At 49.5% G+C, this 57,671-nt stretch carries 54 protein-coding genes and 1 pseudogene (2 of these 55 cut by a window edge); 20 read left to right on the top strand and 35 right to left on the bottom strand.

The annotated features are described in order from the left end of the window. From JMI88_RS08020 to JMI88_RS07995, 6 genes are all read right to left on the bottom strand, one after another. Positions 1–34: the 5' portion of a carbohydrate ABC transporter permease gene (locus tag JMI88_RS08020; protein WP_201361289.1), read on the bottom strand. The gene continues 887 nt to the left of window position 1, outside the view; 34 of the gene's 921 nt are visible here — the first part of the coding sequence; it begins with the start codon at positions 32–34; its stop codon lies beyond the left edge, outside the window. Between the two features lie 35 nt (positions 35–69). After that, a complete protein-coding gene (locus tag JMI88_RS08015; protein ID WP_373323799.1) occupies positions 70–831 on the bottom strand; it encodes a carbohydrate ABC transporter permease in 762 nt (253 codons plus the stop codon). Between the two features lie 390 nt (positions 832–1,221). Continuing rightward, positions 1,222–2,550, bottom strand: a complete 1,329-nt coding sequence (locus JMI88_RS08010; RefSeq protein WP_201361287.1) for an ABC transporter substrate-binding protein — start codon at positions 2,548–2,550, stop codon at positions 1,222–1,224. Positions 2,551–2,685: 135 nt separating this feature from the next. Further along, a complete protein-coding gene (locus tag JMI88_RS08005; RefSeq protein WP_201361286.1) occupies positions 2,686–3,720 on the bottom strand; it encodes a LacI family DNA-binding transcriptional regulator in 1,035 nt (344 codons plus the stop codon). Between the two features lie 303 nt (positions 3,721–4,023). Next, positions 4,024–4,527: a hemerythrin domain-containing protein gene (locus JMI88_RS08000; RefSeq protein WP_201361285.1), complete on the bottom strand. Its 504-nt coding sequence runs from the start codon at positions 4,525–4,527 to the stop codon at positions 4,024–4,026. A gap of 41 nt (positions 4,528–4,568) precedes the next feature. Then, positions 4,569–4,814: a DUF2249 domain-containing protein gene (locus JMI88_RS07995; protein WP_201361284.1), complete on the bottom strand. Its 246-nt coding sequence runs from the start codon at positions 4,812–4,814 to the stop codon at positions 4,569–4,571. Between the two features lie 228 nt (positions 4,815–5,042). Here JMI88_RS07995 and JMI88_RS07990 point away from each other — a divergent pair, with 228 nt between their 5' ends. Beyond that, on the top strand, positions 5,043–5,363 hold the full coding sequence (locus tag JMI88_RS07990; protein ID WP_201361283.1) for a metal-sulfur cluster assembly factor: 321 nt from the start codon (positions 5,043–5,045) through the stop codon (positions 5,361–5,363). A gap of 11 nt (positions 5,364–5,374) precedes the next feature. On the opposite strand, the gene JMI88_RS07985 is transcribed toward JMI88_RS07990, so the two are convergent. Together JMI88_RS07985 and JMI88_RS07980 are read right to left on the bottom strand one after the other, a co-directional pair. Beyond that, the gene (locus tag JMI88_RS07985; protein ID WP_201361282.1) at positions 5,375–6,742 is read right to left on the bottom strand and encodes a hypothetical protein; all 1,368 of its coding nucleotides are present in this window, start codon (positions 6,740–6,742) and stop codon (positions 5,375–5,377) included. 16 nt (positions 6,743–6,758) lie between these two features. Next, positions 6,759–7,025: a DUF2249 domain-containing protein gene (locus tag JMI88_RS07980; RefSeq protein ID WP_201361281.1), complete on the bottom strand. Its 267-nt coding sequence runs from the start codon at positions 7,023–7,025 to the stop codon at positions 6,759–6,761. A 304-nt stretch (positions 7,026–7,329) separates the two neighbouring features. Here JMI88_RS07980 and JMI88_RS07975 point away from each other — a divergent pair, with 304 nt between their 5' ends. The 3 genes from JMI88_RS07975 to JMI88_RS07965 all read left to right on the top strand — a co-directional run bounded on the left by JMI88_RS07975 (position 7,330) and on the right by JMI88_RS07965 (position 10,156). Continuing rightward, entirely contained in the window at positions 7,330–8,001 is a 672-nt protein-coding gene (locus tag JMI88_RS07975) for a Crp/Fnr family transcriptional regulator (protein WP_201361280.1), read from the top strand. A gap of 286 nt (positions 8,002–8,287) precedes the next feature. Further along, positions 8,288–8,698 carry a cupredoxin domain-containing protein gene (locus tag JMI88_RS07970; RefSeq protein WP_201361279.1) on the top strand — a complete coding sequence of 137 codons (411 nt, stop codon included), beginning with the start codon at positions 8,288–8,290 and terminating at the stop codon, positions 8,696–8,698. Positions 8,699–8,710: 12 nt separating this feature from the next. After that, entirely contained in the window at positions 8,711–10,156 is a 1,446-nt protein-coding gene (locus JMI88_RS07965; protein WP_201361278.1) for a heme-copper oxidase family protein, read from the top strand. A 53-nt stretch (positions 10,157–10,209) separates the two neighbouring features. Here the strand turns inward: JMI88_RS07965 and JMI88_RS07960 are convergent, their stop codons facing one another. Further along, positions 10,210–11,082 carry a phytanoyl-CoA dioxygenase family protein gene (locus tag JMI88_RS07960; protein ID WP_201361277.1) on the bottom strand — a complete coding sequence of 291 codons (873 nt, stop codon included), beginning with the start codon at positions 11,080–11,082 and terminating at the stop codon, positions 10,210–10,212. A 140-nt stretch (positions 11,083–11,222) separates the two neighbouring features. On the opposite strand from JMI88_RS07960, the gene JMI88_RS07955 reads away from it, so the two are divergent. The 3 genes from JMI88_RS07955 (at position 11,223) to JMI88_RS07945 (ending at position 13,265) form a co-directional block, all read left to right on the top strand. After that, on the top strand, positions 11,223–12,077 hold the full coding sequence (locus JMI88_RS07955) for an AraC family transcriptional regulator (protein WP_201361276.1): 855 nt from the start codon (positions 11,223–11,225) through the stop codon (positions 12,075–12,077). A gap of 76 nt (positions 12,078–12,153) precedes the next feature. Further along, positions 12,154–12,369: a hypothetical protein gene (locus JMI88_RS07950; RefSeq protein WP_201361275.1), complete on the top strand. Its 216-nt coding sequence runs from the start codon at positions 12,154–12,156 to the stop codon at positions 12,367–12,369. Positions 12,370–12,431: 62 nt separating this feature from the next. Further along, positions 12,432–13,265 carry a cold shock domain-containing protein gene (locus JMI88_RS07945; protein ID WP_201361274.1) on the top strand — a complete coding sequence of 278 codons (834 nt, stop codon included), beginning with the start codon at positions 12,432–12,434 and terminating at the stop codon, positions 13,263–13,265. A gap of 57 nt (positions 13,266–13,322) precedes the next feature. On the opposite strand, the gene JMI88_RS07940 is transcribed toward JMI88_RS07945, so the two are convergent. From JMI88_RS07940 to JMI88_RS07915, 6 genes are all read right to left on the bottom strand, one after another. Continuing rightward, a complete protein-coding gene (locus JMI88_RS07940; RefSeq protein WP_201361273.1) occupies positions 13,323–13,535 on the bottom strand; it encodes a hypothetical protein in 213 nt (70 codons plus the stop codon). A gap of 277 nt (positions 13,536–13,812) precedes the next feature. Further along, positions 13,813–14,331, bottom strand: coding sequence for a GNAT family N-acetyltransferase (locus JMI88_RS07935; RefSeq protein WP_201361272.1), 519 nt, complete (start codon positions 14,329–14,331; stop codon positions 13,813–13,815). 42 nt (positions 14,332–14,373) lie between these two features. After that, complete coding sequence (locus tag JMI88_RS07930; protein WP_201361271.1) at positions 14,374–15,192, bottom strand: carbohydrate ABC transporter permease; 819 nt, start codon at positions 15,190–15,192, stop codon at positions 14,374–14,376. Positions 15,193–15,261: 69 nt separating this feature from the next. Next, the gene (locus JMI88_RS07925) at positions 15,262–16,206 is read right to left on the bottom strand and encodes a carbohydrate ABC transporter permease (protein WP_201361623.1); all 945 of its coding nucleotides are present in this window, start codon (positions 16,204–16,206) and stop codon (positions 15,262–15,264) included. Between the two features lie 36 nt (positions 16,207–16,242). Beyond that, positions 16,243–17,517, bottom strand: a complete 1,275-nt coding sequence (locus tag JMI88_RS07920; protein ID WP_201361270.1) for an ABC transporter substrate-binding protein — start codon at positions 17,515–17,517, stop codon at positions 16,243–16,245. 394 nt (positions 17,518–17,911) lie between these two features. Beyond that, positions 17,912–18,151, bottom strand: a complete 240-nt coding sequence (locus tag JMI88_RS07915) for a hypothetical protein (RefSeq protein ID WP_201361269.1) — start codon at positions 18,149–18,151, stop codon at positions 17,912–17,914. 533 nt (positions 18,152–18,684) lie between these two features. Here JMI88_RS07915 and JMI88_RS07910 point away from each other — a divergent pair. Beyond that, a complete protein-coding gene (locus tag JMI88_RS07910) occupies positions 18,685–18,879 on the top strand; it encodes an Lrp/AsnC family transcriptional regulator (RefSeq protein WP_201361268.1) in 195 nt (64 codons plus the stop codon). A 454-nt stretch (positions 18,880–19,333) separates the two neighbouring features. On the opposite strand, the gene JMI88_RS07905 is transcribed toward JMI88_RS07910, so the two are convergent. From JMI88_RS07905 to JMI88_RS07890, 4 genes and pseudogenes are all read right to left on the bottom strand, one after another. Next, positions 19,334–20,365: an NAD(P)-dependent oxidoreductase gene (locus JMI88_RS07905; protein ID WP_201361267.1), complete on the bottom strand. Its 1,032-nt coding sequence runs from the start codon at positions 20,363–20,365 to the stop codon at positions 19,334–19,336. 357 nt (positions 20,366–20,722) lie between these two features. Continuing rightward, a pseudogene (gene tnpA, locus JMI88_RS07900) lies at positions 20,723–21,118 on the bottom strand (IS200/IS605 family transposase). Further along, positions 21,067–22,332: an RNA-guided endonuclease IscB gene (gene iscB, locus JMI88_RS07895; RefSeq protein ID WP_201361265.1), complete on the bottom strand. Its 1,266-nt coding sequence runs from the start codon at positions 22,330–22,332 to the stop codon at positions 21,067–21,069. Before iscB ends, tnpA begins: the two are co-directional and overlap by 52 nt. Before the next feature lie 284 nt (positions 22,333–22,616). Further along, complete coding sequence (locus tag JMI88_RS07890; RefSeq protein WP_201361264.1) at positions 22,617–23,132, bottom strand: 2-thiouracil desulfurase family protein; 516 nt, start codon at positions 23,130–23,132, stop codon at positions 22,617–22,619. A gap of 726 nt (positions 23,133–23,858) precedes the next feature. Here JMI88_RS07890 and JMI88_RS07885 point away from each other — a divergent pair. Next, the gene (locus JMI88_RS07885; RefSeq protein WP_201361263.1) at positions 23,859–24,038 is read left to right on the top strand and encodes a hypothetical protein; all 180 of its coding nucleotides are present in this window, start codon (positions 23,859–23,861) and stop codon (positions 24,036–24,038) included. A gap of 100 nt (positions 24,039–24,138) precedes the next feature. Here JMI88_RS07885 and JMI88_RS07880 read toward each other — a convergent pair whose 3' ends face one another. Beyond that, the gene (locus JMI88_RS07880; protein ID WP_201361262.1) at positions 24,139–25,428 is read right to left on the bottom strand and encodes a glycosyltransferase; all 1,290 of its coding nucleotides are present in this window, start codon (positions 25,426–25,428) and stop codon (positions 24,139–24,141) included. Positions 25,429–25,519: 91 nt separating this feature from the next. Here JMI88_RS07880 and JMI88_RS07875 point away from each other — a divergent pair, with 91 nt between their 5' ends. Continuing rightward, on the top strand, positions 25,520–26,086 hold the full coding sequence (locus JMI88_RS07875; protein WP_201361261.1) for a GNAT family N-acetyltransferase: 567 nt from the start codon (positions 25,520–25,522) through the stop codon (positions 26,084–26,086). Positions 26,087–26,599: 513 nt separating this feature from the next. Here the strand turns inward: JMI88_RS07875 and JMI88_RS07870 are convergent. The 4 genes from JMI88_RS07870 to JMI88_RS07855 all read right to left on the bottom strand — a co-directional run bounded on the left by JMI88_RS07870 (position 26,600) and on the right by JMI88_RS07855 (position 30,915). Then, positions 26,600–27,961: a sensor histidine kinase gene (locus tag JMI88_RS07870; protein WP_236022886.1), complete on the bottom strand. Its 1,362-nt coding sequence runs from the start codon at positions 27,959–27,961 to the stop codon at positions 26,600–26,602. Between the two features lie 59 nt (positions 27,962–28,020). Beyond that, positions 28,021–28,698: a response regulator gene (locus JMI88_RS07865; RefSeq protein WP_201361259.1), complete on the bottom strand. Its 678-nt coding sequence runs from the start codon at positions 28,696–28,698 to the stop codon at positions 28,021–28,023. A gap of 114 nt (positions 28,699–28,812) precedes the next feature. After that, entirely contained in the window at positions 28,813–30,063 is a 1,251-nt protein-coding gene (locus JMI88_RS07860; protein WP_201361258.1) for an ABC transporter permease, read from the bottom strand. A 12-nt stretch (positions 30,064–30,075) separates the two neighbouring features. Next, complete coding sequence (locus JMI88_RS07855) at positions 30,076–30,915, bottom strand: ABC transporter ATP-binding protein (protein ID WP_201361257.1); 840 nt, start codon at positions 30,913–30,915, stop codon at positions 30,076–30,078. 784 nt (positions 30,916–31,699) lie between these two features. Between JMI88_RS07855 and murB the strand changes: the two genes are divergently transcribed. After that, entirely contained in the window at positions 31,700–32,785 is a 1,086-nt protein-coding gene (gene murB, locus JMI88_RS07850; RefSeq protein ID WP_201361256.1) for a UDP-N-acetylmuramate dehydrogenase, read from the top strand. Between the two features lie 361 nt (positions 32,786–33,146). Then, on the top strand, positions 33,147–35,975 hold the full coding sequence (locus tag JMI88_RS07845; protein ID WP_201361255.1) for a LuxR C-terminal-related transcriptional regulator: 2,829 nt from the start codon (positions 33,147–33,149) through the stop codon (positions 35,973–35,975). Positions 35,976–36,073: 98 nt separating this feature from the next. Here JMI88_RS07845 and JMI88_RS07840 read toward each other — a convergent pair whose 3' ends face one another. From JMI88_RS07840 to JMI88_RS07830, 3 genes are all read right to left on the bottom strand, one after another. Next, positions 36,074–36,406 carry an AzlD domain-containing protein gene (locus JMI88_RS07840; RefSeq protein ID WP_201361254.1) on the bottom strand — a complete coding sequence of 111 codons (333 nt, stop codon included), beginning with the start codon at positions 36,404–36,406 and terminating at the stop codon, positions 36,074–36,076. Positions 36,407–36,419: 13 nt separating this feature from the next. Then, positions 36,420–37,115, bottom strand: coding sequence for an AzlC family ABC transporter permease (locus JMI88_RS07835; protein WP_201361253.1), 696 nt, complete (start codon positions 37,113–37,115; stop codon positions 36,420–36,422). An 82-nt stretch (positions 37,116–37,197) separates the two neighbouring features. Further along, a complete protein-coding gene (locus tag JMI88_RS07830; protein ID WP_201361252.1) occupies positions 37,198–38,028 on the bottom strand; it encodes an AraC family transcriptional regulator in 831 nt (276 codons plus the stop codon). Positions 38,029–38,284: 256 nt separating this feature from the next. Between JMI88_RS07830 and atpD the strand changes: the two genes are divergently transcribed. Beyond that, the gene (gene atpD / locus JMI88_RS07825) at positions 38,285–39,697 is read left to right on the top strand and encodes a F0F1 ATP synthase subunit beta (RefSeq protein ID WP_201361251.1); all 1,413 of its coding nucleotides are present in this window, start codon (positions 38,285–38,287) and stop codon (positions 39,695–39,697) included. Positions 39,698–39,726: 29 nt separating this feature from the next. Here the strand turns inward: atpD and JMI88_RS07820 are convergent, their stop codons facing one another. Then, positions 39,727–40,536 (bottom strand): AAC(3) family N-acetyltransferase, encoded by an 810-nt coding sequence (locus tag JMI88_RS07820; protein ID WP_201361250.1) that lies wholly within the window; start codon positions 40,534–40,536, stop codon positions 39,727–39,729. Positions 40,537–40,801: 265 nt separating this feature from the next. Here JMI88_RS07820 and JMI88_RS07815 point away from each other — a divergent pair, with 265 nt between their 5' ends. Next, positions 40,802–41,686, top strand: coding sequence for a TrmB family transcriptional regulator (locus tag JMI88_RS07815; RefSeq protein ID WP_236022885.1), 885 nt, complete (start codon positions 40,802–40,804; stop codon positions 41,684–41,686). A 6-nt stretch (positions 41,687–41,692) separates the two neighbouring features. Beyond that, a complete protein-coding gene (locus tag JMI88_RS07810) occupies positions 41,693–42,967 on the top strand; it encodes an adenylosuccinate synthase (protein WP_201361248.1) in 1,275 nt (424 codons plus the stop codon). Between the two features lie 34 nt (positions 42,968–43,001). Here JMI88_RS07810 and JMI88_RS07805 read toward each other — a convergent pair whose 3' ends face one another. Further along, positions 43,002–43,586, bottom strand: coding sequence for an NUDIX domain-containing protein (locus tag JMI88_RS07805; protein WP_201361247.1), 585 nt, complete (start codon positions 43,584–43,586; stop codon positions 43,002–43,004). 342 nt (positions 43,587–43,928) lie between these two features. Here JMI88_RS07805 and JMI88_RS07800 point away from each other — a divergent pair, with 342 nt between their 5' ends. Beyond that, positions 43,929–45,410: a hypothetical protein gene (locus JMI88_RS07800; RefSeq protein WP_201361246.1), complete on the top strand. Its 1,482-nt coding sequence runs from the start codon at positions 43,929–43,931 to the stop codon at positions 45,408–45,410. A 226-nt stretch (positions 45,411–45,636) separates the two neighbouring features. Here JMI88_RS07800 and JMI88_RS07795 read toward each other — a convergent pair whose 3' ends face one another. Then, positions 45,637–47,088: a hypothetical protein gene (locus JMI88_RS07795; RefSeq protein ID WP_201361245.1), complete on the bottom strand. Its 1,452-nt coding sequence runs from the start codon at positions 47,086–47,088 to the stop codon at positions 45,637–45,639. 342 nt (positions 47,089–47,430) lie between these two features. On the opposite strand from JMI88_RS07795, the gene JMI88_RS07790 reads away from it, so the two are divergent. Continuing rightward, complete coding sequence (locus JMI88_RS07790) at positions 47,431–48,150, top strand: ThuA domain-containing protein (protein ID WP_201361244.1); 720 nt, start codon at positions 47,431–47,433, stop codon at positions 48,148–48,150. Positions 48,151–48,302: 152 nt separating this feature from the next. Next, positions 48,303–49,313 carry an aldo/keto reductase gene (locus tag JMI88_RS07785; protein ID WP_236022859.1) on the top strand — a complete coding sequence of 337 codons (1,011 nt, stop codon included), beginning with the start codon at positions 48,303–48,305 and terminating at the stop codon, positions 49,311–49,313. A 94-nt stretch (positions 49,314–49,407) separates the two neighbouring features. Here JMI88_RS07785 and glk read toward each other — a convergent pair whose 3' ends face one another. The 3 genes from glk to JMI88_RS07770 form a co-directional block, all read right to left on the bottom strand. Beyond that, entirely contained in the window at positions 49,408–50,430 is a 1,023-nt protein-coding gene (glk, locus tag JMI88_RS07780; RefSeq protein WP_201361243.1) for a glucokinase, read from the bottom strand. A 483-nt stretch (positions 50,431–50,913) separates the two neighbouring features. After that, entirely contained in the window at positions 50,914–52,005 is a 1,092-nt protein-coding gene (locus JMI88_RS07775) for a WD40 repeat domain-containing protein (protein ID WP_201361621.1), read from the bottom strand. A gap of 178 nt (positions 52,006–52,183) precedes the next feature. Then, positions 52,184–53,119: a DUF2705 family protein gene (locus JMI88_RS07770; RefSeq protein ID WP_201361242.1), complete on the bottom strand. Its 936-nt coding sequence runs from the start codon at positions 53,117–53,119 to the stop codon at positions 52,184–52,186. 545 nt (positions 53,120–53,664) lie between these two features. Between JMI88_RS07770 and JMI88_RS07765 the strand changes: the two genes are divergently transcribed. Together JMI88_RS07765 and JMI88_RS07760 are read left to right on the top strand one after the other, a co-directional pair. Further along, positions 53,665–55,956, top strand: a complete 2,292-nt coding sequence (locus JMI88_RS07765) for a PAS domain-containing sensor histidine kinase (protein WP_201361241.1) — start codon at positions 53,665–53,667, stop codon at positions 55,954–55,956. A 164-nt stretch (positions 55,957–56,120) separates the two neighbouring features. Beyond that, a complete protein-coding gene (locus JMI88_RS07760) occupies positions 56,121–56,906 on the top strand; it encodes an alpha/beta fold hydrolase (RefSeq protein ID WP_201361240.1) in 786 nt (261 codons plus the stop codon). 112 nt (positions 56,907–57,018) lie between these two features. On the opposite strand, the gene JMI88_RS07755 is transcribed toward JMI88_RS07760, so the two are convergent. Continuing rightward, positions 57,019–57,285, bottom strand: a complete 267-nt coding sequence (locus tag JMI88_RS07755) for a mersacidin/lichenicidin family type 2 lantibiotic (RefSeq protein ID WP_201361239.1) — start codon at positions 57,283–57,285, stop codon at positions 57,019–57,021. Positions 57,286–57,418: 133 nt separating this feature from the next. Then, positions 57,419–57,671, bottom strand: the 3' end of a protein-coding gene (locus JMI88_RS07750) for a type 2 lanthipeptide synthetase LanM family protein (protein ID WP_201361238.1). 3,041 nt of this gene lie beyond the right edge of the window; only the last 253 of its 3,294 coding nucleotides appear in the window; its start codon lies off the right edge, out of view; the stop codon is at positions 57,419–57,421.

Here is a 57,671-nt window from a genome sequence, read left to right as displayed (position 1 = left end):
GACCTCCCCGATTCACCTTATGAGCACCAATCATATCGCTTCCCCTCACAGATAATAGGTATGTCTGGCCTAGCGCAAGACAAACTGAACACCCCTGACAAAGTTGCGGCTAAAGGCCATGAACAGCACAAGAATCGGGAATGTCAATAACGCGCCCGCTGCATACAACGGACCCGGATAGGCACCGTATGGGCCAAACATGGTTGATAGCAACACATTCAATGTCTGATGCGCAGCATCCTTCACCACAATCAGATCCCACATCAACTCGGTCCAGCGATCCATAAACACAAACAAAAAGATGACCGACGTGATTGAACGCGAGATCGGCAGCATGATGCGAAAGATAATCGATAACTCACTGGCCCCATCCAGACGCGCTGCCTCTATTACTTCCATATTGATTGAGCGAAAGAAACCTGTGTACATAAAGATCGCCCACAAACCAACCATCTTCGGAATAATCATTGCCCAGACGGAGTTGTACAGCCCCAGAAAACGCACAACCAGAAAGGTTGGCACCAGCAAAATGATCCCGGGATAGAACATCTGGAAGAGGATAAAGCCGTTGATAAACTTCTTACCACGAAATTCCATAATCGCCAGGCCATAGCCCACGATGGCACCAATGGCAACCATACAGAAACTATCCGCCGCCGACACAAACAAACTATTGAAAAGCGCGCTGAGCCACGGCTGCGCCCCATAGCCACCACCTGTCCAGAGCCACTGATACGATTTCAATGTCAGGCTAGCAGGAAAAAAATTCTTGTCAACTTGATCCCAGGGCGCCAGCGATTGCAGCAGCAGATACAGATAAGGAATCATCATTATCAGCGCCACTGGTATCGCGATGAGATATAACCAGTATTTTCTCCCAGCTCGCCCGCGTCTCCTGGCTGCTGTTCGCCTGGTCCTGGGCTGGCGCTCAGCCGGGACATTGGCCATTTCTTGTCCACCTTGCGTGTGTATCATTGCAAAATCCTCGCATTGCACTGGTAAACAGAACTGTATCGATGCAGCCCCACAGCAAGGCTCATTCTGAAACGGGAAATAAGCAAGCAATGGATCATTTTATGCTTCATGGAGCGATGCATGCACTCTCACTCTAAAGGAAAGAGGATACAGTTCGTTTATCAAGAGGAGATTGGCGGGCCACTCCTTTTCATCCAGGCATACAAACAGCAGCCTGGGAAAAAGGAGGGCCATACCAATCAGGAATTACTGATTTCCGCCTAGAGATGACTGTACATCCGATTTAAAAGCATTCCAGGCATTCTGCGGACTGGCCTGACCTTTAACTACCGGGATAACTGCATCAGCACCCAACTTCTGCTGAATATCAGAATATTTGCCATTCTTAATTGGTGGCACACCGTTCACAATATTCTTAGTGAAAGCCAACAGCTCAGGATGCTGATTCAAATAGGATGCAAAGGCCGAATTCGTGTTGAGATCGTCGCGAGCAGGAGGAAGCGCGGTAGTCTTCAACCACGTCAGATCATGTTGTGGATCAGAAAGAACCCATGAGACAAACTTCCAGATGGCCTGCTGCTGTGCTTCAGAGGCCTGTTTGTAAATGACAATCCCCTTGGAGTCAGCAAACGTCTTGACATCCTGTGTACTCGCCATATTATCGGGCACCACAGGCGATGTTAAAACATAAGTCTTGTTCAGCTGCAGATTAGGATATTTCTGCTGCCAGGTCGTAAAAGTCCAGGGACCAAGAATGGTCATCACAGAGTTACCATTCTCAAACGGATCCGTAATCGTCTGCGTCAAGAGATATTTTTTCTGTGACAACTGCTGTAACCATGACAGAGTCGAGACAGCTGTCTGATCATCAGCCGTCAACTTACTGCCGCTGATGAATGAATTTCCGTTGCTAGCAGCATCATAAAGGGTGAAGAAATCAAACCAGCGCTCGTACCAGGTATCCTTTGCCAGTTCACCACGTGCCCAGACATATTTATCTGGGAATTTGGCTTTCAACTTCTGGCCCAGCTCCAGCACTTCACTATACGTATGTGGAGGCTGACTATAACCAAGCTGTTTCAGAATATCCATACGCCAGGCAACCTGTATGGCGTTCGAATATATTGGCAAAATGTATGAATGGCCGTCAGAAAACTTCCAACTCTGGGCAGTGTTCTCCATATGACGAGCTTTTAACACATTATCCCATCCAGGCATCTGGTCCAATGGTACCAAAGCCTGCGACTGCGAAAGTTGGCTACCAAAACCGGTAAAGATATTTTCTGAAGCGGTAGGAGCGGTATTCCCGGCCAGAGCAGCCTGGATACCAGCCTCAGAAGATGGGGATTCAGGAATAGATTTAACCGTAATCTTAACAGAAGGATTTTTAGCGGTATACTCTTTAGCCATCTGTGTCCAAAAAGCTAATTGAGGAGGATTGGGCGCGGCCCAAAACGTTAAATTAGTACTACCACTATCAGAGCTACTACCACTCTGACTTCCCCCACAGCCAGCCAGGGAGAGGGAAACAACGATAAATATAGCTAAACCAGAAAAAATTTTGGTCAGCTTCATTGCTAGACTCCTTCACTTGCATTGTCGCTCAACTGCTAGCTACGCTTGTCCAGTCTAAAGGATGACAGCAGGTACTAACAGCAAGCGATAATCCAATATAAACGAACAATACACAAAAAGTTTAGATAATGACCACTAATGCTCTGTCGTCGTCTGACAACCACAAGAACGACGGATCACCAGTTCAGTCGAGAGCAAGATCTGCATTGGAGCACGTTCAGCATTGCTATGCTCACTCAACATATCAAGCATCTGCCGGGCAGCCTGTCTACCTATTTCACGCTTAAATACTCTAATTGTTGTCAGGGATGGCTCATACAGCTCACTCATAGCCACATCGTCAAAACCAATTACCGCCACATCATCGGGTACACGACGTTGCTGCTGAAGCAACTCGCGGATAGCCCCTACCGCCATCGCGTCGTTAGCGGCAAACACCGCCGTCAGATTCGGAACAGCTTCCAATGCCTGACGCATCGCCAGCCCTCCGGTCTGCGCAGTCGTGGCATCTGCATGAAAAACGTGTGGTGTAAGATTGGCGGCAGACATTGCCTCCCGATATCCCTGCCCACGCATAAGTGAACTATGCCAGCTATCTGGTCCTAACAAAGATACAATCGTGCGGTGACCATGCTGAATGAGATGCTCGGTCGCCAGTCGCGCCCCTTGTTTATTGTCAATATTCACAGTATCAATCGATAGAGCTGCCAGATCATTGTCAACCAATAGCATCGGTATACCCCGCTGCTGCAAATCAACAATCAAACGTGATGGTATATCTGGTCCTGCCAGAATCACACCATCAACGCGCCGCTCCATGACGGGCCGAAACTCGCTAGCCGATTTGCTCTGTGCAACATCGATAGTCGACATGAGCAGATGGTAGCCGTGGTTAGACAATTCAGACTCCAGACCGCGCATGATAATTGGATAAAATGGATCATCGTTAAACGAATCTGACTTGCGGCTGACCACAAAACAAATCGTCTCTGTGCGCGATGTTGCCAATCCACGACCTGCCATTGACACAGAATACTGCAATTCCTGCGCCACTGCCAGCACACGCTGCCTTGTCTCTCCTTTAACGCCACCTTTGCCATTAAGAGCACGCGATGCCGTAGCAATTGATACACCTGCTCTCGCAGCAATCTCTTCCAGACCTTCTGCCATATTTTTCCTCGATGAAAACAATAAGTAAACGTTTGCAAAAATTATACATAAGTTTATTGCAATTTGTCAACACTTCCGTAGCACGTGTTTCATTACCATAGCCATCAGGATGGGATGATTCGCCATTCCGGGGGTGCTGACGCCTTTTAGGCGTAGGTTTTTTATTGTTCTGTTGGTTGATGAATGGAAACATGACATCATCGCTTGAGCATTTGCATGCGCGTTCATGAAAAAAGATGGAAGCTCTCCTTCCATCTTTTTTCATGAACGCGCCACATTATCAGCACAGTATAACTATATGTGCTATAAGGTGTTCTTTGCCTCTTGCGCCGCCATCTCCATCGTCTCAAACAGATGTTGAGTCTCTTCGGGTGTCAGTCGAGCATCCAGAATAGGAAGATAGACTGTTTCTTCTTTCGCCAGATGGACTGTAATGATAGCATGAAGGCTGTAGAGCACGCGGCGCAAGGCGTTTCTATGCGTCTCACTCATCGTGGCTTCATATAGGTGCGAGCGAAGTTGCCCCAGTTCTTCAGTAAGTTGAACGATCGCGGAGTGATCACGGCTCATTGTGGCAGTTGCCTCCGGCGCTCCCATGAGTTTACCTACCACTGGATACAAGGCTTTTTCCTCCGCCTGCGCATGAGCAATGAGGTGGTGCTTCAAAAACTGATAGGCTTCCTCTACCCCCTGTTGGATCGACTCTCCAGATGCGGTACCAATCGCATCAGCCACTGTTCGCAGGGCCTCAATGTAGGGCATGAGTTCCTTATGTTCATCGCGTAAGGGTTGGGTTGATGTTGTCATTGCTATCTCTTTCTCAAGCGGTTTGCCTCATAGGCCGCTCACTACTCCGACTCCACTTTCTGAATACGGATAATCCATTCCTCCGGGCCCTGTTTTTCTGGCTTCCAGGTAAACATATCCGGACGCTCCGCGAGCAACTGGTAGCGCAGCGGCGCGGGATCATGGTCGTTGATCAGGCGTAAGATATCACCCTGCTTGAGGGCGTCAAGACGAGCAAAAATCGCAGGATGGCGCTCACGTGGCTGCATATTCCGAACATCAAGCGTCTCAATAGTAGCATCTGTCATAATGTATTTCATCCTTCTCTCTTATAAAAGCTATATACACGAATACTAATCACATAAGTCAGCGGACGGCTTATGGGTACAGAGGCAAGTATGCACGATGCGCTGGAGGTAATGCTGTGACAAAAGTCGCTGCCCTCCACTTATCATGTGCGCTATGCTTCCTCCAGACCGCTTTCCCTGCTCAGGCAGGCGCGGAAACGATTAATCTTGTAAAAGAAGGATACAGACATGGATATACCAACGAGTGAAAATACCAGAGCGCTGATCGCTGAAGCGTTACGTCACGTCTATGACCCGGAACTCGGCGTCAATGTCATCGACCTGGGCCTGGTCTATGCTATCGATGTCAACGCAAATGGGCACGCCACGATCGATATGACGCTCACTACGCCCGGTTGCCCCATGCACGAAGCACTCAGCGATGGGGTGGAGGCAGCATTGCAGGGAATACCAGGGCTTACCAGTAGAGAGATACACTTGATATGGGAGCCACCGTGGGACCCATCGCGTATGACGGAGGAAGGTCGTCGTCTGCTTGGTTTTAACTAAAGTGGGAGCACTTAAAAGGTGCTCCCATTATATTTGCTCTTTCGTAGAGGGAGATGACGTAGCGCACTAAACACAGTGGCGGCCGCAAGAACGAGACCAGCTCCCAGCAATCCGCTAGCAAGCTGCGCAAGCAGCGTCCAGACGCATAGGACCGCAAAGAGCGTACATAGCAGACCACCATTGATCAGCCACCAGCTTATCCATGTCCAGCGTTCGGGCACCAGCTCACGCATCAGAGGAACTTTCTGACGCCCGACGAGCGGTCCGTAGCGGCTCTGCCAGATAAGAAATGGCACGATTTTATATAGATACCCTATCGTGCTCTGGCCTAACCAACCTACCAGCGCCGCCAACCCGAGTGCCACCAACATCGTTGACTGTTGCCAGCCAGCCAGAACAACCGCTATACCGGCAGGAATAACCAGGGAAAGATACACGACTGCCGCGATACTATGATACTGTGCTGCATCGAGCACCTTGCGGCGGCGCAAACGGAACATACGCTGGAAATCATAAGCAAAGAGCCAGACAGCCACTACCAGTGCTCCCCCTCCTATCGCGATCAACGGCAACCAGGCTGCCATGAAGCCAGATGCCAGGATCACGATGCCGGTATTCAAGAGAACAAAGACAAAACATCCCAGACGATCAGTATGGCCATGGGCCATCGCAAACATGCGCACAAGCGTATAAGAGACGCCCACCAGGGTATTGCTGAGCCAACCAACGACGCCCAGGAGAAGGTGTACCAGCAGCACCCACTCTAAAGTTGCTCCAAGGAAACTGAACTGCATGTTGAGCGCCATCGTCAGCCCCAGACTTACCACAATGCACAACGTCACCAATGACGCGACCAGAAAGCGCACGGTCAAGGGGCGAGTAGCCGCACGCGCAAGACTGGTGCCCAGTATCACTGTGTAGTGGATCACTGCCAACACAACCAGGCTACCGCCAACGGCCATGAGCCAGGGTCGCATCCACCAGAAGCCACTCAATAGCAAGGTCACGCCGCTCATATACACCGGATATTGCCAGCGAATGAAGCGCGTCGCACATAGCGGAGCCACAATCATAACCGGCGTAAGCTGGAGCGAAGCACCCATAACGATCATGGTCAGCCACCCCAACGTTGCCAGGTGCACCTCAGCCAACACATGCGGGAAGTTCGGGGCAAGCATGGCTTCGGGTATCATCGCTGGCAGCAGGAGACCAAAAAACGCCGCCGCGCTTACCCCTGTGAGCAGAAACGGCAACGGCACGGACAAAGGCAGACCACGGCGGCCCCCCATCATGCCTGGCATCCTGCTGGTCGAGATAGCAGGTGTACTCCTCAACGGTAAGGAGTCCCCCTGCTTTGCATCAGGTTTCAAAATACCCACAGGCACACCGCTCCTTTCATCCTGGTAACTGAGCGCGGGTAAACCGTACCACCCACTCATCGGCTGCAACCATAACCGTTTCATGTGTAAAGCCCTGTGCTCCCAGGGCATCATAGAGTGGAACCGGCTCAAACGGCGCAATGATCACCAGTGTGCCACCGGGCTGAATGGTGAAAGCCGCCTCCATAATGCGCACAAAGGGCTCGCCCCCGCTAGCCAGATCTGGTCTCACATCAAGGACTGTTTCTGCTTCTGCTTTCCAACGTAGAGCCTGCTCTATCATTGCCTTCTCTCCTTCTTCAGAGTGTATCTGAAAGCTATATGTTTCGCGCCTTCGGAATCAAAGCTGAGGCAAGCTCAGCACCTATGACGCATGCTCCATATGATAAACATCATGTGGAGATCCATACGTGTCTCAAATATAAGTCACTGGACAGAAGTATTACCGTGATAAAAGTCGCAATCTCGTGTCCGCTGGAAAACTTCGTAGTACAGCAACAACTATTGTCAGGATTGACACCCAAACCTGGGTTCTGCTATTGTTCTCTCATATCGGGATTGGATACCTGGTTGGAAGGAGAGATCTTATGCCCGTCGAACTCGAAGTGCTGCGCCGCATTCCTCTTTTTGCGCAGCTCAACCAGGAGGACCTGGCACAGGTTGCGGTAATGACACAGGAGCGTTCTTACGAACGCGGTGACCTCATTTTGCTGGAAGGCGATCTGGGTGGTGCATTGCACTATGTGCATTCGGGGCTAGTCAAAGTCTTCAAGACCTCGCCGAGCGGCAAGGAGCAGGTCCTGCGCATGATCGCGGCGGGCCACACCTTCAACGATGTGCCTGCTCTGGATGGCGGTCCCAATCCCGCCAGTGTGGCAGCTATGGAGCGAAGCAGTGTGTACGTCATCAGACGCGCGGATCTGCGCACACTGATCATGACGCGGCCCGAAGTAGCCGAAGCCGTCGTACGCTCGCTCACAGGTGCCTTGCGCCATCTTGTCTCACTTGTCGAAGATCTTTCTCTCCGTCATGTCACGGCCCGAGTCGCCAAGCTGCTCCTTGATCAGGAGGAAGCATCTCAGCAGGCTCACCACTCCCATCACCTGACCCAACAAGAGATGGCGGCGCTGGCTGGCACCGCTCGTGAAGTCGTGGGACGCTCGCTCAAAGAGCTAGAGACAGCGGGTGCCATCGAGATGCACCAGGGGCGAGCTATCGTGATGGACCGTGAACGCCTCCGTTTGCTCACCTCGGAATAACATCCTCATCTTCCCTTACAGTGCGATTAAAAGCAATCGTCAACGCTACTCACTCGCGGCTAGCTCCGCTGCCATAGCTCTGCCATTCAAAGTGATCCGTATCCAGGTATGTGGTTGGCTTTCCAGGCAGCTGCGCTCATCCGATTGAACAGCTGGCCATCACAAACACATCACAACGCCTCTATGTGACAAAAGTCGCAGGAATCTCCACCTGCTAAAGTTATCCTCTTCGTTAGAGAAGAGAATTACTTAGTATAGCTGTTCTATTAGCAGGGAAAGTACAATTATGAAAAAACTTCTAGCGGTTTTAATATTTTTCAGCTTGATGACGCTTGTAATCGCCGCATGCAGTAGTGGTTCCGGTACTGGCAGTACCAGTGGGAGTTCTAACAGCGATAGCGGTGGCTATATGGTGCACATGAGCGATCAGAACTTTGCACAGTCATCTGTTACTATCAGGAAGGGCGGCACCATTATGTTGATGGATGATGCAGCGACACCCCATATCATTGCCAGCGGCAGTTGGGTGAATGGAAGCTCTCAGCCAATACAGGAGAAGGGCATGCCAACTGTGAACAATGTACAGATCAGTGGCAGTGGCAACAGTCAGGTCATAGGGCCATTCACGACACCCGGTACGTTTCATCTGTATTGCACGGTTCATCCAGGGATGAATCTGACCGTGATTGTTCAATAAAGGGGACCTTTGATGCATACAATTGGATATGGAAAACATGGGCATACATCAAAGCTTGAAACGGAGAACAAGCAGGAACCGTTCTGGCGCGTTGCGCCAGTGGTGAAGGCGGCTCTCCTTATAGGGGCGTGCGGCGGCTTTGTACTGGCAAGCGTGCTGACACTATCGCTGGCTTTTGCAATACCGCCTGGCATGTGGTGGGAAGCCGTCGTACAGGCACATGGACATCTCCAACTGTATGGATGGGCAGGCCTTTTTGTCCTGGGTATAGCGTTACACTTTTTCCCACGGCTATGTGGCGCCCCATTGGCGGGCGCCCGCTTTCTACCCTGGTTGCTAGGCATAGCCATTGTGAGCCTGATCCTACGAGCTGTCAGTCAGCCCGGACTAATTATGGTGGATGCTCCAGCGTGGCGGTTAATGCTTGTCAACAGCGGGCTGTTCGAAGTAATCGCCATTGGCGGCATTCTGTTCTTGATAGGAGTAACCGCACGGCGTGGTCCGCCTGCGAAGACACGCCCGGCCTATTGGAGCGTCTTGCCGTTTTTTGTGGGCGCTTTCTGTTCATCAGGAATCGCCAGTATCGTGAATTTACTCAATGTCGTACAGGCAGCGCAAGGAAGCGGGTTAGCATTGTATAGGAGCGATGCGCTGAATGTGACGCTGGGTCTCTTCGGTTTCCTGGTGCCAATAGCGCTGGCAATGTCGGCCCGCTCCCTGCCTATGTATGCAGAGCTAGATGGTTTTCCACGCCGGGCGCTGTGGCCTCTGTCCGGAACATACTTTACAGGACTGGCGCTCATGAGCGTGGGCACAGCAAATAACCTGCCACAGTTCTGGGCAAACATCATCGGTGGTCTGGGCATGCTACTGACGGGAGGCGTTGTGCTGCTGTTTGTCGGCACCTTCCTGCGCCTGATGCGCAAGCGAGGCCGCCTACCACAGCGCGTGGCGCAACTCGCCCCCAAACCTGTAGCATTGGCTCAGAGCTATAAGAAACAGATAAAGAAAGAGCAAGCCAATTACGGACCATTCGTAGGCCTGGTTGCCAGCTCCTATCTGTGGGCGCTACTTGGCGCCCTGCTGCTACTTATTGATGGTCTCAGTTTGCTAGCGACTGGCAGCGCGCCAGTCGCCATTGATGCGATCCGCCATAGCTTCGCCATCGGATTTATCGCGCTTTTGATCTGCGGCATTGCGCCGCGTATGTTGCCGAGCTTCTCCGGCTGCCAGATCGTTTCGCCCCGGCTGGTGAGCGCGACACTCTGGCTCGGCAATGCCGCTGTTGTGCTACGTGTGAGCCCTCTTCTGCTTTCCCCCTTCATTCATAGCGCCCAGGGATATGCCTTGAGCACCATCCTCATGGGTCTTTCGGGACCATGTGGTTTAGCGCTGGCTATCTGCCTGACAATCAATCTCTGGCCCACATTGTATTCCTCAGCTCGACATACTGCGTGAGAAGCTAGAATACAACCATAAGCAGTACCTCAAGTGCATTCCGTACGGTGTGGTTACAGGTGATGAGTTGGCCGTTCCGCCAGCCAGTCATCTAAAGTTGTCACCTGTTCAGGGTGTTGGCGGCTACGCGCCAGAAAACCGATGCCATGTTGTGGCATAGGATCTTGATCAGTCGGCTGGTAACGCAAGTCCACGCTCCAGCGCACAACATGCGAGTTATTCATGGTGGACATGTGGATGCATCGATCATTAAAAAGGATGACGCCTCCAGCAGCTAATGGCAAACTTATAGCCTGCTTTTTCTTAGAAACATGTTCCGCGTCTAATTCGGTATAACCGGTTCCAGAATAGGTTTCAGCATGGTATGAGAGCACCTGTTTTTTATGGGTACGGGGCATAATGTGTAAGCAACCATTTTCGGCGGTGGCATCCACCAGAGCCACCCAGGCAGTAATCACAGGATTTGAATTAGCGTCCGGCCAATAAGATTTATCCTGGTGCCAGGGGACAGCTCCCGCAGCCACATGAGGTACTTTAGGGCGCACATTATAGACTGGATTAGCAAAAATTTCTGATCCGATCAGCGACTCAATGGCATCCAAAATTTTCGGCTGGCTGATCAGATGAAATAATCCAGGCTGCCGATCACGCCAACCACGACCATAGTGCAGAAATTCTTTATCAGTTAAGCCAGCAAAAAGATCTGCCAGGCGCGTCTCAAATGGACGTTGCTCAAGCTTATCCGTGATAAAGCCATCCTTATAAAGGTCATCGGCAATCCAGGAGACTTTCTCTTCTAAAGCGGCACGTACAGGTGCCATATCCTCTACAGTAAGAAAATGAGGTAAAACCAGATAACCTTCTCGCTCATAAAACGCTATCTGCTCTTCCGTTAGACTACCAGCCATACGCTGTTCATGTGTCATGATACTGGCTTCCTCCTAAAGCATTAGTGACTTGTTCCGGTGATCAACTGGCTAATTGCCATCGCTTATAACGTCAAATATACCCATGAACCAGCGAAGAAACAATTGCCCACATTTATGATTATTGGTACAATATCACCATGTTTGCATCTGAAAGGCGCTGGTCGATACCATTAGAGAACCAACCAAAAGTTCTGAATATGGGCTATGCAGTCCATGGCTTTCTTCCAGTTGAACGCTACCAACTGGAGGGATTGTGGTGCATACATCTCTATCAATACGTCGGAGAATTATGGATTGATGGACTCGCCTTACCTATTCGCCCGGGCTACATCAGTATCACACCGCCTGACGCCCAGATAGAGTACCGTTACCTGGGGCGCTCAGAACATCTTTATGCTCATTTTTCGTTTTCCGCTATGCTTCCAGAACAAGCCACGATTTCGATTTTAGCTATGCAGGACTTACAAGACGATTTTAGAACGCTACAAACTGACTTCACACATGCAATCGTTAACTGGACAACACGGCCAACCCGAGCCACCATCAAGCTCTGGGATATCCTCTGGCAAATAAGTGAGCGTTCACCCGCCCCTGCTACTACACTCAATAGTGTCCATCCTGCAGTTGAACAGGTAGTAAAAATGATTGAGTTGCGCATCGGCGAGCGCATATATATTGCGGAGCTAGCACACGAAGTGGGGCTCTCACATAACCACCTGGCACGCCTCTTCCAGAAGTCTTTAGGCTGCACAATCTCAGGGTATATTCAAAAACGACGTATGGACAGAGCACATCACCTGCTCACCACTTCCACACGCTCAATTAAATCCATTGCTATCGAAGTTGGCATCAATGATCTTCATCTCTTCAACAAGACTATTCATCGTGCTTTCGGGGTTGCACCCACACAATTGCGTCACATGCAAATCAGCCGCACGTCTATAAGCAGTCAGCATACCAGTAGCCAGCCCGAGTCAAAATCCAATAGTTAAAGTTTCCAACTTTTTGCATGAGCGCGCCGTGTTATAAACACAATCTAATAATATATTGCTGTAAGGAATTGAAAAAATGGCGATCCTTTTCCATGTGTCAACACAGGTACGTACCATACTCATTGCCATCATTACAGTAGCCACCTTACTTGGTATTATGCTTCGACCCTGGAAAACGAATGAAGCTCAGATTGCTTTCGGCAATGGTAATTTGCGCCGTAACTGGTTCACCCAGTTGCTACAGAATGCCTTCGTCTCCACTATCACTGACCATATTCTCAAGCTTACATAGTCCAATAGCGAGCGTAAAACACAACAAGCAAGCACCAGGTACGCGAAGAAAGGAGGCCACCAATGGCAACATCCCTGCGCGTAAACGACCAATTTCCTGATGTCGCCCTGCCCAACCAGCAAAACGAAATAACTCAACTTTCGAACCTGACCAGGCCAAACCTCCTGGATCAGTATCTAGGCTTTCACGATGGCAATCCTCTCATCCTCATTTTTCTGCGCGGCTTCTTTTGTCCCAGAGATCAACAACAAATGCGTCAGATGGTAGCATTCCAATCTGAGCTGGCCGTCAACTACGCCAGAGTAGTAACGATTAGTACCGATCCGCCAGCCATCAACGCAGCCTTTCGCGCTGGCCTCAATGCGCAGTGGCCTTTTTTGTCCGATGAGTCCAGGCAGGTCATCAAACAGATCAATATCCTGGATGAAACGGAGGGCGAATACGCCTATCGGGCGCAACCCTATACCTTTGTGCTGCGCCCGACACTCCAAATTCACGCTATCTATAACGGCTGGTTCTTTGTGGGTCGCCCAACGCTTGAAGAGTTGCGTCAGGATCTGCGCGCCATTATGGAGAAGCGCGTCGATTATCGCTATGAAGCTTACAATGATCCAGCCACACGTCAGATTCGTATTCCGCAACAGGAATGGGAACACGGCGCGCCCGCGCCAGGAACCAATGGGCTTCCGGTTGCCCGTGGAACCGTTCGCTGGTTTGATATAGATAGCGGTATAGGCATGATAGCCCAGGACAACGCGGGACCGGACGTATTCTTCCATTTCACCGCAATTCCAGGCCAGGGTTATCGAACGATTAAGGCAGGAGTGGCTGTGTGCTTCGAAATCGTCACCGGCCAACATGGCCTGAGCGCCCGCAACATCCAGCAAATCGAGTAAACAAGGTGAAAATGATAAGCGAAAGCGACAAGAAACGCGGCAGAAAACAGATGCCAGCTAAGCCATGCTGGTGACTTTCTGTTTTTCCTCTTCCAGGCTATTTGCCGTGGCAGGGAGTACCGCAAAAACATGGTGCCCATTTAAGCAATAATACTGCCAATGGCCATGAACATCGATAACCGGCCTGGTTTCGGTTTCGATATCTACCAACAATATGCCTTTACCATGACCGTGCTTACATTGATACTCTTTGGGGGGTTGCAAATTCATTGTTCATCCTCATTTCTGTGCCTATGTACTCAAAAGCTGCTACTTTTTCTATTACGCTATTTGTGCTATTTGTGCTATTTGTAAAATATCCCACATAATTTACAAACGCAATCAAGCTCATCACACGTGATCAGACTCTATTCATAAAGACGGATGATTCACCTGTGATATAAAATGTGGCAGCAAAAATACTACGATGCAAAATATTTCTGTGCAAATGTGAAATTGCTGTTGAGCATAATGTTAATAATCGAGGACAACAATGCTGCGGGAGCGCCTATACAACGGCAGAGGTAAAGACGGCCACACTGTAGTCATGCACAGGAAAAACTCCGTGGAGCTTGAAACCTGCTCGGGTATAGAAAGTGCGGAGATTGCTATTGCCCGCCCAACAATCCAGGATAATAGTCGCGTGGGGATCAGACCGAGCCAGCAACTTCTTCAGGGCTGCCAGAAGCTGTAAGCCCAGTCCACGGCCCTGCTGTCCCGGCTCAAGCGCCAGCGTGCGCAGAAACCAGGGCCTCGCTATCACTTCTGCCAGCTGCCAGCGCACCAGTTCCGGACAGCTCTCAGCCGTTATCGGGCTAACAAAAACGCTGCCCAACAGATGGCCTTTATCTTCCAGCACAAATGCTGTTTCGGCTGCAACATATCCAGAGACGCGCTCATGAGAAATTGGACCAATTACCTGCAGGCTGCCCGTCTTAATCAAATTTTGTTGCACACGATCGATCAAATCAACAATATATGCAACTTCATCAGGCCGAGCTAGCCTTACCTGTAGAGAAGCTTCCATGCCTGTGCGTTTCCTCCTGACAATATCAGACTGGTCTGGACTTTATTCTTTCAATGCGCCTGCCGCGATATTGGCAATAAAATGACGGCTACCAATTAAAAAGATGACAATCAGTGGTATCGTCGCCATCAGCGTCCCGGCCATGACCATACCATAATCTGAACCGTATACGTTGTCAAGCTGCGAAAGCGCGACCTGCAGAGTATATTTGGCCGGATCATTGAGAATAATCAAAGGCCACATATAATCGTTCCAGGCATGAATAAAGGTAAAGATACCAAGAAAGGCCAGGGCTGGCCGCAAAATTGGGAGCGCCACATGCCAGTAGAGGCGCAGGTGACCACAGCCATCAATACGACCAGCATCCACCAGCTCCCCTGGCACAGATGATTCCGCATACTGCCGCATCCAGAACACACCAAAGGCAGTCACCATACCGGGAATAATCAACGCCTTAAAACTACTGACCCAGCCAAGTGTGGCCATCAAGACAAAAGACGGAACGGCCGAGAGCTGTGAAGGGATCATCATGGTCCCTAGCAGCACCACAAACAACAGGTTGCGGCCTCGAAAATGAAATTTAGCGAAGGTAAAACCGGCCAGAGAACAAAAGAAGAGCACCAGCATGGTCTCCACTACAGCCACAAACATGGTATTGGCAAAAGCCCCAAAGAAATTGATGCTCTTTAACACATTGGCGATATTCTCGCCCAGATGAGTACCAAAGGACAATCTGGGCGGATAAGCAAAGATGTCGCTGGTCTCATTGGTGGCCATAGCAAGCAGCCAGTAAAAAGGAAAGAAAGAAATGGCCGTGACCAGCAACAAAACGAGGTGCAGCCACAACTGCTTCGTTCGCATTCGCAGCGGCACCCTATAGGTATATTTTTGCTTCATCCGCAGTCCGATCATAGTCTCCCACCATCCTTACTAAGCGCGCGCGCCCGGTCGCTGTATCAATAGCCAGTTGAGAAGCGAGAACAAAGCGATCAGCACAAACAGTCCCCAGCCAATGGCGGCCCCGTAGCCGAAATGGTAGCTACCGAAGGCCTGCTGATAGAGATACAGCACAATCGTCATGCCACCTCGGCCCGGGCCACCATCGTTGCCCAGCAACACCTGGGGCTCAGTAAAGACCTGCATGCCGCTAATCGTCGAAGTAATCACCGTAAACAGCATAACGGGCCGGAGCAGTGGTAGTGTAACGCGAAAGAAAATCTGCCGTGAGCTCGCGCCGTCGATCTGAGCTGCCTCATATAAGGTCGTAGGAATGCTCTGGATGCCAGCCATAAAAATCAAAGCATGATAGCCAATCGTGCGCCACAGAATCATAGCGGCGATCGCAAACTTCATTCCCCATGGCTGGCTCAACCAGGCTACGCGTCCCAGGCCCAACGCGGTCAACAAGGCATTGATCAAACCAAACTGATTACTAAACAGAGAACCAAAAACGAGCGCGATCGCGACGATCGAGGTAATATGCGGCAAGAAAAAAGCGATATGATACAGACGTTTCACTTTGACTAAAGGCGAGGCCAGCAAAAAAGCCAGCACCACAGAGATGCAGATCATCGGAACGGTAGCCAGCAGCCAGATCTCCAACGTATTCACAATCGCCTGCCAGAAGTAGCTATCCGTCACCAGGTAGGAGAACTGATTCCAGCCCACATACATCATCGGCCCGATTCCATCCCACTTCTGGAAAGAGAGGTAGAGTGAGAAGGCCAGAGGAAACAATCCAAAGATAGCAAACAGCACAAAGAAAGGAGCCACCGACAGGTACAGAGGCCAGGTGCGTTGCAGTTCATTCTTCCGGCGCGGAGCGCGCACAGGAACAGCTAATGGCGGCGGCGTAATAACTGGAGGACGACTCATCGCACTCATAGCCAGGCACTCCTTCTCCTCAGAAAACTAATGAGAGAGCTCTCTCTGTATCTGCTGCTGAGCCGTATCCCAGGCCACCTGAGGGTTCATATTCTGCATCTCTATCAAGGTCAGCTCACGCTGTAGCACATTCTGAACCACATCAGCATCGGGACTATTGGGCACGGGCTGAATGTGGGCCGCAACCTGGCTAAAGATCTTTGTCGTGACCTGCCCCCCGAAAAAAGGTTCTGGCTGCAGCAGATGAGGACTATTTAAACTGGCAATAGCGGAAGGATAAAGTCCCGTATCCAGATATGCCGTTACCTGATTCTGAGCCGACATCAACCAGCTGGCGATATCAAAGGCAACTTGCGAATGCTGTGAAGCCCTGGTAACTGCCAGAAAAGAGCCACCAGCATTACCGGGACCACCAGGAGCCGGAGCGACGCGCCACAATCCAGCCGTCTTAGGGCCAGCATCCTTCAAGCGATGCTTCATCCAGACCGCGCCCACAAAGGATGCAATAGAGTTATTGCTAATCGCGGCACTCCAATCAGTCGAATACGAAGTGGCCTTCGCACTCAGATCTAACTGGTGAACCCTGGCCGCGTAATCCCATGCCCGTCTGACCGCCAGCTGATCTCCCACATAATGATTAGCCGCATCAAAGTATTGCTGCTTACTCTGCCCCATAATTTGCGTAAAAACATTGTTGATATTATCAAACATATGAATTCTGCCACCAGTGGCCTGCGTCATCTGCTCACCAGCTCGAATATAGTCATCCCATGTCTTCAAGCGTGCAGACACCGCAGCGGGATCGGCAGGGAGGCCAGCCTGCTTAAACAGATCGGCCCGATAGAATAAAGCGGTCGGACCGCTATCCATTGGCAACGCAATAACACGTCCACCAGGCGCTATACCCTGCTGCCACTTCCAATTCAAGTAAACTTTGCTGATCCGGCTCGCACCCAACGGACGCAAATCGACAAATTGCTCGGCATCGGGAAAATAGGTGGCGATATTTGAATTAATGCCCACAATGTCTGGTATATTCGCATGGCCAGCCAGGGCCGTACGTAACTTTGCATCATATCCACCGCCAATCTTCAATGGCTTAAAGCGAACATGGGGAAACTGCCGCTCCACCTGGGCAATCAATCTGTCATCGATCGCCCGATTCCAATACCAGAGCGTAATCGTAATTTTGCCATTGCTACCACCAAACCCGTTCAAAAAAGCGGGTCCACTACACGCAACTAACACAAACATAAGAGCGCAAAGGCATAAAATAAAGCTATGCTTAGAGCTTTTCATCATACAGTTTTCACCCCTCTTTCGACAGCTGCGCTCATCCCAATGAATAGCATTTGATGCAAATGTGTATATGCTGAGGCTACTTTTACAATACACATCGTCTTAACTCAAGCGGAAAAATAGTGAAGAGGGAGATTGAAAGCCATGCTTTTCGTGCCTTCGGCCCCTGACGCTACGCGCCTTCGGCGCTCAAAAATATTTAGTATGAGTTGCCAGAAGTGCGCCGGGCGCACTTCTGGCAACTCATACTAAATAAAGATGCGGGCGCGCACACGGCCGCCCGTAAGGGGGCGCTACGCTTCAGTAAGCATAAAAATCAATAAAAAACCTGGCTCATCGGAGTGATCCGATGACCAGGTGAGAGTCGCTTTATTATTATATCAAGTACATTGATTGATTATTCACCATACCAGGGAGCAGTAATGGTGTGCTCTTTTTCCTTGGGTGTATAGGCAACCACAGCACTTGCTTTGTCATTTAATTTTACTACCCAGACGTTATCAGAAAGGGCCTTCAGCTTTTCAGCTTTTACAGCCGGGACACGTTCCGGTGAGGTGCCATAAAAATCACAAGCGGCTTGAATAACTTCTACGGGTGCTCCAAAAGATTGACGTTTCCAAAATCCGAACAGGTTCATGATGATTCCTTCTTTTTTCAAAAAGGGCACACCAAGTAACCACACTGCTTAAAGAACTACATTGATCTACTGCCTTGGCGAACCATATAAATTTTTATTAACATATATTGATGCTTCCCCACTTCCTTGCCGGTCCATTCCGGCCCAATACACATGGATATAACTAGGGCATAGCTTCAAAACAAGCAGGATAGATTTCCCATATCGTCCATCCCACATATTCTGACGAACTATGACCGGTCCGAGTCACTATGAAATAGGAATTTTTAGATACATAGGAAAATTATGCCCACAATCCAATGGGCAAAGTTCACCCATTTTTTCAAAAGCAAGAAAATAGTGGCTAGTGGCTACCAAAAGTTGTACAATAGGGGTGCCACGAAAAAATTACATGCCCTATGCAGAATGCATAGGCGCTTTTAAATATACGCACCAACTGCCACCGGACAGGAAAGCAAGCGTACGTGGTACGGTGACATCCCTGTAGAGCGTTGTTATTCTTAGGCATTCCGCATTGTAAGGGAGGTTTGGTAGTGAACAACACATCCGAGCAAAAATCAACATCAACGCACAAAATTACAGACAAAATTATTCAAATTCTGAAGAAAAATCCTAATATCAGTGATGCCGAGTTAGCCGAACAGGCTGGCCTCAAATCCGAATCGGCTGCCCGTGGTTGGAGAACAGTCGCAGAGGACACTTTGAGAGGCTGGAAATGGGGCTACTAAGCAGCTTCAGGAACTTCTCAAATACATATAATGGTGTCGAAAATAAGTAAATATCAGCCCTTATTTTAAATGGCACTATGCTATAGAAGGCAGGCTCCTCAAGTCAGAGGGCCTGCCTTCTGGTTTGTTGCTGACGGTCAGGATAATGACACTGGTAAGATGGTTATCGGGATCCCCGGCAAAGTAAAGCAAAAACAACCACCCTGGCCAGAGGTACCAGTACTTTTTACCCATATACATCCACCTATCGTTTCCATTAATAGCTTGCTGATAAACAAGCCTGAACCAGTGCCACGCGCCGAACCAATCATATCGCGCTTCAGGCGCATAACTTTCTGAAGCGGACGTTATTAAAATTTTCCCAAAAAGAAAAGAGACCAGGTAGACTTCTACCCTACCTGACCTCCCAATAATCAGCGACGCACCTCTGGAGGGAGGGAGCAACGATTTGGCATCAACGGGCTTGAACGACGTTTTGCGGATCACCGGCCAGAAAGGCCTGCACATTTTCAATCGTGGTATCCAGAATACGCAGCAAAGCCTCGTTAGAGTTAAAAGCCATATGGGGAGTTATAATGACATTTGGACGACGCTGAAGCACATTATTTTGTACCAGCATACGTAATTTCTCTTCAGCACCGGGCTGGTCCATTAATTCCTCCTCACGCTCCAAAAATTCCTCACCCTCAAAGGTATCCAGGCCAGCGCCTGCCAGAATACCTGTATCTAAGGCCCAGGCGACCGCGTGCGTATCAACCAGCGTACCACGCGCCGTATTGACCAGATAAGAGCCGCGCTTCATTTTTGCTAAAGAGTCACGATTAATCATGTGATATGTGCTGGGTAAACTGGGAGCATGCAGGGTCACCACATCAGATTGCGTCAACAATTCATCCAACGGCACAAAATTAAAGCCCAGGACTTCAGATAAAAGGCGATTGCGCTTGCGCTGGACCTCATCATAAACCAGCACACGCATGCCAAAGCCAGTCGCAATACGAATGACGCGCAATCCGATAGCGCCCGCCCCAATAACGCCGATCGTTTTCCCATACAGATCAAAGCCACGCAAGCCTTCAAGAGTATAATCTCCGCGCTTGGTACGCGAATTGGCCAGGTGGACCTTACGCGATATATTCAACAACAAAGCAAACGTATATTCGGCCACCGCCGTCTCGCCGTAACCAGGCACATTACATACAGTAATCCCACGCTCGCCAGTTGCAGCCAGATCAATATGATCAAAGCCAGTAGAACGAGTGGCAATGACTTTTAAATTGGGCATCGCATCGAGCTCGTTCCGACCAACTTTAGAGTGAATAAAAGGCAACAGGACTTCAACATCATGCAGATCAGCCGGGGGTAATTCCTCAAGCGTACCACTAATGGTGCGCAACTCCACCTGCTCACCTAGTTTTTCAGTCAGGCGCCTGACCTCATCCTCTTTTGCTTCCGTAGCTAAAGCGTGTACTTTTGTTTGAGTCATAGGTACAAATAGCCTCCGAATATATAAGCGACGATAAATCAGCAACTCTATGGCAGACCGATCGCCAGAGGATCGTCTCTAAGTCACATTTTACAGATACATTTCTTTATAACACAAATTATGCATGCGCGTATCTATGCACCACCCGCCATTACACCAGGGCAACAATAACAACACATTATAAATAGAGGTTCGGAGCTTGCCCCGATTATTGCCCGCTCGTGGTGAGGCGACAATTGGAGGCAAGCTCCGAACCTCTATTAAAAAAAGGCCGGATTTACGATTTGTATTTTTTATTCGGTGCGGCGAGAAAACCACGAGGTCCTCAGCCTCGTAGATGAACGCCGTACCTTACTCCTATCCCTGGCTTTCAATGTACTGGCGAATAGTCTCCTGGCTTGCATTCCCAATGGTGCTGCAAAAATACCCATCACTCCAAAATGTTTTCTCTTTCCAGACATGACGTTTCAATTCAGTTCCGTCGGTCTTCCAAAGCCGGAACGTCGATTCTTGTTTCAGCTTACGTACGATGGCCAGCGGTGAAATCCGAGGTTCACTTTTGACTATGCAGTGAAGATGATCCTGACCAACCTCCAAGGCTTCAAAAGAAAAATCTGAGCAAGCAGCAATTTCCTCAAACAACCGCTTCACTTCGTCTCCATAAGGAATCAGTCGTTTTTTGCGCTATGTGCAGACAAAGATCAAGTGGGAGAGGAAAAGGAACCTGGCATGATTCTTTGACAGGTAATCCATGAGGATCGCGCACTCACTCTCTTCATGTTCTCAAACTTGGGAATGGGTTTCAAATCGACCTTTTTCCCGTCTATCATCATCAAAATGGCATAGCCAGTAGACATGCGCCCTTTGATAAAGTATTCCTGACCTCGATAACGCACTTTGTCGAATTTGCGAAAGCCCTGGATTTTGCCGGTCGGAATGGGTTGCTCGCTGCGCACTCCTCTGGTCTGTTGATACTCTCCATCTGAAACACCTTTTTTCAAGAGCACCAGTTGGGTTTGGAAAACGGGGATATTCCCGCGTGTGGCAATCATCGCCGCGTCAAAGATATGTTCTTTGGGTAAACCAGCGAGCAATCGATGTTCTTTCGTCACGAAGCCCCATGTTTCTTCCGCCTCAACGCGTTTCAGCAATTGCATGCGAATGCTGTTCATCTGCGTGGCATGCAGCAGATTCCCTTTTTTCTTACCGGTGCGCTTGAGGGTCATCGTCCCTGCATGAAGGTTATCATGACAGGTCTTACACAGCGTCAACAGATTCGCCTCCTCATCACTTCCATGTTGGCTTCGGAACACAATGTGATGCACTTCGAGCCGTTGATCTTTGGATTTCCCCTGGCAGTGTTGACACGTGTAGCTATCCCGTGTCAGCACATACGCTTTGGTATTAGCAAAACTATAGTTAATCCCTTTTTGATACAACCACTTCTTTCGCAGCACCTCTGGGTTTTTGAGCGCATGTGGGTCAAAGGTTCCTGTTTCCAGCACAATGGACGTGATTGGCAATAAGGATTGCGCAAAGCGGATTTCTCGCAGATGGGCGTCGATCTTGCTTCTCATGGTTGGGGAGAAGCGCCCGGTCTTGATGGAATTCCTCCGATTCAACCAGCGTGCAGGCCGATAGCGTGTCTTTCGGTTGCGGCGATTTCGACGATGGGTGGCCCGTTCTTTCATCGTCGTGGCAATATCATTGCGCACTTCCACTTCAGAAAGATACAGGATGTTGCCCTGGTCACTTGCAACAGCCGAACCAATCACCGTACTGCCTGTATCCACTCCCAGCGTCAAGGGTTGGGTGGAGGTATGCTCCGGCAGTGCATAGAGCTTAATCGTAAAAGGTGTTCTGCGTACGACTTTGGCCTTTCCCTCTTTGAGTAACAAACGAGCAATCACAGAAGAGCAAGGCATAAGCGGCGTCCTATCTGGTGATAAGACATAGACGGTATTCATACGATTCCTTTCGGAAAAATGCTCCGGCAAGCGCCGGGTAATGCGTATCCCTCCACTGTGACCATGGAGGGAGTCCGACCTCATCTCGACACAGTTCAAAAGGCTTTTTCCATCTGGATCACCGGGCCTTTCCTCAGCCCTTCTTAAATCCAGGCGACAGAGCAGCAGTCTGATGCGTCAACCGCAGGTGTCATGACCTTTCAAACGGTCTCACCATTTCTGATGAGGAGTCTGGTGAACTCAGGCTTCTTGCGAAGCCCCTGAGTCTTTAGCTCAGGGGTAGTTCACATATTGCTCAATACCAGTTCAGGCTGGGCATCGCCAAATAGCATCTTTTCAGAATAGACGTGGATGCCAGAACGTAGCAGGAGCGCAGTGGTAACCCCAACGCCAGATTTTCGGGTGCCTGAAAAGGTACCATCATAAATTTCATTACAGCCACAGGAAGGGCTACCTTCCTTCAACACGACCTCGTTTACACCAGCTGCTTGCAATACATGTAAAGTTTTATATGCAGCAATAATGAAGGCACCGGTCAGATCCTCTCCAAGATCATCATACACACGCGCCTTGCCATCCAGCACAGCATAGCCATCGCCGCCCTTAATTTCTGCTGGTCGCCGTGGTGTAGCTAATCCGGCCAGGCGCTCAGGACACAAGGCAATCGCATCACCACGCTGCACCATATCTCTCAGCATCGGAACCGTTTTTGACTGTCCATTATAGCGGCATTGCACACCCGCCATACAGGCGCTTACCATCTTAAGCGGCACTGGCTTTTTTACATGCTTCGTCATCATTAGTTTCTTTCTTGACTAGAGGAAACAACAACCTGCCCATCATTGCTCAAAGCACTTGGATTTCTGATACAATCTTTTCGCACAGCCATAACCACAATCATAGAATTCAACTTTTACTCATGGACCCCTACATATATCCAACAGCTTAAACTGAATAAATTCATATTGCCACACACACATCAAGCACTATTACTTCTATATATTAATAACGAAACTAGTTACACGTAGGGGGATAATACAGGCCACTTATTATCATTTTCATTAATACTACTTTAACATTTTCAAAGGCTTTTTTATGCTTTATTACTCATTTATGAGTAGAATGTACTACTTGGGGGCCAATACAAGCCGAACTATTACGTTCCACTTTCTCTACAATGAAACACACTATATGATTTCAAACATAAAAGTCAGATACAATAACCTATGCTTTATGTCAAGCTTAAAAGGTACCTCACTTATTATAAATATAGAACATAAATTCCATTCACACAAGGGATACGACAGTCCAGACAATAAGAGACACAAATTTAGCATTTTTATTTTATGGGCGAAAAATAGTACTTCATGGACAAATGGGTACCAAAAATTGAGGATATGAAAAACATCATATAAAGTCACCATTGAAAGCGATGAAACAGGTTTTCTCGCTCGAGTGGTTGAACATATCACCTCGCGGAAGCTTACATTGTGGCGAGGCAAACAACATCAACAAGGGAGAACGTCATGAACCTAGAGCGCATTAAGTATCAGACATGTCCCTATGATCAAGAAGAAGGCATTTTACTCACTGACCTTGAAGAGGTGATACCTGAAACGGATGACGATGGCAACTTACAGTACTACTGCCCATCCTGCTCCAACACATTCACATACTGTGATTGTGACTACCAGGATCGCCGCTAGCCGGCGGCTAAACTCATGTATTGCCGGGAACGATCTCATAAGAGAGTTTCCGGCAAAAACATTGCCCCCGCTAGCAAACTGCTTTGACAATTTTATCAGTCTAATCAGCGGCCGTATTTCTATCAGAATTTGAAGATCGCTCACTGCTTGATTGTTGAATCGACCGCGAATAAACTTTTTCCAACGCATCCAGATAGCTAAGAACCATCATTGGCAAAAGATAGTGCTTGCCTACATACCTATGTGCATTTTGCCCCAGTTGCTGCCAGAGATCACGCCTCTGCAGAAGTTCCAGCGTACGCTCAGCGCATGCCTGCGTATCATCCACAATATAGCCATTCTCACCATCGACCAGTTGAGTCCTCAAACCAGTTGCTGATGTACCTATGACTGGCTGATTTTTCCACATAGCCTCCGTCGTTGTCAAACCAAACCCTTCACGCGTTGAACGCTGCAGAATAACACTGGAATAGCGCTGAAAAGCATTGACCTCATCATCGCGGATAACAGCTGGATCATACAAAAAATGAATATCTTTATCATCCTCGGCATAACGCTGCAGGTCATGCAACACCTCAACAGCCCCCTTATCATCGGTAGCCTCCATCGCACCCACAAAGGCAAACTGGACCGTTGGTATTTGCTGCTTCACCAGACGATAAACATCAATAGCCTGCCAGGGATTTTTCCAGCGATCGTAACGCGCCACCTGGGTTAGCAATGGACGTTGAGTATCGATTCCACACTGTTGTAAAAGTTTTAGTCCATGATCGCGGGCCATGGAAGCATTCTTGCGCCGAAAAGGATCAATCCCAAGTGTTATCACATGGGCCAGTTGTGACTGGATCTCAGGGAAAACAGAAAGCTCGCTATTAAAAATACATAACTGATATGAATCTAGAAATTCCTGCATGTAGCGTTTAGCTTGAGGGTTAGGTTGGGCTGTATCTACATGACAGAACCAGACGGCTGGCTGCAACCATGGATAGAGTTGAGCCAGTGGAACAAGCTGGTAGTCATGCACCAGATATATATCAGCCTGATCTTCATGCTCAGAAAGTCGAGCCTGGCCTAGCCAGGTCAAAAACTTTTCACGATCCGCCGCGGAAATCTCGCCCGGCTCATTTCCTTGCAATAAATTCAGCAGATGGGTAGTAAAGTGGCTGGCATCCTCATCTAATTGAATGATTTTTCTGCTATGGGTGATATCAAAATCGCGCACGATAGGGTCCAATCCTTCAAGGATTTCCGCCACACCGCCCCCTTTAACAGTTGTATTGATATGCAAGACGTGCAACCCGCGCAGATCTGATGCCTTCTTATAGATAGTATTTAGTACATCTTCGCCAACAGAAGTTGCATATTGGTCTAATTGTTTAGATCTTTTCATTTAGTAGCACTCCAATATAAAAAACACTTCTCATATTTTGTACGGAAGAGTAGAATAGTCAGATACTCAACCACAATAAGAAGGGATCTTTATGATGACAACCCCAGGTTTTTTTACCCCATTTAAGCGGATCGTATTGCATTTTCCAGAAAATGAACCATATGGCCTCCGCTCCATTGATGACAGTTTTCCTGTTACCCCAGAACTGCAGCAAGAGATCGTCGCCATCTGCAACGAGCCATTGATCTATAACAGGCTCTTCCGCGAGCGCATGCAGGGACAACCATACGGCCTGGAGAACGTCAAATACTTCCTCAGTTGGGCACAGGAAGGCTGGCGAACCAATGGCTGGTTCGTCTTCCTCGTCCTTGATCCATTGGGCCACGCTGTAGCGGCTATCGATATCAAGTCCAATAATACCGATGATGCAGAAATAGGCTACTGGGCCAGCAGCAAGAGCCGTGGAATTATGACTAACACGGTGATAGCGCTATGCGAAAGTGCCAAAACAGCCGGATTTCGACGTCTGTATGCCATGGTGGCGCCAGACAATGCTCAATCTATTGGCGTTGTCACAAGGGCGGATTTTAAGGCAGCCGGAAATGCAATAAGGGATGGGCACCCCTATCTACGTTTCAATAAAGATTTAACTAATTGATAAATACTAACGTACTACATTTTCATTTCAATTGATATTGACGAAAGTGTTAGCCCGTGCTAATATCTTAGTAGAGATGTCGGATATTAGCACGGGCTAACATATTTCGCAGTGCAGCCGATAAATAGCCATAACACAGCAAAACATATTTTTGACATAGGTAAATTTGAAGATAGCGACACGAGAGCACTCGTTCAAAGGAGATGAGGGCGATGAAACAAGTACGTAGTGGACACACATGCGCTCTTTGTAATGCCCCATTAAAATGGTGGAACACCCAGTCCTGCATGGATTGTGGCAGAACTATTTGCAGCCGTCATGCCTGCACATTAAAGCGTCACCACAGTTCAGTGCTGCATTCCTATTGTGTCCATTGCTCCAGTCGCCACGCAAAATTCTCCATCAGTCCACACAAGCCAGGAGAGCTATTGCACATCTCATAGATACGAATAGATGTATGAAGAAAATAATCGAGAACCATTCAGCCATAGCTGGATGGTTCTCGATTATTGCTCACCTTGTATGATCAGGGGTTTCAATTCTCATTTTTGCTGCCTGTGGCAGCGGGGGACGAAGAGCTTTCGTCGATTGTTCAACCTCAAGTGGCAATCTGACCTCTATCGTAGTTCCCTGACCAGAAGTGGAACGCACACAAAGCTGTCCTCCAGCATGCTCAACACGTTCAAGCATACCCCGTAAGCCATAATGCCCATGAGGACTCAGGCACACGAGGCTGCCATCTTCTCGATAGTTATAATAGGCCTCTGGCAAGCCAACCCCATCATCCTGAATTGTCAACACCAGTTGATCTTCTTGCTGGCTAATACGCAGGTTGACATGTGTGGCATGAGCGTGTTTCTCAATATTTGCTAGCGCCTCCTGGCTCACCTTCCAGAGGATCTCTTCAAGCGAAGCAGGCAAACAGGTCACATCGGTTTGCAGGGTGTATGTAACACGTAGACCAACACGCTGGGTCAATTCTCGTACTGAACGCTCAAGGGCCCGCTGAATACGCTCACGCTCCAGCACTGGTGAACGCAGATCAGCAATACTGGCACGAAGACCTGCCATACTCTCACGAGCAATCACTTTGGTAGCTTCTAGCTCTTGCTCACAACGTTCAGGATCACGTTCGCGTAGACGCTGCGCCGCCTCTAGCTTGACAGCAATCAACACAAGCGCATGACCAAGCGTATCATGCATCTCACGCGCCAGGCGTGTCCGTTCACGCAGTATCGCCAGTTCTTGCTCCTGCTCCACCGATTGCTCCAGACGACGATGGGCCTCCTCTAATTGCCTGTTCGCATGTTTAAGCTCTCGGAAGAGCCTGTTACGAGCAAAACGTTCTGCTACGAGTTTCTGGAACAGCATATTCAAACCAGTCAGGCCATAAATAGTCATAGACTGGCTAACGATACTGAACAACAGCTCCGTTTTTAACGGCCATATCCATAATCCCTGGAAAGAAAAGAGGGTAAGAGCGATCACGCTGACCATAAGAAGCAAACGACGTGAACTAAACAGGCCAAAGCAGAGGCCAAATACAAGATAAAAATTCCAGATAAAATTGCGATCGATACACGAGAGCAGAAATACCGAGAGATACATACTGCTCCATACCGACAAAGCATAGGGCAATGGTGGAGGCCAATGCTGATGATGCGCAAGAATTGGGATCGCATACAGTAAAAACGCAATAACTGAGAGCACAATGCAGGTCACGCCCCGCCAATCTCGCAGATAGCCTGGCGTATTTGCAAGCACAGCAAAATCTAAGATAACCAGATAGAGGAAAACAAAAATAACAAAGCCCACCATCACACGTTTAAAAGTACGTTTAAAAATAATATCATCTGTCTCTATATCTGAACACATCACTTTTATTTTCCTCTCTCGATTCTGCGGTTCCCTGATCGAACACAAGCATAGAGACTTTAGAATAACTTGCGCTCACGTGCAAGATGGGCAGCCTGAGTGCGATTTTCGGTTTGGAGTTTGCTCAGAATATTCGAGACATGATTTTTAACTGTTCCTTCAGCCAGTACCAATCGCTCCGCTATTTTGCGATTACTGGCACCTTCAGCCAGTAATTTAAGGATCTCGATTTCACGGGGACTCAGATCTTCTTCTGGAGAGGTGCGTAGAGACTGCGGCCTGGAACTACGTTCTTTACGTCCAAATTCGATGAGCAGTTTGTTGGCAATCCTGGGTTGGATAAAGGGTTCACCGGTATGAACCTTGCGAATGGTTGCCATCAGCTCGGAGGCGGGCACATCTTTGAGCAGATAGCCCATGGCGCCAGCTTTAATGGCATCAAAAACATAATCTTCATAGTCGAAGGTGGTCAGGATAATAATATGTGCCTGCGGATGGCTTTCGATCAGTGCAGTTGTAGCCTGAACACCATTCATACGAGGCATTTCTATATCCATCAGAACAATATCAGGCGCCTTGTTTTCGTCGCGCAAAGCTATATAATGTTTGACCGCATCTTCGCCATTGGCCGCCTCTCCAATCACCTTCATCCCTGGTTCCAGTTCAAGAATCGTGCGCAATCCCTGGCGCATCAAGGTCTGATCTTCACAAATCAGAATACTGATCTCGTTGGTCATAGTGCTGTATCTTTCCTGCAAGCTACATCATTCTCACCTCATCCATTATCGGTGAGGAACACGCCGCTGTCAAACCACCTTAAAATTGTTTTGGCAGCGGTATAATCTCCAATATTATGCAGCGACGGCCTTCGGTTGAAAGCTGAAGAAGCGCAAAGCAAGAATGAAGCAAATGACGCCATAAATCAGCAATCCGAGAATATCAGGCAGTACCGCCGAAAAACTTTTGCCAAAGATCATGGTTCCGTTAAGGCCCTCCATTGCCCAGGCGGTGATACCAACCTTTGCCAGTTGCTGCATCCAGGCTGGCTCAATGAAGAGCGGCCACCAGGCTCCGCCAATAGCTGAAGTGATAAGTGTCACCAGACTAACCACAGGATTGATCTGGCGACGTGTTTTGACCAGCGACACAAGCAGAATACCAAGACCAGTAGCGGCAAAACTGGTTGCAATCAAGAGCATAATAACGGTTGGCCAGGAACCGATATGCATTTTGAAGACAAAGTAGCCAACCGCGAACAGCACTGTTAGCTGAGCAAGGGTCAGCAGAAATTGTGCCAGCAGTTTTCCACCTAATAACGCATATTTCTGGATCGGCGCAATCAGCAAACGTCGGAAAGTACCATCCTCTTGCTCCTGCAAAATCGTGGCGGCAACCGCATTCAAGCCAAACAGCGAAAAGAAGACAGCATAACCAGGCACAACCTGATCAAATGGTCCGACTTTCGTGGCCTGTCCTACCGTCTGAGGGACAATAGCTTGATCGCTGGTCTGACTGGCCTTGACGACCGCGGTGCTAATCGCAGCGTCATCGATGGTTTTTGGCGCACACACATTTCCCGGCTGACTACACACCATATGCACCTGCCCCGCCGATACCTCAGCAATACGCTGCTCCTGCACAATATTGTTGATGATATCCCGTACAACGGTAACGGATGCGTTAGTAGTATTAGGCAGAGTATAAAACTGTATTAAATTCTTTGCTGTACTGGCAGACTGTCCAGCATCCATCACGGCCTGACTGGCGCCTGCAGGAATGACGATACCAACATCTGCTGCATCATTAGCAGCGGCAACTTTTGCGGTCACTTGAGCGGTATCGGGATATTCATTGACAGTGATCAAAAGGGTTTTCGTATCAACTTTGAGCGCATGGCTAATAGTATTACCAATACCAGCATCGTGATTGCTTAAAGCCACCTTGATTTTAAGTTGAGAGGAACCATCTCCAAAAAGATTGCCAAAGGCAAAGCCCACCACCGAAATCAATACCAGAGGTACAACAAGCATCAATATTAATGCGCTTCTATCTTTGATAACCTGCAAAAGATCTTTTTTCGCAATATACCAGAGCGTTTTCATATTTCCTCACTTTTAGTCACGCAATGTTTTTCCCGTCAATTGGATAAACAGTTCCTGCAAACCATGGGGCCGCTGTACTTCCTGCTGCCGATCGCGCAACGCCAGCAATTGTTCTAGCGTACCTAAAGCGATGATCTTCCCTTCATCCATGATCGCAATGCGATTACAGAGCCGCTCGGCCTCTTCCATATAATGCGTGGTATAAAGGAGCGTGGTTCCCTGATCGCGAATGTGCTCGATGGTGGTAAAAATGTGCTCGCGGGACTGTGGATCAACGCCAACGGTTGGTTCATCCATCATCAGAAAGTCAGGTTCGTTCATCAGGCCGATGGCCATATTGATGCGACGCTGCATACCACCTGAAAACGTCTTTACGGCATCCTTACGCCGCTCATAGAGCCCCACAAAATTCAATAATTTTTCGGCACGCTGCTTACATTCTTGCTTCGATAGACCATAGATCTTGCCAAAGAACTCCAGATTTTCCAGCGAATTCAGATCCTTGTACAGGGCAATTTCCTGCGGAACGACCCCGATAATACGCTTAACCTCTCGGACATGCCTGGACAACGAGAGTCCGTTAACGCTTACATCTCCGGCCGTGGGCTTCAAATACCCACACATCATATTGATCGTCGTGCTTTTGCCCGCCCCATTGGGACCAAGCAAGCCAAAAATTTCGCCTTTGCCAATCGTGAACGAAACATCTTTCACCGCTTCATGTTTGCCAAATGTTTTCACCAGATGCTGTACTTCAACGACAACATCGCGACCATCGCTCGGCAGATGGATCGGTCCCGTGGAGGTAGTATTGATAGTATTTGATACAGAAGTTTTTGTTGTTTTTTGCATAAACAAGCGCTCCTCATACGCTAATATGTATAGCTCTTTCAAGCTCAAGCTAAGTATAACGCGACAAGGAGAAAGGAAAGAAGTCCGAAAAGGCATATCTGGCACTATGACTTTCGTCATAGTGCCTCGGGCTCGCGCCTGATGATCTTTTACTTTTTAATACGGTATAAAAATACCTCTTGCATTCCCGCCTTCGGCGGGAGGAGGGGGAGGAGTGGTCGGGGACACCCCGAACCCCGGCAGGAGGGCCTCGCCGGCCCTCCTGCACCTCCCCGCTTTATACCTGCTTTATTTGTTAAAGATCATGCGGCGCGAGTCCGGTTAGGTGTGTGGTGGGCGCAGTCGCGCCCACCACACACCACATTAGATGATTGGGCACCGACAGTGAACCTAACTTTCGACATGGTGCCAGAGACGCGCACCTGCGGTACGAGGCTGGTTTGATGTGGTGTGGTGGGCGCGGTCGCGCCCACCACACCACATCAAATGACCGAGCACTGGAAGTGGAGTAACTTTCGCTTCTTAAATGTCGTGATATCCCTGTGATATAGGGGCAAGAAGCAGTGATAGTTCTGTGATAAGGCAAGACTATGCTAAGAGAAACAACAGCGGGTACATAGAGGCGCAGAATCATTAATAGACCTGTAGAATCATCACCGGCATTGATCCTGGCTGCCGTGAACAGGATAAGAATTCTACGATTTCTAACTACCTGCGTTGCTTGTGCATATGATCCAGATATCGCACTGATAGGATTTATATAGATAAAGGAGCGAGGTTACATATGCAAGATATAACACCACCCAACAACTCTCCGATCAGCAACACACCGCCGTTTGACCTGATAAATACCGCAGCCTTTAATACAGATATGGCATACCAGCATTTGCAAAGACGCTTTGGGCCACGCGTGCACAGAAACGAGCCGCTCGCTCAGCACAGCGCTTTTGGGGTTGGGGGAACAGCTGATATCTGGATTACGGTGGAGACACGTGACGAATTGATCGGCCTGGTCAGTCTCTGCGCTGAAGAGCACTGGCCCCTCCTCCTCATTGGCAATGGTTCAAATATTATTTTTACCGATGCCGGTGTGCGTGGTATTGTAGCCAGAATGACGGGATACGACTATCAGATCAATAAGGAGCCCGATGGCAAGACCATTTTGAGCGTAAGCGCTGGATCAAGCTGGCCGCGCCTCGCCTACGAACTGGCACTGCTGGGTTGGGGAGGCGTAGAATTTGGGATCGGCATTCCAGGCACCTTAGGCGCCGGAATCGTCAGTAACGCGGGCGCCCACAACCAGGAGCTAGGCGAAGTATTAGAATCGATCGATGTCTTAGATGCCCGTGGCTGTAACATTGAAGGAGACTCGCTCTCACTACCAATCAGGCGTCGCTACACTAAAGATGAACTGGATCTCGCCTATCGCTATAGCCGCTTCCGCGCCGGCCACGAAAGCGTATTTGACGAGCAGAACAACATCTTGCCGGTCCCGCATCTCTTGATCGAACCAGCCGAAATAGTCATGACGCTGAGCATACGATTACATCAAGAAACCCCACAGAAATTAATGGAAAAGCTCAGACAATATCAGCAAGAACGTAAAGAACTTGAGCCACTGCATAACCATACCGGCCCCATCTTCAAAGATCCTCCCGGCCAGCAGGCCAGCAAGCTGATCGAACAGGCGGGCATGAAAGGTTTCAGCATGGGCACGGTCCAGGTTTCAGATCGTAACGCCAATTACATTGTCAATAAAGGCGGAGCTACCACCAGCGACATCCTCTCTTTAATCAAAGAGATGCGACGCCGCGTCCAGGATAAATGCAACGTCAAGCTGGAACTCAATGTGGAACTACGTGGTGAATAAATAGCAGAAATGTTCAAGCGAGCACTACATGGCCCCGTCGTCATGTAGTGCTCGCTTGAGCTTATAAGCTCCAGTCGCAAATTGTGTGCAGTCAAAGCTACACAATTTGCGTCCCAGAAGGCAAAGATAAAACAAGATGAGTACCGTATTAAACTCACAAAGGAAGTTTCCAGTGAGCTAAATCCCTTGTTCTATCTAAAGCTATTATAAACTGTAATGCTCACAATAAACTCACACCGCAACTAAAACATATCACAACGAGATCACAATTGCATGCATCCATTGCCCTTACCTGCTACAATAGGAAGTAAAGTTGAGTATAGAATGTCCGCGCCCTCGGCAAGCATGCAAGGATAAAGTGATGAGCCAGCATAACCCATCTCACGGAACACAGCTACGGCGCTATTTGCCCGCGCAGATGAATACCACGATCGGGCGCGATGCAGAAATCCTCCATGCATGCTCATTATTGCGCAATGAGCACATACGCTTGCAAACCCTGACTGGCCCTGGCGGCGTTGGTAAGACGCGACTGGCCCTGGAGATCGCCTACCAGATGCGCGATTTTTTTGCTAAAGAGGTCTTTTTCGTCCAGCTGGCACCTCTACGCGAGCATACGTTTGTGCTCTCAACGATCGCGCAGGCCGTAGGCATTGAAGAAACGGGACAATACTCTATCAGCGAGGAGCTGCAAGAGTACCTGCGCAATAAGCATATACTGCTCGTACTGGATAATTTCGAGCATGTTATGGCGGCCAACGTCGCCATTGCCGATCTGCTGACAGCAGCGCCTCAGCTCAAAATCCTGGTAACCAGCCGCGAAGCTCTGCACATTTATGGTGAGCATGAATTCGAGGTCCTACCGCTGGCCCTTCCCGTATCTGATCAACAACAAAAGATCGTGCCAGGCGAACCTTCCGACGCCATGCGACTCTTTATTGAGAGAGCACAAGCCGTCAGGCCCACCTTTATACTACATCAGGATAACATCCAGGCCATCGCGGAGATTTGTATTCAGCTCGACGGCCTCCCACTGGCTATTGAGTTGGCCGCCGCCCGCTGTAAACTATTAAGTCCACAAGAATTGCTCGAACGCCTGCATAGCCGTCTGCGTACCCTGATCGGTGGAGCGCGTAATCTATCGCCCCGCCAGCAAACCCTGCGCAATACCCTGGACTGGAGCTACAACCTGCTGAATGAAGAGGAGAAATACTTCTTTCGGCAGCTAGGTATCCTGACCGGTAGCTGGACACTGGAAGCCGCGACCGCTATCGCCCAGAGCGAAACTACGTTTGAAGAGGATGCATTAAGCTTACTCAGCTCGCTGGTGGACAAAAGCCTGGTGCGCGTAGCCGATAATACGGGTCCTGAAACCCGCTTCAGTCTGCTAGAAACGATTCGTGAGTACGCGCTTGACTGCCTCAAACAAAAGCAGGAAATGATCGAGGCACAGAAGCGCCATGCCCGATTCTTTGCCGCGCTGGTCGAAAGATGTGAGCCACAGCTCTATGGCAATGAACAACCACTGTGGTTGGCGCTCCTCGATCGAGAGGCAGCCAATATCTGGCTAGCGATGCGCCGGGTCATTGACCAGCTTGAAGTCGATATCGCGCAACGACTGGCCAGTAATCTAGGCCGTTTTCTACAATTGCGCAGCTCTTTAAATGAAGGTCATAACTGGCTAGAGGAGGTTATCGCCATCTCATCCAGCACGCAACCCAATCAATTTCTGGCCCGCATCTACTATAGCGCGGGCACCATGGCCCATCTCCATGGTCACCTGACCCTGGCGCGTAGCCGGCTGGAAGAGTGTCGCCGGCTGGCTGCCCTGACCGCTGATACCCGCACTCACGCCCTGGCCCAGGGAGCGCTAGCCCTGCTCGATTTACACCAGGGTCACTACGATAGCGCACGACAACTGGCGGAAGCCAGCCTCCAAACGCTGCGTGACTCGCCCGATATCTGGTGTCGCGGCATCCTCTATAACATCTGCGGAAATATTGCCAGCCAGCAATGCGATTTCAAAGCCGCCCAGGTACGCTATGCCTTGAGCCTGCGCCTCTTACGCCAGACCGGCGACATCCGCAGCCAGGCCGATGTCCTGATCCATGTCGGTGACACCATGAGCCAGCGCAGCAAATTTATCACCGCCAGCTTTCTCTATCAGAAAGGTTTGCCACTCTACCAAAAGCTCAATGATCGCTGGGGACAGGTAGTTTGCCTGAGTAGTATCGGGAACGCGCTGCGCCTGCGCGGCGACTACGAGGGAGCGCAGCAAGCGTTGGATGCCTGCCTGGAGCTGGCAACAACTCTGGGTATCAGGCGCGAAAGGGCCAATGCCCTGCTAGGACTGGGCAAACTGAACATTAGCACTGGCGCCATCGCACAGGCCAGCCAGCGCATCAAAGAAAGCCTGCACATCACCAGGGAAATAAACTATCCTTCCGGCATCGCAGCTGCCCTCCGCAGTCTGGGAGATCTAGCACGCCTGAACGGACACTATGGCGACGCCAAAACATATTATGAGGAAAGCCTTAGCCTGATGTCTGGCATGGGTAACCAGGTCTCTAAAATCTCCCTATTCTATGGACTGGGATGCGTGGCGCTGGCAAAACAAGATTATGAGCAAGCGGGCATAGAGATCCGTAAGGCGCTGCACCACGCCTCTTTGCTTGGAGATATGCTCGGAATGGCAATTGCCCTTGAAGGCTTCTCCCAGCTATGCAGGGTGCTCGATTTACCTGAACGCGCCGTCCAGTTTCTAGGCACCGCTGCCGCCCTTCGTGAAGGAGTGGCCGCCCCCATCGAAAAGGTATATCGAGCCAGCTACATACAGCAGACAAATAACTATAAGAAAATCATCGGCGACAAAGCATTCAACGAGAACTGGAGCGTAGGCAGTAACATGAGCCTGCCCCACACACTGGGCATGATCGCCAACATCCACCTGCACAAACAGCGCGAAACGCCTGAAGAGAAATCCCAGACAGCCTATCCAGCCGGGCTAACGACACGTGAAGTGGATGTTTTACGGCTCCTGGCAGAGGGACTAACCGATATACTGATCGCTCAAAAACTGGTCCTCAGTCCGCGCACCGTCAATACCCATCTACGCTCAATCTACGCTAAGCTGGGCGTCTCATCGCGTACCGCTGCTACCCGCTTTGCCTTCGAACACAAACTGGTTTAACAACCACCCGGACACTCGGACAAGCGCATTCTATTGTAAGTGTGAAATAGAATAGGCGTGTTCCTTCCCAGAGGGATATGCATGAGTTTTCGCGCAACTTAATGAGGAGACACAAACATCTGCAAGATAAGTAAGCAAGCCATGCCGCTCGCGATTGTCAGCAGGACGTTTTTTGTCCTCCAGGCTACCAGTACCGCGAGGATTCCTGCTATGAGACGAATGTTGCTCAACGATACATCCAGTGAGCCACCGGGAAAGAAGAGTGCGGGCGAGATGAGTGCTGACAGTACTGCGATTGGCACAAAACGTAGAGCCTGCTGAGCTATGGGCGAAATCTGCATCTTACCCATGAACACTATAAAGGACAGGCGAATACCCAGGGTCAGCAGTCCAATAATGATGATAGTTATCCAAAGCCATGCCTGTGACATATTCGGCTCCTTACTATAGCGATATTGGTTTTTTTAACTCTAAAGTGAGGCCGACAGCGATACCAATCAGGGCGGCGACAGCTATCCCTAGTTTCAGTGGCAAAGCAATGACAAGCAGCGCGGTCAACGCGGAGGCCAATGCGGCAGCTGTGCTCACGCGATCCTTGAGCGCGGGCACAACGAGAGCGATAAAAGTAAGCGTAGAGGTAAAGTCCAGTGACCAACTTGCAGGGATGTGCCCACCCAGGAAAATACCCACAGCGGTACTCAACTGCCAGGTCGTCCACAACGCCAGACCGGCACCCAGAAAATATCGATGCTTGTGCCCGTCGTCTTCCGGCTTCTGGTAGTGCAAGATGGTCACTGCATACGCCTCATCGGTCAAGAGGTATGCCAGCAGCCACTTCCAGAGAGGATGGAGCTTGCGGGTATAGGAAGACACTGACGCGCTATAGAGCACATGACGGATATTCACGATAAAAGCGGTCAGGACAACGACAAGCGCGGGCGTGCCAGCCGCAATGAGCTGAACGATCACAAATTGTGCCGATCCCGCAAAGACGATGAATGACATAGCTTGCGCGATACTCGCCGGGATGCCCGCACTGATCGCTGACACTCCATAGACCATACCAAAAGGGAGCGCACCAAACAGGATTGGGAGTTCGTCCCTGATGCCATGTAAGAACTCAGAATGTGATGCTTTCATGGGACGATTATAGAAGGCGAGAAAGGGACTGTCTTGTCTGATATTGCTATTTTTTTATAAATCACAAATCACAAATCGCGAACTACGAATTGCGAATTGAGCCGTACAGTCCAGGTGGCACGCCAACAATGCGCTTAAAATGTTTGGTGAAGTGGCTCTGGTCCGCAAAGCCCACAACTATTGCTGTATCTACACAGGGCAATCCCATACCTAACAAGGACTTCGCATGCCTGATGCGTGTTTGTATCTGGTAGGAATGAGGAGGCAAGCCTACCTGATCTCTAAACGAGCGCAACAGGTGAAATGGACTGAGCCGAGCAATCGCGGCCAGCTGTTCGAGTGAGATATTCTCGGCGTAGTTTTCCTCGATATAAGAACGGACGCGCTGAATGCCCATATGCTCTTTAGCGAACGGACGAGGACGCGGATGATCGTCAGCATAGCGCAAAATTAAGCGCGAGAGGGTCCATAAAATCCGCGATTCCCGTTCAAGGGCGGACGCCTGTTCCTCCAGAGCGCGATGTGTGAGGGAAATTTCGGCCATCATCTCAGGATCGTGAACCACTGGTTCAGCAAAGAAAGGGATATCGCGCGACCGTCCGGTGAGATCAGAAACAGCACGCTGCAAAAGCTCGATCGACGGGTAGAGCGTCCTATAGGTCCAACCGTGCTCGGCTGCGGCCGAACCGGTATGCACTTCTCCAGGATTGATAAACACAATGCTCCCGACTGGCGCTATGTGTTGACGTCTACGATACGCAAACTGCTCTGCACCCTGTTCGATGACTCCAATCACATAACCTTCATGAGTATGGGGAGCAAAAGTATGCTTGACATAGGTCGCGTGGAGCAGTTCAAGATTGCTCAATGTAGCATCATGCCAAAATTTTACATATTCATACTCATGAGCCATAGGTTTCTCCTTCCATCAGACTGCCAGGAGTGTATCGATGAGACTCAATCATAGCATAATTCAGCTCACACGAAAAATGCAATGCCGTATCGTATCAGGCCAGATACTCTACGTTATTTTGCCTACCTCTGGGAACTCGAAATTCAATCGTTTTGCGTTCCCAAAACTACGTAATATGAGTCATATCCAGGCCTCCTTTTTTCTGTACATTAGGTGCAGAAGAAAAAAGTGAAAACGCTATATAAGGAGGCAGAATATGGCAGTTGTGTCATATCCAACCGGAAAAATTGTTCAGGTATTAGGGGCCGTCGTCGACATCGAATTTGAGCCCGCAGAACTACCAAAAATCTATGATGAATTACGTTTAAAACAGCCAGATATAGAGCAGGCGCTGGCATTTGAAGTCGAGCAGCATCTTGGCAATAACTGGGTACGCTGCATCGCGCTGGGGGCGACAGATGGATTACAGCGCGGCGCCGAGGTCATCAACCGCGAACGTCCAATTTCGGTGCCGGTAGGTCCTCAGACGCAAGGACGTATCTTCAACGTGCTGGGGCAGACCGTCGATAATGGCGCGCCAATTACCGATGCGCCGCTATGGCCAATTCACCGCGAGGCGCCAATTTTAGAAGACCAGACCATCAAGGCTGAGATGCTCGAAACAGGCATCAAGGTCATTGACCTGATCAGTCCTTTTGTCAAAGGCGGAAAGATCGGCGCATTTGGAGGAGCCGGCGTCGGCAAAACGGTAATCATTCAAGAGTTGATCAACAACATTGCGCGCAAACATAATGGCAACAGTGTATTTGTAGGTGTTGGTGAGCGCACACGCGAGGGGAACGAACTCTATAATGAAATGATCGAGCGAGGAGTAATCGATCGCGTCTCGATGGTCTATGGACAAATGAACGAACCGCCTGGATCGCGCCTGCGCGTCGCCCTGACGGGTCTAACGATGGCTGAATACTTCCGAGACGAAGAACACAAAGATGTCCTGCTCTTCATCGACAATATCTTCCGTTTCTCCCAGGCGGGCGCGGAAGTTTCAGCACTACTCGGGCGCATGCCATCAGCGGTTGGCTATCAACCCAACCTGGCGGAAGAGATGGGCGACCTGCAGGAGCGCATTACCAGTACCAAAGACGGCTCTATCACCTCGCTGCAGGCCGTCTTTGTTCCAGCAGACGACTACACCGATCCCGCACCAGTCACCACCTTCGCGCACCTGGATGCCAATGTGGCACTAGAGCGCACCCTGTTTGAACAGGGACTCTACCCAGCGATAGATCCGCTGGCTTCAAGCAGTCGCATCATGGATCCCCACATCGTTGGCGAAGAACACTACAACACCACGCGGGATGTGCAACGCTTATTGCAGCGCCATCGAGAGCTACAGGATATCATCAACATCATGGGCGTTGAAGAACTATCCGACGAGGATAAATTGATCGTTACACGCGCACGCAAAATGCAGCGCTTCCTGACACAGCCCTTCAGCACCGCCCAGATCTTTACCAACATGGAAGGACGCTATGTGCCACTGGCAGAAACGCTACGCGGGGCGAGAGAGATTCTCAACGGCCAGCACGATAATATTCCTGAGGGCATGTTCTATATGGCCGGAACCATCGATGAGGTGACGCAACGCTATAAGGATGCACAAAAGTAAAAAGGAAAACGGCGAGAGCGGCGGCAATATTAAAAGCCGCGATGGCGCTTTAGCCAGCCGGTCGCGAAATCTATGGCAGGTCGCTGCTGAAAGAGGCGGCACGCGGCCTGCCCGACCTTACCGCTCAACACCTGCTTCGTCTGCTCAAAGTCCTGGCCGATGGCTGGAAATATATCGGCATCAATCTCGATATCCTTAAAACGCTTCCAGATACGCTGGCCATTTTCGATGATCGGAGCGCCCAACGTAACCTCTTGAGAGCCAGGAATGCGATATTCCGCCAGGTGAAAGGTGGTGTTGCTATCATAGTCAACCCCGAGCAGCAATGCCCAGCCATCCAGCTCATACATGCGTGCCAGGGGTGATTGCTCGCCCAGGCCATATTCTAACCCATGATTAGCGATAATCGCCCGAGCATGCCTGCCCCAGGCCGCAAATGAAACCTGTGGATGATTGCTGCGCAGCACACCGGGATAGGTCCGAAACGTCTCGACAACCACACCCATTTTATAGGATGGAGTAACCTCAGGGCGAAACGCTGGCATCGCCTCATAAATGACATCCCACCAGGGCTGCGGCACAGGCGGACGTTGCCAGTTGGCCGGATCAGAATAATTGCCGCTCTGAGTCGGCATGACCAGGGTACCCTCCTCAGTGAGCACATCCATCAAAGCCTCAACCACCGCAACAGGACCACCACAAACCCATCCTAAAGAGCTCAACGATGAATGGACAATTACCGTCATCCCCGCCTTCAATCCCAGTTGTCGCAAATCGTGGGCCAGACTTTCACGTGTACAAAGGGTAGCGGTCTCCCGCACAACTTTTTCTTCGGACATAAGTATATTCCTTTCTATTTATAACCTGATCAGCCTACCATCCATCACAGCTAAAAGCAAGCAGAAAGTTGTCTGAAAGCCAGAGGATTCGCGCCTGCGGCGTTCAATAGATCTTTTATGTGTTGGTGCAAGCGGTGCACAAAGTGTACCACTTGCACCAACACATAAAATACCTTTGGCCCTTGACAACCAGTGCTCTCGTTGTTATATTAGTAGTTGTAGATACTACTACTAATTTTAGAGAAAGGAAGCGAGGCTCGTGACTATGTCGACCGTTGAGGAGATGAAGCAGCTCGGGTTTACAGGGGCGGAAGCACAGGTTTACATCTTCCTGCTCCAGCATCCACTCTCTACAGGCTATGAGATCAGTAAAGGGGCGGGATTACCCAGAGCCAATACGTATCAGGCTCTTGAAACTCTGACAGCTAAAGAACGTGTTAATGCTGTAAGCGCAGATCCGGTGCGTTACGCACCTGTTCCGCCGGGGCGGTTGCTGAAGCGGATTGAGGAGGAGACCACCCGGCGCTGTCAGAGCTTAGAACAGCAGCTCACCGCGCTTGAACGGCCGGATGGCGTGGGCCACTTTTGGGAGCTCAATGAATACAGTCGCATTGAGGCTCGTCTGCGCGAGTTGATCACGCTAGCACAACATCGTATCGCAGCCAGTCTGTGGGCAGAAGATCTCGATCGCCTGAGCGATGTCTTACAGGCAGCGCGGGACCGGGGCTGCACAGTTATTCTTAACTTATTTGGCGAAGCCAGCGCTGATTATGCCATGATCTACCAGCACGAGGGTCCCGAAAAAGTGGTAGGAGGTCATGTTATTGCGCTGGCGATAGATTTCAAGGAGGCCCTGGTCGCTTCACTGGATGAGCCGGCAACCGGAGTCGTCACCCAGAATCGCACCATGGTCCGTGTCGTTGAAAAATTTATTCGCGACGAAGCCTATCTGGCAGCTATTTATGAGCGACTCTCGCCAGAGCTAGAGGCCACCTTTGGTCCGCACATGGTCAATTTGCGCCGTAGCCTGCTGCCGACCGAAGACGCCGAGCAACTCGTCGCCATCACAACCCTGGGATCGCAACCAATCAACCTACCATCAAATTTAAACATATCAATGCGAGAAGCATTTCATCTTGGAGAGGAGTAAGCCGTTATGGCTGGAACAGTAACCGTAGTTGTAGGCACACAATGGGGAGACGAAGGGAAAGGTAAACTGGTAGACCTTTTGAGCAAAGAGGCCGACCTGTGCATGCGCTTCCAGGGAGGCGGCAACGCAGGCCATACTGTCGTCAATAACTATGGTGAATTCAAGCTCCACCTGGTTCCCTGCGGTATTTTTAATGCCAATTGTATCTGCGTTATGGGGACAGGCACAGCGATCGATCCACAGGACCTGATTGTAGAAATGGAGGCCATTGCCAGCAAGGGCGTTTCTATCGATCAGCTGGTAGTCTCCGATCGGGCACACGTTGTCATGCCTTATCACAAGATACTCGATAAAGTGGAAGACGAGGCCCGAGGTGCGTATCGCGTTGAAACAACCGGTCGCGGTATCGGACCAGCCTACACAGATAAAGTCGGACGCATTGGTATCCGCTTCCATGATCTGCTACACGAAGATATTTTACGTGTAAAGCTGAGTGCTGTCGTCAAAAAGCACAACGCCATCCTCACACATGTCTATGGGCAACAACCTTTTGATGTCGAAGAGTTGATCGAGGCTGCATTGGCCTGGGGTCAACAGCTCAAACCACGTATTGTTGACACGATGCCCATCGTACGCACCGCGCTACAGGAAGGCAAAAATATTTTACTTGAAGGCCAGCTAAGCGCCATGAAAGATATCGACTGGGGTTCTTATCCGTTTGTAACCAGCTCTTCCCCCACGGCCGCTGGCGCTTCCGCAGGCTCGGGCATTCCTCCGCGCTACATCAACCAGGTCATCGGAGTAGCTAAGGCGTACAGCACGCAGGTCGGTACCGGACCCATGCCAACCGAGTTACATGACGAAATAGGAACCCATTTACGCACCCTGGGAGGCGAATTTGGCGCCACCACCGGCCGTCCCCGACGTATTGGCTGGTTTGATGCCGTCGTCACCCGCTACGTCACCGAGATCAACGGCTGCACAGACCTGAACATCACCAAACTGGACGTACTGGATACGCTAGCCGAGATCCCGGTCTGTACCGGCTATCGCTACAAAGGTGAACTGATCGAGCACCTGCCTGATCCCGTTATCCATGAAAAATGCGAGCCAGTCTACGAGGTACTCCCTGGCTGGCAGCAGTCTACCCAGCAGGCTAAAACGATGGAGGACCTTCCCCGCAACGCCCGCAACTACCTGGAGCGCCTGGCCGAACTGGTCGGTGTACGCATCCACAGCGTTGGTGTGGGTCCCAATCGCGACCAGACACTGATGGTATAAATATTGGTGATGCATAATGTGCGCAAAGCGCACATTATGCATCATTCTGCCACTTCTGCTGCAACCATTGAACTGCAATCAGGGTCTTGGCATCACGAATCTCACCTTTTTTAAGTACATCCCACAACTCATCAAAGGATACTTCGATCAACTCGATATCTTCATGCTCGGCAACCAGGCCGCCCCCATTTGAGATACGATCGGCATTGGTTACCTCGGCATAAAAGAGAAATATGCGCTCTGACGAACCACCAGGAGAAACGTAAAAGGTAGCGATCGGAGTCAGTTCATGAACCTGGTAGCCAATCTCTTCATGGATTTCACGCCTGACTGCCGCTTCTGGTTGCTCATTTTCATCCACCATACCTGCCACCACCTCATGCAGCCAGCCAGGTCCTTTTTTCAAGGTCGGATAGCGAAATTGATTTGTCATCAACACTTTCTGGGTATCGGTATTAACCAGCAACGCCGCGACCGCGTCACCGCGTTCCAACACCAGGCGACGTACCGGCTCACTCATCTGCCCATCAAAACGCCTGAAACGCAGGCGAGCCTCCTCAATTTTAAAGAAATCGTCCATCAGGACGCGCTGCTCTAAAATTTCTACTTTTTTATCCATCACATCAGTCCTTGCCAATTAATAAAAAGCGAAGCGTTTCTTTCTTTATTGACGTATATGCGTCATATTTCGACACTTTAAATTGCGCCTGAATAGACAGCAATCTGCATATTTTTTAATCTGTCTATCATATTATTCATTTACGCTAAGGACAGTTTGTTAGAAAAAAGCTTTCACAGAGTATGAAAGGTGTAGTAGGTAGGAAGTCATAGCCCACAAAGAAAGATGTGTAGCCTTCGTTTGTATATCTGGAGACTATTGTTCCTTTTCACACAATATAAATGTTAATATATAGGTAGACAGGTTGTTTCCGTAGAAAATCTCACAAGGGGGTTTGGGATATTGAAAGTGCCACTTTTTAATAAATTAAAAGGGAGCAATAGCATAACAGGCAGAAAAAGGACGATACTACTCTCAATATTAGCAGCTATCATTATTATTGCATCTATCTCAATCTATACACAAAAGACCCATTCACATCCACAGCAAGCAAGCACTGCTTCACCGACAGCAACTCCGCAATCCAATGGTATTGGACTCCAGTTACCACCACATTCATCAACAGCAACAGCTCAAGCAAAGCCAAAAATCACGCCCATAGTACAATCTACAGTTATTCAGCCAACTATACCCGGGGTACCTACACTAGATAGACTGGACCAGGTGACGAACCAGGCCTTTGGCAATGAAGATGAATATGTACCTAACAGCTGGGGCGCGCACAAACTACGCATCATTCGTACGACCTCTGGCGACCTGTTTACCGTTTTCATTTCACAGGGCAGTGATACCCAGAACCGCACCTGGCATCTCATGCATCAGGCGCCTGGTAGCAGCACCTGGAATGAACTAAAACAAGGCAATGCTGGCACCGAGCCCATCAATATTATTCGTGGCCCCCATGATGAAATTCACCTTTTCTCCTGGCCTGGCACCCAACAAGAAGCCCACCACTTTGTATCTACCAACCTGGGGCAGACCTTTAGCGAAGAGATTTTAAATGGACAATGGTCCAGTGACCAGGGCTATAGTGGGGCCGCCATCAATCCGCTGGGAGACATCGTATTCTTTCAAACAGGCGATGATGTACCAGGTATCTTTTATTGGACCTACTATTCGCCGATCACCAATCGCTGGACTTTCCACACCAGCCAGATGGACTACCGCCATACGTATGCCTTCTTCTTTCCCGGCTATAACAACGACCTGACCATGGTCGCCATGCGCGACGTGCTACGCCCACGTCTGGGCTATCCCAACGCTTCGGACTTTAACTATATCTTTAACGAGATCAGATATTTCTATATCGGCAATGTTTACAATCCCAACATGCAGCAGCTATCGTTAACAGAGGTACAACCACAAAATAATAATGATGCCGACGTAACCTATCTCACTGACGCCTATATGGATACCCAGGGGCGCACCCACGTCATTTACAACAATCAATATGATGGTGTCCACCATATCATCGTTGATCATGGCACTATTATCAAAAATGTGCGACAGGATGTTACCGCACCCAACAAAGTACGCATCATCCAGGACGCCATCGGTCATTTCTATCTCATTTCGATGGATGACCAGGGACAAAGCATCAACATCTATCCAGGTACGGCCAGCGATACCGATGGTACCCAGTTGAGCGCACCGATCCACCTGGATATATCGAAATTCCCTGGTTGTACCGATGATGACTTCTGCCACGCACCAACATTTATCGTGCCACGTGGAGGAAATCCTCTCAGCAACTACCTCGATGGTGTTTATGGCAATCATTCACATGAATACCATTTTCGCATCAACCTGCGCAGTAATGGGTAGGGGGCATTTCCCATGGTGATGGGAAACGCCGGGGTCTTTTGCGGACGGGCGCATCCGCGCCCGAGCGGTTATTTTATTGTAAGGAACTGGAAAGGTGCTGCGGCACCTTTCCAGTTCCTTACAAGCAGGGATTTTAATGGGAGTAGGTGTAGCACCTGTGCTGCGGCTCCTTTCCGCACTGGCAAAAGGAGCGGACGGGCGCGGATGCACCCGTCCGCACGAGGGGTTATTTAGTGGGGAAGAGCCATTGACGGTTTGAGAGGACGGTCTGGAAAGCTTCGATGCTAATGTTGTCGGCCTCAGAGGTGACCCAGTCTTCTAGTTTAGGGGCTACTTTGCAGGAAGTGCAGGGGTACATATCGCCATTAGGGAGCACACGATAGCTAAAACCAGGCACCGGTGCGGGCAAAAACAGGCGCTGCGTAGCGACCTGAATAAGGTCCTTCTCCATGTCAGCCCAACGATTATTAAAGAGCTGATTGGCCAGGTGGACAGCGATCAGTACGTGCATCTGGCGGGCTTCTTTGAAGCTCTTATCTACATAGCCTGTATTATAGCCCTGGTAAGGTTCCAGGTAGAGCTTAAAGTGGAAGCCACCATTGATAGTATCGCGTAAAGGTGAGGTCTCAAGACTATCCAGCATCTCTTTAGCCAGCGCCAGATAGGTTTGATTATGCGTATAGGCTCCTGCCCTCACCAGGGCTTCAAGCTCCTGGCCAGTCTCGCCCATCCGCGCCTGCGTATCCAGCATTTTGTTCGTGCCAAAGCGTGAATCTTTCAGCAGATAGATGCGTCCAAAGAGATGATACTGATGGCTATACGCCTGCTTAATTACGGCCTCGGCTCCCCTGTTACCGGCCGTCACCCATTCTGGATGCCGGAAGCGTGTTCCTGCATCGACCAGAGCCAGGCTGGTTTCCAGAGCGTGATCCACGCGGTAGCCATCCTGTAAATGGACATTACCGCCGCCTGCGCTAGTATCCACCTCACCGTGTTGCACACCTAATTGGGGATCAATTCGTTTGTACTCCGAGGTTGCCCAACCAATCAGGGTATGATTCCAGTAATCAGTATTATGGCTAAAGTCCCGCATATGCAACAGAGTGAAATAGACCCACCCCTTATTCAAAACGGTGTGTCCCCACTCACGCTGCGCGGTCGGCAATATACGTGCAATATACTGGTTCATTGACGTATCGTCAGGATGACGGACCTTATACCAATACATATTATCCAGGATACGCAAGTCATTGAGACTATCGCGGCGGGTCGAATGCCCACGCTGATCGCAACGGTCCGGGCTACAGTTTACCTGATTGACATCACTTTTGCGCCAGTTTATCAATGTGGTGTGAAACTGCTCATCCCAGCTATGTGCATTCATATCATTGAGTACTTGAGTCACAATGGTATCCAGATTTTTTATGCGCTGCCCCGCTGGCGTAGGTTGCGCAGTTGGCTGATGGTGTTTCACCACCGGTTCCGGCACAGGCTTGCCCTCATTAGGATTAAAGGGAGGCCGAATGAACACGGTAAACATCAATGTCACCAGCACAAGCACTGGCAACACATATAATGCAATGACGGTGGCCCGGCGGGCCTTTTTCGAGTTTCTATAGCGCCGCCACAACGATTGCTCAGACTCTCTCTGTGGTGGTTTTTCCTGTATTTGACTCATAACCTCATCCCTTCATAAAGCACATCATGACTCAAATAGAATTACATAATCAGCATACAAACAGAGGCCAAATGCAAGAAAGAAAACATGAGAAATTTGTGAAAAAAAACGATGAACAAAATCAAAAATACGATCAAGGGAGCACAAAAAAAAGAAAAAACGACCTGAACGCCATGCAATTTCAGGAGGCACGTGTTACAATAAAAACGAACAAGATGTGCTTACCCCGAGATACAACTGTGGTCAGCCATCTCATCTATCTCGTTTGAAGGCGCGAACAAGATAGATAAATCCCAATGAGGCGACACCAATGCCAATGTAACGACTAGAAAGAGGCATACAATGACAGCAAACATCCGAGTCACCATCTGGAACGAATATCGCCACGAGCGTAAATGGCCAGAGGTAGCAAAGATTTATCCAGAGGGTATCCATGGCACACTGGCCAAAGCGCTCAGCGAAAAGGGCTACACCGTGCGCACAGCTACGCTGGATGAACCAGAACATGGATTAACCGACGAAGTGCTGGAAAATACCGATGTAATGATCTGGTGGGGTCACATGGCCCACGGAGAGGTACGCGACGAAATTGTCGAGAAAGTACATCAGCGCGTACTGGATGGAATGGGACTGGTTGTCTTACATTCAGGCCACTTCTCCAAGATCTTTAAGAAACTACTCGGCACAGATTGTAATCTCAAATGGCGTGAGACCAATGACAAAGAGCGCCTGTGGGTAGTTGCACCCGGCCATCCTATCACCGAAGGTATCGGCGATTACATTGAAATCGAACACGAAGAAATGTATGGCGAACCATTTGGTATTCCTGAGCCAGACACGCTGGTCTTTGTCAGCTGGTTCACCGGCGGAGAAGTCTTCCGTAGCGGTTGCTGCTACACCCGTGGACAGGGCAAAATTTTCTATTTCCGTCCCGGCCATGAGACTCTTCCTACCTACCATCATCCAGAGGTCCAGCTCGTTATCAGCAACGCAGTGCGTTGGGCCAACCCGACGGCGACTCGCAAGTTGATTCGCGGCAACACACCAGCCCTGGAGAAATAATTGCCTCGTAAAAGCCGAGAAAAAAGTCCCTGGTCCATGGATGACAGCATACCAGGGGCTTTTTCCGTCGTACTTTATATCTCATCCTTGAGGATGTTATTGGAAGACAGCGGAAAAGTATATTTCATAGTTGAATAAGAAAGAGAATGTACATGTCAGAACAGGATGCATACCAGTTCGCTGAAAACCGGTATGATAGTATGCTCTATCGCCGCTCTGGTCGTTCAGGATTGCAGTTGCCAGCGATTTCGCTGGGAGCCTGGGAAACCTTTGGAGGATATCGCGGCGAAGAGATCGCACGTGCCTGTCTCTATCGCGCCTTCGATCTAGGCATCACGCACTTCGATCTGGCCAATAACTATGGACGCCCACCGGGCAATGCGGAAAAAGTCGTCGGCAAAGTGTTAAAAGATATGCCCCGCGATGAGTTAATTATTTCCAGCAAAGCTGGCTACTACATGTGGCCGGGACCCTATGGTGATGGTCTGTCCAAGAAATACCTGGTAGCCAGCCTGGATCAATCCCTCAAGCGCCTGGGTCTGGAATATGTAGATATTTTCTATGCCCACCGCCCCGATCCTGAAACGCCGCTGGAAGAAACAATGGCCGCTCTGGATCTGATTGTGCGCCAGGGAAAGGCGCTGTACGTGGGCGTCAGTAACTTTCCAGGAGACCACCTGGAACAGGCTGTGCAAGTCACGAAACAAATGGGGCTAACACCAATTACCATCCATCAGCCTTGCTATAATTTGCTCAACCGACGGTGTGAACACAATCTATTCGATCATACCGTTCGCAACGGTATAGGTGCGATCACCTTTAGTCCGCTGGCGCAGGGACTCTTGAGTGACAAGTATCTCGGCGGCAACCTGCCCGCAGACTCGCGTGCGGCGGCCTGGTGGGGTCGCAAAAACAACGAGGACGTGGTGCAAGGAGAGACACTGGACAAACTGAATCGTTTGAACGCCATTGCGAAAGAACGCGGACAGACTCTGGCCCAGATGGCTCTGGCCTGGAATCTGCGTCTTCCGGCCGTCACCAGTGTCTTGATTGGAGCCTCCAAAGTCGAACAGATCGATGAAAACGTCGCTGCATTAAAGAACCTCGATTTCAGCGATGAAGAGCTCAAAAAAATCAACGAAATTGTGCCGTGCACATTTTAAACAAACGTTGTTTTTATTATATGTTGTCGCTCCCTTGCGCACGTGCGCAAGGGAGCGACACGTTTTATTTAAGAGAAAAGAAAAAAGCTAGAGATTATAAATCAAAGCCAAATGAGGCGGCTCCAATCAAACCTACTTTACTATTTAAGATAACATGTACGGGTACGTCGGTGAGCATTTCGGAGAAGCGGCCTTTATTCTGGAAGGTACGGATAAACTCGTGGTCTTCTAAGAACGGTAGAATACGAGGAGGCAAACCACCACCCAGATAGACGCCACCAGTTGCCAACGTTTTTAAAGCCATATTTCCAGCTTCGGCGGCCAGAATAGATGCAAAAACCTTGACAGTTGCAGCACAGATAGTTGCATAGCCACCCTCTGCTTCCGAGTCAGCCTCGGCCATTCTAGGGGCCATGGCAGATTGAACAACCACAGGTGTCACATCTTTCACCTGGGATAACTTTTCCGACAACCAACGGGGTTCATCGAACATACCTGATGCCTTGGTATAGGCATAAATATTTGGTAAACCAATGCCCGAACACACATGTTCATAGCTTACATGCTTCATACGTTCGAGCAAGTAAACCAGCAGGCCAACCTCAAAGGGAGTTGTAGGGGCAAAATCGACATGCCCACCCTCGGAAGGATGAACACGATAATGAGCACCATCCCAGGTCAAAATTGCCTCACCCAAACCAGTGCCAGGAGCAACCACGGCCAGGGTCCCATGCTTGGCCGGCTTTCCCGCATTGAGCGTGTGCAGATCAGATGGAAGCAAAAGAGGAATAGCCGTTGCCATCGCAGCCAGGTCATTCAGCAATGTCACAGAAGGAATATTCAACGTCTGCTGCAATTGCTTTTCTTCCATATGCCAGGGCAAATTGGTTATCTTCGCCTTGCCTCCTACCACTGGTCCTGCTACCCCAAAGACAGCCCGGTCAATAGTTACGTCAGGAAGATCGATCTTCTTTAAAAAGTCATTAACCAGGGCAGCCAGCGTAGCATACTGCGCACTTGGCAATGTTCCTTCCCGTATTGGCGTGCGAATGTCCTCTTTCGAGGCATATAAAGCCAGATTGGTTTTGGTTCCTCCAATGTCACCAGCCAGTAACATGATTAAGCGCAACCTTTCGATAAATGCTGTCAAAAACAGCACACTTCATTCTAACAGTCAGTGACAAAACAAATGCTTGTCTACGACAAAATAACCCCGAAAAAATATCGATACTCGTCTATATTTAATCGGCTCTCTCATATAAAAATAAAGGTAACTTGTGATGCCATCTGAGATTTGCAGACGGGCGCATCCGCGCCCGAGTCCTTTTTATTCAGTGTTGCGCAAAGTGCGCATTGAGCACTTTGTGCAACACTACATGGACTACATTTTAAGCTCAATGGTGCGAAAGTTTATGCGTAAACCTGCTTGATGTCCAGGCAAGCACCCATTCAAGGTACCATAAAAATGATACCACACGGTACTAAGTCTCGGTAACAGGTACAGAGGAGTATAAAGAAAAACAGCTAGAACACATCAATGATGATTCTTAGCCGTTTCCGCATAAAGGAGTATGAACAGGGCTCACTGCAGTGCCGCTGATTAGATATGCCAGACGCGAATCGTTCCATCATAAGAACTGGTAACCAGACGATCGCTGCCAGGAGACCAGGCTAAAGCAGCCACGGTAAGCTTGTGCCCATGGTAAGAAGTGACCTGACCGGTGGCTAACTCCCGTACCTGCACAAAACCTTTGGGGTCGGGGAATTGTGGACTACCACCAACACAGGCGATAAAACGACCATCGGGGGACCAGGCCACACCCAGGATTGGTGTCCCTCCGCTGTTGGTTGTATATGAAGAGGTAACGGCTCCTGTTCGCGCATCACGGAGTGAAACCACCTCCGCATCACCACAGGCAATCAGAGCACCATTGGGAGACCAGGATAAGGCATTAGCGCTATTATTCAACACCAGATAGTCGTGGCCAGTGGTACTATTCCAGACCCGCGTCGTACGTGTGAAAACGCCTCCAATAATACTATCGATACTCGAGACAACCAAACGGCTATCTGGCGACCAGGCCAGGCGCGAAGCCACATGCTGCCGATAAGCCAGCAACAATGTACCTGCCTGCGCATCACAAACATGGATCGTAGCACCGGTTGCATCGCTGCCAGCCAGGGCAATACGCGTACCGTCAGGCGACCAGGCCACCGCATTGACATATGACATGCCATTATAAGTAACCAATCGCGCACCAGTAGCGACATCCCATATCACAACCTCAGAAAAGGACTGTGGCAATCCCGCCGTAGAGCTAGACGCATCAGCAGTCTCAATGCCACCAGCCGTGACAACGTGGTGGCCGTCAGGAGAGCAATCGAGCAGCACACCATCTTTAGCCGCCAGGCCAACCCGTGTCTTTCCAGTGGTAGCATCCCAAATCTCAACAGGAGACCCCACGCCTCCCGAAACGATCCAGCTACCATCATGAGACCAGGCCAGCGCACTGCTATAGTTATTCTGGCGCGTCAGCAGCAAATGATTATCCGGGGAAGCAGCATAGCCCACCATATGCCTGATATTGAGGGTCAGGCCCGTTGATATCAATCCCAGGCTCGCCAGGCATAGCGAACGGCGCGATAGACGAACAGGAGAAGTATATTTAAAACTCTTCAGATAAATTTGCATCAATTTGTACCTTCCTTATGTGGCTTTCTGCTTTTCTAATATCTAAAGCCACATAGGATGATTATAGCGCTTTATTGCATGCGAATACGTATTTTATCATTAATAAGTCATTAAAATGTTTTTATATCGAAATATCCACTTATTGCATATTGCACATATTGTATGTAACCAGGAGAAATCAATCAAAGATATCGCTATGTTGGTAGATAAGGTAGCTAAGAGCAATCAGGATGACGCTATACATCAGCGTCAAGAAAAGCTGCAAAGGTAGCTGATCAAGATCAGGCATAGGCTGACCGGCAATCAGCGTGGTAGCGTACGTGTTGAGTGAATTGGAGACGGTACCTGGAAGATTGCTAACAAAGGCAACAATAGCCCGGCCAATAGGAGCGCTTAATCCTCCAACCAGGCTAAAAAGTATATTGGTGGCCAAAAATTCTATGAAGACGTAGCCAACAGAAAAGCCTATACCAGCAATAGCAGAACGGCCAATGGTCGCGGCCAGCACAGCGATGAGCATATAGATAAAATAACGTAAAGATTGCGTCAACCAGGTTAGAACAAAGCCTAACCAGCCGAAGGGAGCTAACAAAACGGGTCGCAAACCAAAAAGAGGGCCAATCAAAAATCCAAGCAGTGTAGAGATGAGCATGACAAAACCGACCGCCAGCAAAGCCACCAATGCCAGGGCCGCAACCTGGGCAGTAAAGACCTGGCCTCGACCTAGACCGCGCGTCAGCATCTGGTTATGCATACCATAAGTATAATCGCCCCCGACCAGGGTCCCCGCCACAATGCAAAGAAAGATCGGCGCCAGCAAGCCCAGGTAGCCTAGAGCAAATTGTAAAGAACCAGGAAAGGCCAAAGCGACAATAGGATCAGCGCCCACTCTCGGAGTCGAACTGTGCGCCAGTAGCATGTGGGAAATAATAGTCAGTAGCAATAGAAGAGCATAACCACCAAAAAAGAGGCTGGACAACCATCTGGACATACCCCGTCGCCGCAGGTGAAAGAGATTCCACAGAACCAATTGCCAGGTTTGTGCCAGCCAACCATGAACAAACACATCAGAGGTAGCAGCATTTATCCCTGGCTCCGAAAGTCGTTGTGCCATCGAACGCTTCCTTTCTCCAACAGACGACTGCCTGATAGGGTACATCGAATACGTTCAGTGTAAATCACATAAATACAGGCTGTCATCGCCCAAAAAGAGCATTTATAATGGCTAGACTTTCTCTTTCCAATCATCCAAAAGGAGGAGACGGCACGAACACAAAAGAGCATCATAGACCAGTGGTGATTACTAAACAAGGTAATATATCCAGGCCTGGAGACTGATCTTAGCTCTCAAAATTTCCACTATGGCTATTTTAGCCATAAATTATAACTAGCAGGTTAACTAAAGGTATATATTTTTGTTTTTTCATGGTACAATAGATTAGTAATTACTTGTTCGTATATACCTATTCAGAGATAGCTCCTGGGCCGCTACAGACGGATCTGGAAAAGAAGAAAGAAAGAAAGAAAGAGTAATGTCTCCTTACGCTCGAACAAAGGAGCTGGCGTCCACCAGATCTCTCTTCCAGAAGGAGAAAATGCTACTGATCAGTCAAAATACAGGAGCAGCTTAAATACCAGCAAACATAAAAGAGGCAGGCTTTGGACCAGGAAAAAACATCTCTCGCTCCTCCCGGAGCAATGGTAAAGAGGCGTCAGAACAAACGGGCAGAAACATCTCAAGCTCCATGCCAGCACATTGAAGGACAATTATACACCAGGCTCATTGAGATGTCGCACGATGCGATGACTATTTGTGATCCTCAGCAACATATCCAGCTATGGAACGACAGCGCAGAAAAACTTTACGGCTGGACAAAGCAGGAAGCCATCGGGCGCATCTATCATGAACTGCTACAAACCAGATCTTATGAAGAAGATCCAGACAGCATGTTCAGACTGTTGAGGGAGGATCAATGGGAAGGCGAACTGCTCCAGACCAGGCGTGATGGCGAACTGGTAGTCATCAAAAGCCGTCAAAGCATTATCAAGGACATAAAAAACTACCCCGACCATATTCTAATAGCTAACCAGGATATTACAGCCGAAAAATGCACTGAACAACAACTACAAGACCAGGTTAGCTTAACGACCAGTGTCCAAAACATCGGATTCTGGTCATGGAACATCCTCAACGATCACTCGACCCTCGGCTACCAGATACTGGCAGCACTCAACCACCTGCCAGGCGGAGATCCCACCAGGAGCCAGCAGGCAGCGCAGACATTACAATCCGTAGATCAAGCCAGAACCCAACAAGCGCTTCAACATGCGCTAAAAACGGGCCACGATTACATCGACGAATACGTCTTTACTGACAAGAACAAGCATAAACACTGGATCGAAATCCAGGGCAGGGTTTACCTGGACGAGCAGCGCAAACCCATCAAAATGATGGGAATCGCTATTGATGTGACCAGACAAAGGCAAAAAGAGCGCAAGCTCCATGCATCAAACCATCACCTCCATACCATCCTGGAAAGTCTCAGAGATGCCTTCTTTCTGCTCGATAAGCATTGGCGCATCACGTATGTGAATCAACAGGCCGCAAAATTGATCCACCTATCAGCTGAAGACCTGATCGGACAAAACATATGGGAAAGGGTCCCCCAGTTAAAGGGCACTATCTTTGAAGAAAAAGCCTACGAGGCCGTCCAATCCAAAAAGAGCCTGCACTTTGAGGCCTTCTTCCCGCCCACACGACACTGGTATGATGTCCATCTCCATCCCACCTCAGAGGGGCTATCCGTCAACTATAACGATGTCACAGCCTACAAACGAACAGAAATTGCATTAAAGGCCAGTGAGCATAAATTCAAAGCATTGATTGACGCAAATATTATTGGCTTTACCCTGGCCGAGATGGATGGAAAAATTATTGAAGCTAACGACAAATTGCTCGACATACTGGCCTACACGCATGAAGATCTGGCAGCTGGCAAATTAAACTGGCGCACCATTACTCCCAGTGAATACAAACACCTTGACGACCAGGCAGTCAAAGACTTACTGAACACTGGTGTTTTCATGCCTTTTGAAAAAGAATATTACAACAAACATGGCCAACGTGTGCCCGTACTACTGGCGGGTACTATAGTAGAACACAGTCGACCTCTCAGTGCCGCTATTATCGTTGATCTGACGCCCCAAAAAGAATTAGAAAAACAAAAAGAGACGTTTATGAGTATTGTCGGACATGAATTACGCACACCACTCACCGCGATCAACGGCAGCATCCAGCTCGCGCAGCGTCGCATCCAGCGCTTCTTGCAAGAGCGTCCCGAGAAATTGCCTTCCGACGTAGAGGTCATGATCAGTAAATTGTGCAAGCTCCTGGAGCAGTCGTTACGCCAGACACGCGTGCAGAACCGCCTGATCAACGATATGTTGGACGTTTCAAGGTTAGCAATCGATAAGCTTGAACTAACCCTGCAGCCCAGTAACCTCACCAGTATTGTCGAAGAAACAGTCGAAGACCTGCGCTATACCGAGGGCAACCACCCTATCTATCTGGTACTGCCAGAGCAACGGCATCTGCCGGTACTCATCGATTGTGATCGTATCAGCCAGGTGGTCGCTAACTATATTAGCAACGCACTAAAGTACTCAGATCCAGAGGTTCCTGTTACAGTAGAAGTAACGGTAGATGATGCTGAAGCACGTGTATGGGTACATGATCACGGCAAAGGATTAACAAAGGATGAGCAAAAACACATCTGGGATCGCTATTACCGTGCCAACGATCAAAAATGCACAGGAGTCAACCTTGGTCTGGGGCTGCACATCTGCCAGATATTGATTCAACGCCATAAAGGGAAGGTAGGCGTCATCAGCAAAAAAAATAAAGGGTCTTCCTTCTGGTTTTCATTGCCGCTGGTGCCGACTGGCATTTAGCTGTAGGGCTGACGCCCATGATCATGGGCAGTATGTTGTTCCCTTGTGGACGGGCGCATGCGCGCCCGAGCTGTTTTTTATGGCAGCGTAGGAGTACTATTATTGTGAGGGTTCAGTTTGTCAGGACTTATTTTGTAGTGTGAGCAGGTGTAAACAGATTTCAAATGAAAATGCATAAAAAAATTGTCAGCCATACAGTTTTTATAGAAGAGCGTCCTGTACACTATCAGCTGGTGGATACGCAGCCAGAAGGTCAGGAAACACCCAGGGAAGCAATTGTACTGGTACATGGATTAAGTGCCTCCAGCTACTGGTGGACGCGCAACATCGCACCACTGGCACAACACTATCGCCTCTACCTCATCGACCTACCAGGATTCGGCTCGATGCGCCAGGACCGTCGATATTTTCAGTTGACGAAAACAGCCTCATGGCTCTTGCAATGGATGGAAAAGGTAGAGCTCTCCAGGGCGCATTTTATCGGACACTCAATGGGAGGTTTTATCTGTGCCGAACTGGCCGCCCGGCGTCCGGATGTGGTAGGGAAACTGGTCTTAGTAGCGCCAGCATTTATGCCGCCCGAGCGCCAGATGCGCCACTACCTGTTACCATTATGCCTCGGCATCACCCACACCTCACCCGCCTTCTGGCCTATTCTCACCTACGATGCCATGCGTACCGGACCCCTCACTCTCCTCAATGCGGCCCGCCAGCTCATGGCCCAGGACAATTATGAACATATCAGCACCCTCAGCATGCCAACCCTGCTAGTATGGGGCAAACACGACACTCTTGTACCAGCAGAGCTAGGCCAGCTACTCATCAAGGAAATACCTCAGGCCCAGCTCGTCGTACTAGCCCGCGCAGGCCACGTATGTATGTTTGAGCAAGCGCCTTTATTCAATAAACACGTACTCAACTTCCTGGGCATCCCCTCTATGAGAAACTAAGCAGCGCACAAAACCTGTGCGGCTGCAACAGAATGCATCCGCACAGAACAAAGTGAACAGTGCCAACACATCTAATACATTGATCTCTGTAATAGATCGCCACTGCCGCATTTTAACAACACGGCCCGAATGTAAAACAATACGAAGATTTCAGACAGTCAGCCGAACAGCCGAGCGAAAATTGTTGGTCATGTGAGCGATCAAGACCGATACCAATGCCAAGGCCGATACCATCTCCGCCACAGATCGTCGCCAGGTCGGCATCAATCAGCTCAATCTCGCCCGCCGGATTGGCAGGTAGTTGCGCCAATTCAGCGGGCCCCAGACTGCGGCGATATGCTTCATCCGTCCAGGCGCGCACAACATCTACAGAAGACATAGGAACATCCTTTCCGCATGGAAACAAAAAAAACTTATTTCCAACATTACAACATATAGGCTACATTACATACAACGAAAGGCCTCAAAGCCAGACACAAGAAAGAAATGCATCGACACCCGTACAATAAACCCTATTCGGGCATCGTACGCACAGGAGGAGCCAGGAGAAGCAGATTCGGCACGACTTGAGGTTGCGCCAAACGCAACAATTCGTAACCGATACCAGCCAGCCCCAGCATCATCCCAGGAGTCTCGACACCGAGAGGAAGACCACTCACCCAACCAGTGCGCTCACCACATTCAAGCAGCATTGCAGTCAGTTGAGTAAGTGGCTCCAAATATTGAGTCATGCCCAGACGTTGTGTCGCAGTCAGGAGCAATTCC

The organism is Dictyobacter formicarum (genome assembly GCF_016587435.1).
The sequence above is the reverse complement of the archived record's forward strand: the minus strand, read 5'-3'. Positions and strand labels throughout refer to the sequence as shown.

Excerpts from the sequence above, each read along its gene's own strand:
- JMI88_RS08015 (WP_373323799.1), bottom strand. The coding sequence starts at position 831 with ATGATGATTCCTTATCTGTATCTGCTGCTGCAATCGCTGGCGCCCTGG.
- JMI88_RS08010 (WP_201361287.1), bottom strand. The coding sequence starts at position 2,550 with ATGAAGCTGACCAAAATTTTTTCTGGTTTAGCTATATTTATCGTTGTT.
- JMI88_RS08005 (WP_201361286.1), bottom strand. The coding sequence starts at position 3,720 with ATGGCAGAAGGTCTGGAAGAGATTGCTGCGAGAGCAGGTGTATCAATT.
- JMI88_RS08000 (WP_201361285.1), bottom strand. The coding sequence starts at position 4,527 with ATGACAACATCAACCCAACCCTTACGCGATGAACATAAGGAACTCATG.
- JMI88_RS07995 (WP_201361284.1), bottom strand. The coding sequence starts at position 4,814 with ATGACAGATGCTACTATTGAGACGCTTGATGTTCGGAATATGCAGCCA.
- JMI88_RS07990 (WP_201361283.1), top strand. The coding sequence starts at position 5,043 with ATGGATATACCAACGAGTGAAAATACCAGAGCGCTGATCGCTGAAGCG.
- JMI88_RS07980 (WP_201361281.1), bottom strand. The coding sequence starts at position 7,025 with ATGATAGAGCAGGCTCTACGTTGGAAAGCAGAAGCAGAAACAGTCCTT.
- JMI88_RS07975 (WP_201361280.1), top strand. The coding sequence starts at position 7,330 with ATGCCCGTCGAACTCGAAGTGCTGCGCCGCATTCCTCTTTTTGCGCAG.
- JMI88_RS07970 (WP_201361279.1), top strand. The coding sequence starts at position 8,288 with ATGAAAAAACTTCTAGCGGTTTTAATATTTTTCAGCTTGATGACGCTT.
- JMI88_RS07965 (WP_201361278.1), top strand. The coding sequence starts at position 8,711 with ATGCATACAATTGGATATGGAAAACATGGGCATACATCAAAGCTTGAA.
- JMI88_RS07960 (WP_201361277.1), bottom strand. The coding sequence starts at position 11,082 with ATGACACATGAACAGCGTATGGCTGGTAGTCTAACGGAAGAGCAGATA.
- JMI88_RS07955 (WP_201361276.1), top strand. The coding sequence starts at position 11,223 with ATGTTTGCATCTGAAAGGCGCTGGTCGATACCATTAGAGAACCAACCA.
- JMI88_RS07950 (WP_201361275.1), top strand. The coding sequence starts at position 12,154 with ATGGCGATCCTTTTCCATGTGTCAACACAGGTACGTACCATACTCATT.
- JMI88_RS07945 (WP_201361274.1), top strand. The coding sequence starts at position 12,432 with ATGGCAACATCCCTGCGCGTAAACGACCAATTTCCTGATGTCGCCCTG.
- JMI88_RS07940 (WP_201361273.1), bottom strand. The coding sequence starts at position 13,535 with ATGAATTTGCAACCCCCCAAAGAGTATCAATGTAAGCACGGTCATGGT.
- JMI88_RS07935 (WP_201361272.1), bottom strand. The coding sequence starts at position 14,331 with ATGGAAGCTTCTCTACAGGTAAGGCTAGCTCGGCCTGATGAAGTTGCA.
- JMI88_RS07930 (WP_201361271.1), bottom strand. The coding sequence starts at position 15,192 with ATGCGAACGAAGCAGTTGTGGCTGCACCTCGTTTTGTTGCTGGTCACG.
- JMI88_RS07925 (WP_201361623.1), bottom strand. The coding sequence starts at position 16,206 with ATGAGTCGTCCTCCAGTTATTACGCCGCCGCCATTAGCTGTTCCTGTG.
- JMI88_RS07920 (WP_201361270.1), bottom strand. The coding sequence starts at position 17,517 with ATGATGAAAAGCTCTAAGCATAGCTTTATTTTATGCCTTTGCGCTCTT.
- JMI88_RS07915 (WP_201361269.1), bottom strand. The coding sequence starts at position 18,151 with ATGAACCTGTTCGGATTTTGGAAACGTCAATCTTTTGGAGCACCCGTA.
- JMI88_RS07905 (WP_201361267.1), bottom strand. The coding sequence starts at position 20,365 with ATGACTCAAACAAAAGTACACGCTTTAGCTACGGAAGCAAAAGAGGAT.
- iscB (WP_201361265.1), bottom strand. The coding sequence starts at position 22,332 with ATGAATACCGTCTATGTCTTATCACCAGATAGGACGCCGCTTATGCCT.
- JMI88_RS07890 (WP_201361264.1), bottom strand. The coding sequence starts at position 23,132 with ATGATGACGAAGCATGTAAAAAAGCCAGTGCCGCTTAAGATGGTAAGC.
- JMI88_RS07885 (WP_201361263.1), top strand. The coding sequence starts at position 23,859 with ATGAACCTAGAGCGCATTAAGTATCAGACATGTCCCTATGATCAAGAA.
- JMI88_RS07880 (WP_201361262.1), bottom strand. The coding sequence starts at position 25,428 with ATGAAAAGATCTAAACAATTAGACCAATATGCAACTTCTGTTGGCGAA.
- JMI88_RS07875 (WP_201361261.1), top strand. The coding sequence starts at position 25,520 with ATGATGACAACCCCAGGTTTTTTTACCCCATTTAAGCGGATCGTATTG.
- JMI88_RS07870 (WP_236022886.1), bottom strand. The coding sequence starts at position 27,961 with ATGTGTTCAGATATAGAGACAGATGATATTATTTTTAAACGTACTTTT.
- JMI88_RS07865 (WP_201361259.1), bottom strand. The coding sequence starts at position 28,698 with ATGACCAACGAGATCAGTATTCTGATTTGTGAAGATCAGACCTTGATG.
- JMI88_RS07860 (WP_201361258.1), bottom strand. The coding sequence starts at position 30,063 with ATGAAAACGCTCTGGTATATTGCGAAAAAAGATCTTTTGCAGGTTATC.
- JMI88_RS07855 (WP_201361257.1), bottom strand. The coding sequence starts at position 30,915 with ATGCAAAAAACAACAAAAACTTCTGTATCAAATACTATCAATACTACC.
- murB (WP_201361256.1), top strand. The coding sequence starts at position 31,700 with ATGCAAGATATAACACCACCCAACAACTCTCCGATCAGCAACACACCG.
- JMI88_RS07845 (WP_201361255.1), top strand. The coding sequence starts at position 33,147 with ATGAGCCAGCATAACCCATCTCACGGAACACAGCTACGGCGCTATTTG.
- JMI88_RS07840 (WP_201361254.1), bottom strand. The coding sequence starts at position 36,406 with ATGTCACAGGCATGGCTTTGGATAACTATCATCATTATTGGACTGCTG.
- JMI88_RS07835 (WP_201361253.1), bottom strand. The coding sequence starts at position 37,115 with ATGAAAGCATCACATTCTGAGTTCTTACATGGCATCAGGGACGAACTC.
- JMI88_RS07830 (WP_201361252.1), bottom strand. The coding sequence starts at position 38,028 with ATGGCTCATGAGTATGAATATGTAAAATTTTGGCATGATGCTACATTG.
- atpD (WP_201361251.1), top strand. The coding sequence starts at position 38,285 with ATGGCAGTTGTGTCATATCCAACCGGAAAAATTGTTCAGGTATTAGGG.
- JMI88_RS07820 (WP_201361250.1), bottom strand. The coding sequence starts at position 40,536 with ATGTCCGAAGAAAAAGTTGTGCGGGAGACCGCTACCCTTTGTACACGT.
- JMI88_RS07815 (WP_236022885.1), top strand. The coding sequence starts at position 40,802 with ATGTCGACCGTTGAGGAGATGAAGCAGCTCGGGTTTACAGGGGCGGAA.
- JMI88_RS07810 (WP_201361248.1), top strand. The coding sequence starts at position 41,693 with ATGGCTGGAACAGTAACCGTAGTTGTAGGCACACAATGGGGAGACGAA.
- JMI88_RS07805 (WP_201361247.1), bottom strand. The coding sequence starts at position 43,586 with ATGGATAAAAAAGTAGAAATTTTAGAGCAGCGCGTCCTGATGGACGAT.
- JMI88_RS07795 (WP_201361245.1), bottom strand. The coding sequence starts at position 47,088 with ATGAGTCAAATACAGGAAAAACCACCACAGAGAGAGTCTGAGCAATCG.
- JMI88_RS07790 (WP_201361244.1), top strand. The coding sequence starts at position 47,431 with ATGACAGCAAACATCCGAGTCACCATCTGGAACGAATATCGCCACGAG.
- JMI88_RS07785 (WP_236022859.1), top strand. The coding sequence starts at position 48,303 with ATGTCAGAACAGGATGCATACCAGTTCGCTGAAAACCGGTATGATAGT.
- glk (WP_201361243.1), bottom strand. The coding sequence starts at position 50,430 with ATGTTACTGGCTGGTGACATTGGAGGAACCAAAACCAATCTGGCTTTA.
- JMI88_RS07775 (WP_201361621.1), bottom strand. The coding sequence starts at position 52,005 with ATGCAAATTTATCTGAAGAGTTTTAAATATACTTCTCCTGTTCGTCTA.
- JMI88_RS07770 (WP_201361242.1), bottom strand. The coding sequence starts at position 53,119 with ATGGCACAACGACTTTCGGAGCCAGGGATAAATGCTGCTACCTCTGAT.
- JMI88_RS07760 (WP_201361240.1), top strand. The coding sequence starts at position 56,121 with ATGAAAATGCATAAAAAAATTGTCAGCCATACAGTTTTTATAGAAGAG.
- JMI88_RS07755 (WP_201361239.1), bottom strand. The coding sequence starts at position 57,285 with ATGTCTTCTGTAGATGTTGTGCGCGCCTGGACGGATGAAGCATATCGC.